Here is a 48771-nt window from a genome sequence, read left to right as displayed (position 1 = left end):
AACCGCCGCCCCTCGGCCTCGGGGCTGTCCGGCTCCCACAGGATCGCCGTATCGTCGCCGCGGTCCGCCAGATGCCGGTCGATGCAGTTGACCGAGACGTTGAGCACGCCGTCCTCGAACCAGCGGATGCCGAAATCCCCCTCGTCGAACGACCAGTTGCCCGCCACCGTCGGCGCCTTCACCCAGTCGAGCCGCTTCGCCTGATCAAGCCAGAATGCGTCCGGTGCATCCATGCTCTCGCGGTACAGCCGCTCGTACCCCGCCGCATCGACATGCGCACGCGACGACCAGTCCGACGGTACGGGATAAAGGGCGCGGTCGGGCATGGGGCTCTCCGTTGATCTTTGTCAGGTCCTTCAAGAACGCCTGAAATCCTGAGGGTCAAGGCGGCCACCGCACAAACGCAACGAAACGTCCGATACAAATCGCGACACAAAAGCAGTTGTACCCATGCGGGAGGGTCGCCATCACCTCGTCCGATGACCGTTCGTGCCCTCTCGCTGCTGCTCGTTGCCGCCGTGCCGCTCGCCGGATGCGCGGTCGGCCCCGATTATCGACCCGACACGCCCGCCGCGCTCGGGGTGCCGCCGGCCTATTCGGTGCCCGGCACCGCGACGGCCGAGGACCTGACGAAATGGTGGGAGCGGTTCGACGACCCGCTGCTCCAGCGCCTCGTCGCGCAGGCCGCGCCCGATAATCTCGACGTGGCACAGGCCGTCGCCCGCCTGCGCCAGGCACGCGAACAGTTGGTGCAGGCGCGCGCCGATTTCCTGCCGACGCTGTCGGGCTCGGGCGGCTATTCGCGGCGGCAGGCGATTGCGGGCGGCAGCCAGCAGACGCAACTGCCCGACGGCACGATCATCAACACCGGACAGGGCAGCACCAACAACTTCTCGCTCGGCCTCGACGCCAATTACCAAGTCGACCTGTTCGGCGGCATCCGCCGCTCGGTCGAGGGCGCTCGGGCGAGCTATGCCGCCTCGGGCTATGATTACGCGACGGTGCTGGTGAGCAGTCAGGCGGAGATCGCGCGCAACTACATCCTCGCGCGCGCGGCGCAGGCGCAGATCGCCAATGCGAGGGCGAGCCTCGAAATCCAGGACGACAATCTAGAGATCGCCGGCTTTCGCGTGCAGGCGGGTCTCGTCTCCTCGCTCGATGCCGAGCAGGCGCGCGCGCAGCGGGCACAGACCGCCGCGACGATCCCCAGTCTGGAAGCCAGCTACAACAACGCCGTCTCGCGCCTCGGCGTGTTGACCGGACAGGCGCCGGGCGCGCTCAAGGGCGAGATGACCGCCGTCCGCCCGATCCCGCGCGGGCCGGCGGTGGTCGGCACCGGCATCCCCGCCGAAACGCTCCGCCAGCGCCCGGATGTCCGCGCGGCCGAGCGCAGCCTTGCCGCGGCGACCGCGCAGATCGGCGTGACCGAAGCGCAGCTCTATCCCGCCTTCAACCTGTCGGGCGGGCTCGACACCGCGGCAAGCGCGATCGGTAGGCTGACCGACATCATCACCGGGACGCTGTTCGCGGGGCTGCAGCAGCTGATCTTCGACGGCGGTCGCACCCGCGCCGCGGTCCGCGCGCAGCGCGCCGCCGCCGATGCCGCGTTCCTCAACTACAAGTCCACCGTGCTCACCAGCCTCGAGGATGTGGAGAACGCCGTCGTGGCGCTGCGTACCGCACAGGCGCGCACGGTCCAGTTCCGCATCGCCTTCGATGCGGCGAACAATTCGGCGATCCTCGCGCGCAGCCAGTACCGCGCGGGCCTGACCGATTTCACCACCCTCAACCAGACCGAAACGCAGCTCCTGTCGGCGCGCAACAGCCTGACCACGGCGGCCAGCGACGAGTCGACCGCGCTCGTCCAGCTGTTCGCCGCGCTTGGCGGCGGCTGGGACGCGGGCACCGTCCCGACGATCGACAACACGACGACCCGCGCGCTCGATGCGCGGCAGCAGGACTGACCCCCTTATGGCCGACCAGACCCAAGCCGATATCGACGCGTTCCTCGGCACCAAGTCGCAGCCGAAATGGAAGCGCTACGCCAAATGGGCGCTGATCGCGCTCGGCGTCGTGCTGCTCGTCTGGGGCACGCTGTCCTTCTTCAAGGGCGACGCGAAGACCGATTATGCGACGACGCCGGCACGTCAGGGCAATCTGGAGGTCACGGTGTCGGCGACGGGCAAGCTTGCCCCCACCAATCAGGTGACGGTCGGCTCGCAGCTATCGGGCCTCGTCACGCAGGTCGTGGTCGACGTGAACGACCGCGTGCGCGCGGGCCAGCCGCTGGCGCAGATCGACCCCGAGCAGCTCGACGACCAGATTCGCCAGAACCAGGCGAACCTCGCTGCGCAGCAGGCCGCGGTGCAGCAGGCGCAGGCGACGCTGACGGAGGCGCGCGCGACGCTCAATCGCTTCGAGGAAGTTAGCCGCCTGTCGGGCGGACGCGTGCCGGCCAAGACCGAACTCGACACCGCGCGCGCCGCGGTCGCCCGCGGCGTGGCGGGGGTGCGCACGGCCGAGGCCAACGTTGCTGCGGCCCGCGCGCAGCTCTCGGCCAGCCAGACGCAGCGCGAGCGCGCGATCATCCGCTCGCCCGTCAACGGCGTGGTGCTGGCGCGTCAGGTCGATCCCGGCCAGACCGTCGCCGCCTCCTTCAACACGCCGACCTTGTTCGTGATCGCCGAGGACCTGAGCCAGATGGAGCTGGAGGTCGCGATCGACGAGGCGGACGTGGGCAGCGTCAAGAACGGCCAGCGCGCGACCTTCACCGTCGATGCGTTCCCCGGCGAACGCTTCCCCGCGACGATCAGCCGCGTGGACGTGGGCTCGAACCTGTCGGTGTCGGAGGCGAGCTCGTCGTCGTCCAGCACCGGCTCGACCGGCGCGGCGACGACCGGACAGGTGGTGAGCTATGCCGCCAAGCTGTCGGTCGCCAATGCCGAGCTGCGCCTGCGCCCCGGCATGACCGCGACCGCGGAGATCGTGACGACCGAGCGCCAGAACGTGCTGCTGGTGCCGAACGCGGCGCTTCGCTTCCAGCCCTCGACCGGCAATGGCGCCGATGCGAGCAAGGGCGGGTTGGCCAGCGCGATCGTTCCCGGCCCGCGGCGTCGCCGCGGCGGTGGCGGCGGCGAGCGGACCGCGACGATCGGCCGCGGATCGCAGCAGACCATCTATATCCTCGGCGAGAATAACGAGCCGCAGCCGATCCGCGTGACCGTGGGCGAAAGCGACGGACAGTTGACGGAGATCCTGTCGGGCGGGCTGCGTCCCGGCATGAAGATTATCACCGGCCAGCTTGCCGGCGACAATGCGCGCAAGGGCGGCGGGCAGGGTCGTCGCAGCGGCGGTGGCGGTGCCGGCGGCGGCCAGGGTCGCGGCGGCGCGGGCGGCGGTGGCGGGGGCGGGCAGCGTGGCGCCTGAACCCATCATCCGCCTGCGCGGCGTCACCAAGACCTATGGCGACGGCCCGACCGCGTTCCAGGCGCTGAAGGGCGTCGACCTCGACATCGCGCGCGGCGATTTCGTCGCGGTGATGGGGCCGTCGGGGTCGGGCAAGTCGACGACGATGAACATCCTCGGCTGTCTCGACGTGCCGACCGGCGGCGAGTTTCTGTTCAAGGACGTGCATGTCGAGACGCTGGATCGCGACCAGCGCGCACTGCTTCGCCGCAAATATCTCGGCTTCGTCTTTCAGGGCTTCAACCTGCTCAGCCGGACCAGCGCGCTCGAGAATGTCGAGCTGCCGCTCCTCTATCGCGGCGACGACAAGAAGGTGCGGCGCGAGCGCGGCATGGCGGCGCTCGAAAAGGTCGGGCTCGACAAATGGTGGGACCACACCCCCGCCGAACTGTCGGGCGGCCAGCAGCAGCGCGTCGCGATCGCCCGCGCGATCGTCACCGCGCCTGACGTGCTGCTGGCCGACGAGCCCACCGGCAACCTCGACAGCGAGCGGTCGGTGGAGATCATGAAGCTGCTTACCGACCTCAATCGCAACAGCGGCATCACCGTCCTCATGGTCACGCACGAACCCGACATGGCCGCGTTCGCGCACACCGTCGTCCACTTCAAGGACGGGCTGGTCGAGCGTATCGACCAGAACCACCGGCAGGGTGAGGCGGTCTGATGCTTTTCACCACCTTCACGCTCGCGGTGCGGTCGATCCGGCGACATCTGCTACGCTCGTTCCTTACCATCCTCGGCATCGTCATCGGCGTGGCGGCGGTGGTGACGATGGTGACGCTGGGACAGGCGACAACCGCGGCGGTGCAGCAGCAGATCGCCAGCCTCGGCACCAACATCCTTCAGGTGCGGCCCGGCCAGGGCTTCGGTCGCGGCGGCGGCGGACCGCGGCCGCCCGATTTCGAGCAGGCGGACGTCGATGCCGTGCGTGAGCAGATCGGCGGCGTTACCGCGGTGGCGCCCCAGGCGCAGTCGACCGCGACGGCGATCTACAACGGCGCCAACTGGTCGACGACGATCAACGGCACCACCAACGCCTATTTCCAGGTCCAGCCGTGGAACCTGACCGGCGGGCGCACCTTCTCCCGCGCGGAGGAGGAGGCGGGCAAGGCGGTCTGCATCATCGGCAACACGGTGCGCACCAACCTGTTTCGCGACACCGATGCGATCGGCAAGCGGATGCGCGTCAACAACATCAGCTGCGACGTGATCGGCACGCTGGAAACGCGCGGGCAGGCGGGGTTCGGCGGGGATCAGGACGATATCGTCATCATGCCGATCAAAACGGTGCAGCGCCGCCTGACCGGCAATCGCGACATCCGCCTGATGCTGGTCGGGATCGACGCCGATTACGACAGCGCGCAGGTGCAGGACCAGCTTTCGACATTGCTGCGCGAACGTCGCCGGATCGAGCCGGGGGCGGAGGACAATTTCAACATCTTCGACACCGCCCAGATCAGTGCGACGCTGACCGGCACCACGACGCTGCTCACCAGCATCGTGACGGCGGTGGCGGCGATCAGCCTGGTCGTCGGCGGGATCGGCATCATGAACATCATGCTGGTCAGCGTGACCGAGCGTACGCGCGAGATCGGCATCCGCCTCGCGATCGGCGCGGTCGCGCGTGAGGTGCTGTTGCAGTTCCTGGTCGAGGCGATCGTGCTGTCGATGCTCGGCGGGCTCGTTGGCCTCGTCATCGGTCAGATCGCGATCGCGCTGCTCGCGCCGGTCATGCAGGTGCCATGGATCTTCGTGCCGCAGATCAACCTGATCGCATTCGCGATTTCGGCGGTGATCGGCGTCGTGTTCGGCTTCTTTCCCGCACGGCGGGCGGCGGCGCTAAACCCGATCGATGCGCTCCGCCACGAATAGGCATCAGGCCATGACGTTGCGCCCATGCTCGGTCGAGGCGCGATGCGTGTCCGACACGCGCGGCGAACGCTGGCGGATCGTGTCGACGAACAGCCACTCGTTGGTCGCGCGATCGGGCGTCAGCGTCAGCGCCATATAACCGCGGCGCGACGTGTCGCACCATTTGAGTTCCGGGTTCGCGGCGACCATCGCGGCGGCCACTTGGCGGGGATCGACGCCGATCGCGCTTTCATAACCGGGCGAGGTGACGCCTTGCCCCGCAAACTCCACCGCCGCCGGTTTGCCGTCCTGCGCCAGGTCATAGGCCCAAGCATTGTGGCTGTCGCCGCAGATGACCACGGTGCTGCCGCCATACGCCTGCGCCGATTTGAGGAACCGCGCGCGTGCGGCGGGATAGCCGCCCCAATTGTCGAGGTTGGAGGGCAGGCCGAGCGTCCCTGCCGTCACCCCCGCCTGCACCCAGGCGCGGCTGCGCGGCGCGGCGTCGGGCTTCAGCCAGCTCACCGCCTCGGCCGGCGCGCGGGTGTTGCCCATGATCGTGCCGAAGCCGACCACCTGCCACCGCGTACCGGCCCGCACCGACGCGGCCATCGCGGTATCGAGCCAGCCCTCCTGCTCGGTCCCCATCATCGTCACCGACGGGTCCTGCCACGGGCCATCTCGGAATGCTTTGAGCGCGGGAATCGGATCGCCGCCCTTCAGAAACAGCGGCGCTAGCTCCGGGGGCTGCGAGCGGGCGAACAGCCGCGTTTCGGTGCGATAGAGTGTGGCGAGGCTGCCGATGTCATACGCCTTCCACGGTTCCTCGCTGACGGGCAGCCATTCGCGGTACGCCTGTACCGCGGCCGAGCGGCGGGCGTTCCAGTCACCTTCCTCGGCCTGGTGGTTCTGGGCCCCGCCCTCCCACGAATCGTTGGCCGATTCGTGATCGTCCCACTGGACGACCATCGGCATCGCCGCGTGGAGCGCCTGCAGGTCGCGGTCGGCGCGATAGCTGGCATAGCGCAGGCGATAATCGGCGAGCGCGACGATTTCTTTGAACGGCTGCGGCACGCGGTTCGCCACGACCTGATCCGCCGCCGGGTAATTGGCGGGTGCATATTCGTAGATATAGTCGCCTAGGTGGATGGCGAGGTCGAGGTCCGCCCGTGCCGCCGCATGGGCATAGGCGTTGAAAAAGCCGAAGCCGTAGTTGGAGCAGGAGAAGATTGCCGCCTTGAAGCTCGGCACCGGCCCTTCGGGCAGCGTCTTCGTGCGGCCGACCGGCGACGTGGTGCCGTCCGGCGCGACGAAGCGATAGTGATAGCGGGTGCCGGGCTTGAGGCCGGTGACATGGAGTTTGACCGTGTGGTCGCGCCACGGCCCCGTCACCATCTCCGCCCCGCCGACGACGCGCGCGAAGTCGGGCGTCTCGGCAACCTCCACCTTCACCTTGGCCGGGGCGCCGTCGGCGGGCACGTACCGGGTCCATAGCAGCATCGTGGTCGCGCCCGGCTCCCCGCTCGCCACCGAATGGGTGAAGCCGCGGGCGTTGGCGATGGTCGCCTGGCGTGCGAAGCCCGGCAGCGCGAACGCGCCGAGCCCCAGCGTGCCGGTGACGATCAGCGAGCGGCGGTCGATACGAAGCGTCATGGGGATCGATCCTTCGGATGCGTTGCGGCGATCCTTGGCGCGGGCATGTGGCGTCCGCGTGACAGCGGCGCTAAGTCGCCGAAGTGCGTGTCCGCCTGATCCTGCCGCTGCTGCTCGTCGCGTTCCTTGCGCTCGCGATGGCGCGGCCGATCGACCATGACGAGAGCCAGTATGTCGCTGCCGCGGTCCTGAGCGCCAAGGGGCTGCTGCCCTATCGCGACTATGCCTATCTGCAGACGCCGCTTCAGCCGCTGTTGATGGCGCCGATCGCGGCACTGGCGGGGGCGTGGGTGTGGCCGGCGCTGCGGCTGGTCAACGCGCTGCTCGGGTGGCTGGCGGTGGTCGGCGTATACGTCGCCGCGCGGCGGTCGGGCGCGGGGGAGCGGGCGGCGCTGATCGCGGCGCTCGGGTTGGCGGCGTGCGATATCCTGTTGTTCAGCGCCGCGATGGCCCGCAACGATGCGCTACCCGCGGCGCTGCTGGCGGGGGCGATGGTCGCGATGGCGGGGCGGCCCACGCGGGGGAACGGCGTGCTCCCCGGGCTGTTGCTATCGGGCGCGGCGGCGGCGAAGATCAGCTATGCGCTGCCCGCCGCGGCGGTCGGGCTGTGGATGCTGTGGCGGCGTAAGCAAGTGGGCTGGGCGGCGGTCGGTGCGCTTTTGCCGGTGGTGCTCGTTGCTTGGCTCTGCTGGCTGGCGTCCGCCGATGCGCTGTTCGGCGTGCTGACCTTTCCCGCCAAGGCACCCGCCGAGTTCTACGCCGACCGGCCGTGGAAACTCTCGCTGGCTGCGAAGGCGGTGGATACGCTCAAGTTCCTGGCGCTCGGCCCGGCGCTGCTGGCGGTGGTCGCAGCCTGGAGGGGCCGGGCGTTGGCGGGGCCGTGGTCGTGGCTTGCGCTCGTGGGTGTCGTCGCGGCGTTGCTGCCCGAGCCGACCTGGCGGCAATATTGGCTCCCCGCGCTGCCGCCGTTGTTCGTGATGGCCGCACTGGCGATCGAGCGTCGCCCGCCGAACCGGGCGATGCGGTTGGCGGCGATTCCGTTCGTCGTCGCGGGGCTCGCGCCGAGCTTTGTCGCGCTGGTGACCGGGGGCGGGATGATCGCCGCGATGTGGGAGCGGGCGGCGATCGGCGAGGCGATCGGTGCGCGCGGCACGGTCGCGACGCTATCGCCGCAGTTCGTCGCCGATCCCGACCCGCGGTTTGCTGCCGGCCCCTTCGCCTTCCGCATCCGCCGATTTTTGTCGCCGGAGGACGAGGCTGCACGACGGATCGTCACCCCGCGTACGCTGGCTGCGCAGTTCGCGGCGCGCCCGCCGGGCGCTATCCTGATCGGCGGCGAGGGAAAGTGGACCAGCGGCACCGACGGCGCCGACGCGCCGCTGGAGGCATGGGCACGATCGAACGGATGGCGGCGGGTGCCGCTCGCCTCGCGCCGCTTCCGGTTGTGGGTGCCTTAGGCCGCGCGGGCGCGCCGGGCGGCGACCAGCGTTTCGTAATAGGCGACGAGGTCGCGGGCGTGGTCCACGTCGGTGCGCACCTTCGAGGCCGCCGCCACGCTGGCGGCGCGCAGGATGCGCGGCTCGCGCGCGAACAGGCGGCGGATCGCGTCGGCGGCCGACCGCGCGTCGCGCGCGCGATAGGTTTCGGCGAACGCCGGCTCGGCGAGTTCGGCACAGCCCCCCTCGTCGGGCACGATCAACGGCAGGCCGCTGGCCAGCGCCTCGGACGCGACGAGGCCGAAGGGTTCGACGTCGCTGCCATGGATCAGCGCGTCGCCGCTGGCGAGGATGCGCGTGAACCGCTCGCGGTCATAGACCGGGCGGAACAGGCGGATGTGCGGGCTGTCGGCGGCGCGCTTGGCAAGCTGGCGGCGGTCGGGCCCGTCGCCCAGCAGGATCAGCCCGACGGGCAGGTCGGCGCCCGCGCGCTCGACCGCGTCGATCACCAGCGGCCAGCGCTTCTCGCGGTGATGGCGGCCGAGGCCGAGCAGCAGATGCCCCTCGGGCGGCAGGCCGATCTGTGCGAGCAGCGCACGGCGCAGCCCCTCATCGCGCTTGGCGGGCGAAAAGTCGCCGCGCGGGATGCCGAGCGGCATCGAGGCATGCACCTTGTGCCCGCGCGCGGTGAACCGCTTGGCGAGCGCCGGGCCGTTGGTGACGAACGCATCGAACTGCGCCAGGAACCGCTCGTAGCGGCGCGTGTACCAGCCGAACGCGCGCTCGATCTGCTGCGGGCTTGCCAGCCCCTCGAACCAGCGCAGCGGATAGGCGGCCATGTTGTCGTTGTGCGCGAAGAACACCTTGACCGCATCGCCCTGCCAGTCGCCGACGATCGTCGCGGGGCGCCAGGGCGAGCTCGTCTCGACCACGTCGGGGCGAAGCTCGTCGAGCAGGCGCACGATCGAGGCGCCGTCCCAAAACAGGCAGTAATTCTTGTCCACCACCATCGGCAGCGCCTTCACCCAGAAGATGCGGCCGCCGCCGGGGCGTTCCTCGACCCAGTCGGGCTCGGTCGTCGCGGCGATGACGATCAGTTCGTGGCCCAGATCGGCGAGGATACCCATCTTGCGGTCGATATAGGTCCGGACGCCGCCACCGGTGGGCGAATAGAATTCGTTGACGTCGACGATCCGCATCCGCCGCTCCCTCAATCGCCCACCGGGCCGAAGCCGCCCAGGCCGCGCAGATATTGCGCACGGATGTTGGTGGTCGTCACCCCCGAACCCACCTCGATCACCGCCTGTTCGAGCTTTGGGCGGCTGCGCCCCAGCCGGCGATTACTGGGAAAGCCGGCGCCGTCCTTCCAGAAGTCGAACTTGTTGCGGCCGTCGCGGTCGTGCGTGAGGAGCAGGGCATAGCGGCCGGGGCGCGGCGCTTTGATGCACATCGCCACCTGTCCGCCGGCGGGCGTGTCGGCCCAGACGCGGCGAAAGGTCTTGCCCTCCTTGATGAGGTCGCGGTCGTCCTTGAGGAAATCGCCCTCGTTGGCCGGATAGAGCTCGAGCTTCAGCCGGCCGGTCCGGTCCTTGAGGCCGAGGACGTTGACGCGGATCGCCGGGCCGCCGCCGCCCAGGCACGCCGCCCGGTCGCTGCCCAGCATCTCGCCCTGCGCGCCCGCGGGCGCGGCGACGAGGGCGAGGGCAAGCAGGGCGGACTTCGGGTTCATCGATCTTTCCTCACCAGCGACAGGAGGCCGAAGGCGACGATCAGAACGACGTGCATCAGCAGCGTGAACGCCGCGGTCAAAGCCACCAGTTCCGAAAGCGCCTCCCCCTGTCCGATCAGTATGATCGCGAAGTTGGCGAAAAGAAGGTCCTTGCTGGGCACGAGCGGCAGGCGCGACACGAGCAGGCGCCCGGCGGCGAGGAACAGCCACATGCCGATCGACACCTCCGGCATCGCGAAATGCCAGGCGAGCGCGATCAGCGTCGACCCGCAGATCAGGCGCAGGCAGTGGACGCCGAACACCCACCACAGGTCCCGCTTGCCGAGCGAGAACACGCGGCGCGAGAACAGGAGGAACGGCAGCGACATGCCGATGATGATGACCGTCGACCAGGCAAGCGTCCTGAACTGGTCGGGGGTGAGCAGGCCCGAGGCGAAGGGCAGCGCGACGACAATCATCGCGAGCGTGATCGCGTTGCCCGCGATCGCCGAGAGGATCGACACGTCCTTGACCGCGCCGAAGGGGGCGGCAACCATCTTCATCCGCTGTCGCGCCCAGGCGTAGAAGAACGCCTCGCCCGAATAGCCGAACACCACCTCGTTCGCGATGCGCTTCTTGTGAAGCGCGATCAGGCCGGAAAAGGGGATGCGCCACAGCCGCCGGAAGATGACGTAGTCGAACGTCGGCGGCGACATATAGAGGAGGAAGAAGCAGAGATAGAAGGCTGCATGGGTCGGCACCGAGCGTTCGAGCGCCAGCAGCCCCCGGTCAAACAGTTCGTAGCCGAGCCCGACGACCATCGCGAGGCTCAGGATCGCGCCCAGGATCGCCGGCCAGCGGCGCTTGATCTGGCGAATCGGCTCCAGCGCCTCGATCTCGGGCACGGTGATGCCGGGCGGGGTCGCCGCCGGGATCACGCCAATCTCAGGTTGGTTCACGGGGTCGGTCGTTCCGTTCAGGGCCATGACTCTACACGAAAAAGGGCATGCGCCGCGGCTACCGGCCCATACCCGCACTGGCCCCCAGTCGGCCGCATGTCCCCGCCCTTAGCGGCGGATTGCGGTTCCATTGCGCGAGGATTTGGGCTTTTGCAGGGCACAAGGCAAGCCCATGACACATCCGCTTCCCGCGCGTGCGGGTCACATCCTCTCGTTCGCACAGACGCTGAAGGGCGGCGGGGTGGAGCGCGCGCTGCTGCGGCTGGCGGGCGAATGGGCCGCGCGGGGACGGCGCGTGACGCTGGTGATCGGCGATACCACGGGGCCGCTGGCGGGCGAGTTGCCGGCGGGGGTCGAGGTGCTGGACGGCGGCGGGGGCGGCTATCTTTCGATGGCGCGCGCCGTGGTAGGTGCGGTGCGGGCGATGCGGCCGGATGTGATCTTCTGCCCCGGCAACCACTATACCGGCGCGGCGGCGCTGCTGCGGCCGTTCGCCGATGCGCCGATCGTCGCCAAGCTGTCGAATGCGCTGGCGGGGACGCACCACGGCGCGATCGGGCTCGGCTATCGCGGCTGGCTGCGGCTGCATCCGGTGTTCGTCGATCACCTCGTCGCGATGACCCCGGCGTCGGCCGGGGAGGCGCGGGCGCTGATGCGGGTGCCCGCCGACCGGATCAGCATCATCGCCAACCCGCCCGCGCGTCGGCGGGCGGATGCCGCGCCGCTCGCGCTGCCGGCGGGGCGCTTCATCCTCGGCGTCGGGCGCCTCGCGCCGCAGAAGCGGTGGGAGCGGCTGGTCGCGGCGATGCTGTCGATGCCCGCCGACGTCTCCCTACTGATCCTCGGCGAAGGGCCGGAGCGCGCGGCGATCGAGGCGCAGGCGGCGGCGCTGGGGATCGCGGATCGCGTCCATCTGCCGGGTCATGCCGCCGATCCGCTGCCCGTGATGGCCGCGGCAACGGTCGTCGCGCTCACCTCGGACCATGAAGGCGTGCCCGGCGTGATGCGCGAGGCGCTGGGCGAAGGGACGCCGGTCGTCTCGACCGATTCGAGTGTCGCGATCCCGGAGCTGATCGATTCGCCTGAGAAGGGAACGATCGTCCCGCGCGGCGACGCTGCGGCGCTGGTGGCGGCTTTGACGCGGTGGCTGTCGCCCGATGTTGTCCGGCCCCCGCCGACGCCGGTCGCGGGCGATCCGGCAGGCGATTACCTGACGTTGTTCGACGATCTCGTCAGTTCGGCGCGACCGCATCGGGGTGCGCGGCGCTGACCGGCGGCAGCGCCTGCATCGCCGCGTCGATCGCCGTCAGCCGCGGATAGGGCGCCAAGTCGAGCTTGTAGCGCCGCGCATTGTAGAGCTGCGGCACGAGGCACACGTCCGAAACGTCCGGCGCGTCGCCGCCCAGGAACCGGCCATCGCCCGCCATCGCCTCCAGCGCGGCCAGCCCCTCGGCCACCCAATGCCGGTACCAGTCGTCGCGCGCGGCATCGTCCGCGCCGAAGCGGTGCTTCAGGTCCTTGAGCACGCGCAGGTTGTTGAGTGGGTGGATGTCGCACGCGACCACCAGCGCGCGCGCCATCGCATCCGCGCGGGCCAGCGCATCGGCGGGGGTTAGCGGCGGCTCGGGATGCGCGGCATCCAGCCAGTCGATGATCGCCAGGCTCTGCACCAGCATCCGCCCGCCCGGCAGTTCGAGCACGGGCACGAACCCCTGCGCGCTGCGGGCGAGATGTTCGGGCGTCCGCTGCGACCCGTCGAGCAACGACACGTCGTGGCGGGTGTAGTCCACCCCCTTGAGGTTCAGCGCGATGCGGACGCGGTAGCTTGCCGAAGAGCGGTAATAGTCGTGGAGGACGTATCCGCTCACTTGACCGCCGCCGCCGGCGACCGGTCGGGATGGAGCGACAGGCCGGTGCGACCGGGCCGCAGCGACCCCCACCAGGTCAGCGGGTTCCAGCTGGCCGTCCCGTCGAGCGAGAAGGTGATGAACTCGGCGCGCCCGCCGATGTTCTCCCACGGCACCGGCCCGCCCAGGCCGCCCTGGTCGAGCGGGAAGCGGCTGTCGGCCGAATTGTCGCGATTGTCGCCCATCAGGAAAACGTGGCCGTCGGGCACCATCACCGGGCCGTAGCTGTCACCATAGCTGTATTCAATATCGGCGGTGTCATAGGTCGCGCCGCCGGGCAGCGTTTCGCGGAAGATCGCGATCTTGCAGTACGGCTTGCCGTCGCTCCCGCGCACCAGCGCGCCCGGATAATGGTCGGGATCGCAGCGCGTATTGGCATCGACGGGGATCAGCTTGTCACCCATCGACTTTCGCGGCACCGCCTTGTCGTTGATGAAGAGCTGGCCGCCGCGCACCTCGATCGTGTCGCCGGGCAGGCCGATGACACGCTTGATATAGTCGGTGCGGGTCTCGGGCGGCGTGACGATGACGACGTCGCCGCGCTCGGGCAGGCGGCCGAACAGGCGTCCGGCCATCGGGGGGAGCAGGTGGAAGGTCGGCGAGATGAACGAATAGCCGTACGGATATTTCGTCACCACCAGCCGGTCGCCGACGAGCAGCCCCGGCATCATCGATTCGGACGGGATGTAGAAGGGTTTGGCCACCAGGCTGTGGAAGCCGAGCACGACGAGGATCAGGACGGCGATACTGCGAAGCTCCGCCAGCCAGCCGCCGTCTTTCTTCTTCTTTTTCCGTTCATCGGTCGAAAGGGGCGGGGTGTTCAACGCCAGGTCGTCGGATGCCATCAGGCCTTCATCTCCATCGGCACCGCTTCGATCACGACGAACGCCTGTGCCCAGGGATGGTCGTCGGTCAGCGTCAGATGCACGCGGGCGAAGTGGCCCTCGGGCGTCAGGGCGTCAAGCCTCGCCTTCGCACCGCCGGTCAGGGCGAGCGTCGGCGCGCCGCTGGGGGCGTTGACGACGCCGATGTCGCGCATGAACACGCCGGCCTTGAACCCGGTGCCTACAGCCTTGGAAAATGCTTCCTTGGCGGCGAAGCGCTTGGCGAGCGTGCCGGCGCGAGTGAGGGGGCGGCGCGCGGCCTTTGCCTGCTCCTTCTCGGTGAACACCCGGTCGAGGAACCGCTGCCCGAAGCGATCGAGCGACGCCTGGATCCGCTCGATGTTGCAGAGGTCGGAGCCGAGGCCGACGATCATGTCAGATGTTCCACCAGAAATGGATTTGGGCCGCAATCGCCGACAGCAGCACCGCGGACGCCACTCCGTGACGATGCCGGGCTGTCAGCCACGCTGCAATGCCACTCAATGTAACGGTCGCGGGCAATTGCCAGACTTCGATCAAAAACTCTGTCGGCGATGGGCCGTGCGCGCCGAGGCTCATCGCGATCAGAAATAAAAACCCGCCCGCGAGCGCGGCGAGTATTGTCATTAGCGACAGCGTTAGAATGATAGCTTGAGCAACTTCATCTCGGCGGGCGATCACCGCGCCTCGTCCATCAGGCTGCGCATCCGCCGCACGACTGGCCCAAGCCCGTCGAAGATCGCCTCGCCGATCAGAAAATGGCCGATGTTGAGCTCGCGAAGCTGCGGGATCGCCGCGATGGGGACGACATTGTCGAAGGTGAGGCCGTGGCCGGCATGGACCTCGATCCCGTTCTTGGCGGCGAGCGCGGCGGCGTCGGCGATGCGGCGCAGTTCGGCGGCCTGTGCCTCGCCCTCGAGCTCGCAATAGCGGCCGGTGTGGAGCTCGACGACGGGAGCCTTCAGCCGGACCGCCGCCTCGATCTGGCGCGGGTCGGGTTCGATGAAGAGCGAAACGCGGATGTTGGCGGCGGCCAGTTCGCTCACCATCGGGGCCAGGTGATTATGCTGGCCCGCGGCGTCGAGGCCGCCCTCGGTCGTGCGCTCCTCGCGCCGTTCGGGGACGATGCACGCGGCGTGCGGGCGGTGGCGAAGGGCGATGCCCAGCATCTCCTCGGTCGCCGCCATTTCGAGGTTGAGGGGAATGGTCAGCCCCTCCGCCAGCCGCGCGATGTCGTTGTCGGTGATGTGTCGCCGATCCTCGCGCAGGTGCGCGGTGATGCCGTCCGCCCCCGCCTCTGCCGCCAATAGCGCCGCGCGAACCGGATCGGGGTAGCCCGACCCGCGCGCGTTTCTGACGGTCGCGACATGGTCGATGTTGACGCCGAGGCGCAGGGGCAGGCTCACGCCGCGCGGCTCCCCGGCTTGATCGCGGGGATCGCCGCCAGCTCGGGCGGGAGCGCGTCGGCTTCGTAGGTCGGCACGTCGATGCGGATCAGCGGGAAGAACGGCACGCCGAGGTCCGCGGTCCCGCCCGAGCGATCGACCAGGCTGGCGGCGGCGACCACGGTGCCGCCGGCGCGGCCGATCGCCGCGATCGCCTCTCGCGACGAAAGCCCGGTGGTCACCACGTCCTCCATCATCAGCACCCGTGCGCCCGCGTCGAGGCGGAAGCCGCGGCGCAGTTCGAATACCCCCTCGGGCCGCTCGAGGAACATCGCCGGCACGCCCAGCGCCCGGCCCATTTCGTGCCCCGCGATCACTCCGCCCATCGCCGGCGAGACGACCGCATCGATCGAGTCGCGCAGGTCGGCGGGCAGGGTCGCCGCCAACGCCTCGGCAAGCCGCGCGCCGCGGCGCGGGTCCATCAGCACGCGCGCGCATTGCAGGTAGCGCGGGCTGCGCAGCCCCGACGACAGGATGAAATGGCCCTCGAGCAGTGCGTCGGCGGCCCGGAATTCGGCAAGGATTTCGTCATCGGTCATACCGGCGTGATTAGGCGCGCGCACCGGCCACCGCAACACGGCCCTCGGGGGTCGTGGCCCAAAGAAGGGGCGCGCAGTGCTTGAGGCTCGCGGAAAGCGTGCGTATAGGCCCGAAAAGGAGCGCCCTTTCGAGAGCGCCTGGGGTGGGGCGCAAAGCCCGTGCCGACAAGCATGTGGGATGACCTGAGACGATGCGCAAACAGGGACTGACGATTTTCGCGCTGGCGGGCGCGCTGGCGATCGCCGGCGCGGCCACCGCGCAGACGCCGCCGCCGACCGCCGCCGCAGGCGCGCCGGCAGCGACGCAAACCACGGCGCCCGCGCCGGGTGCGCCGGGTGAGGGCGCGCCCGCCGCTGCGGCCCCGGCCGCCGCTGCCAAGCCCGCCGACCCGACGCTCGACGCCACGGGCGAGCCGCTGCTCAAGGTGCGTCCCGGCATCGGCCAGCCGACCGACCGCGCGATCGGCATCCAGCATCAGGCGACCGAACTCGGCGAAAGCGCCGAGTGGTTCCACAACGTCATCCTGCTGCCCGTCATCACGATCATCTCGCTGTTCGTGCTCGGCCTGCTCGGCTGGGTCGTTCTGCGCTATCGTCGCGGGGCCAATCCGACGCCGTCGAAGACCAGCCACAACACGGTGATCGAGGTGATCTGGACCGCCGCGCCGGTCATCATCCTGGCGCTGATCGCGATCCCGTCGATCCGGCTGCTCGCCGCGCAGTACGAGCCCGCGCCCGACAATGCCGTGACGCTGAAAGCGATCGGCAACCAGTGGTACTGGACCTACGAGTTCCCGGATCACGGCGGCTTCTCGGTCACCGCGAACCTGCTCAAGGAAAAGAGCGAGGTGCCCGCCGGCCAGCGTTACCGCACCGACGCCGACGGCCCGCGCCTGCTGGCGGTCGACAACCGCATCGTCCTGCCCGTGGGCGTGCCGATCCGGCTCATCACCACGGCGAACGACGTGATTCACAGCTGGGCGATGCCGGCCTTCTGGGTGAAGCTCGATGCGGTACCCGGCCGCCTCAATGAAAAGAGCTTCACGATCAAGGAGCCGGGCCTCTATTTCGGCCAGTGTTCGGAGCTGTGCGGTGCGCGCCATGCGTACATGCCGATCGCGGTCGAGGCGGTGGCGCCCGACGTGTTCGCCCGCTGGGTCGCGTCGAAGGGCGGCACGATGCCGGGCGCGGCGCCCGCTGCCGCGCCGGCCGCGACGCCCGCCGCTGCTGCGCCCGCGCCGGCCCCCGCTGCTGCCGACGCCGCGACCTCGAACCAGACTGAAGCTGGCGCTGCCACCGGCAACGCCGCGACGGAAAGCTGAGCCATGACCGATACCGCACTCAATCCCAGCGCCTTCCAGGCGCATGGCGATCATGGTCATCACCATGATGCCGCGCACGACCATCCGGGCTTCTTCGCCCGCTGGTTCATGTCGACCAACCACAAGGACATCGGCACGCTCTATCTGATCTTCGCGATCTTCGCGGGGATTGTGGGCGGCGCGATCTCGGGCCTGATGCGCGCTGAGCTCGCCGCGCCGGGCATCCAGTATCTGCCGACCTGGGCCGCGATGCTGTCGGGCGGCGACGTGACGTTCGACCAGGCGCTGAACCTGTGGAACGTGCTCATCACCGCGCACGGCCTCATCATGGTGTTCTTCATGGTGATGCCGGCGATCATCGGCGGGTTCGGCAACTGGTTCGTGCCGATCATGATCGGTGCGCCGGATATGGCGTTCCCGCGCATGAACAACATCTCGTTCTGGCTCCTGCCGCCGTCGTTCATGCTGCTCCTCGCCTCGCCCTTCTTCGGCGGCGGTGCGGGCACGGGCTGGACGGTCTATGCGCCGCTCTCGACCTACGGCTCGCCGGGGCCGGCGGTCGACATGGCGATCCTGTCGCTCCACCTGTCGGGTGCCAGCTCGATCCTGGGCGCGATCAACTTCATCACCACCATCTTCAACATGCGCGCGCCGGGCATGACCCTGCACAAGATGCCGCTGTTCGTGTGGTCGGTGCTGGTCACGGCGTTCCTGCTGCTGCTCGCGCTCCCGGTGCTGGCCGCGGCGATCACGATGCTGCTGACCGACCGCAATTTCGGCACCACCTTCTACGATCCGGCCGGCGGCGGCGACCCGGTGCTTTACCAGCACCTGTTCTGGTTCTTCGGCCACCCCGAAGTCTACATCATGATCCTGCCGGGCTTCGGCATCGTCAGCCAGATCGTCGCGACGTTCAGCCGCAAGCCCGTCTTCGGTTACCTCGGCATGGCGTACGCCATGGTCGCGATCGGCGTGGTCGGCTTCGTCGTGTGGGCGCACCACATGTTCACCACCGGCCTCAGCGTGAACACCAAGATGTACTTCACCGCCGCGACGATGGTGATCGCGGTGCCCACGGGCATCAAGATCTTCTCGTGGATCGCGACGATGTGGGGCGGGTCGATGAGCTTCAAGACCCCGATGGTCTGGGCGATCGGCTTCATCTTCATGTTCACCGTGGGCGGCGTCACGGGTGTGGTGCTCGCCAATGGCGGCGTCGACGACTACATGCACGACACCTATTACGTCGTCGCGCACTTTCACTACGTGCTGTCGCTGGGTGCGGTGTTCGCGCTGTTCGCAGGCTTCTATTACTGGTTCCCCAAGATGTCGGGGAAGATGTACTCGGAACTACTCGGCCAGCTGCACTTCTGGGTGTTCTTCGTCGGCGTGAACGTGCTGTTCTTCCCGATGCACTTCCTCGGGCTTCAGGGCATGCCGCGTCGCTACCCAGACTATCCGGACGCCTTTGCGTTCTGGAACCACATCGCTAGCGTCGGCTACGGCATCATGGCGATCGGCGTGATGATCTTCCTGGTCAACATCGTCTACTCGCTGGTCGCCGGCCGCAAGGCGGAGGGCAATCCGTGGGGCGAGGGTGCGACGACGCTGGAATGGACGCTGACCAGCCCGCCGCCGTTCCACCAGTTCGAGACGCTGCCCGTCATCGAGGATGGCAAGCACCACTGATCCCAGCACCCCAGCGGGTCGCAAAGGAAGCGGGCGGTCCGAAAGGGCCGCCCGTTTTCGTAGATGCAGCAGCGGATCGCTGCTCTTTCCCCTCGCGCGACTTGACGTTATGGGAAGCGCCCATGACCCCCACCGCTACGACCCTGTCGGCCGCGCCGCCGGTCGCCGACTGGCGCGACTTCCTCGCTCTGTGCAAACCGCGCGTGCTGACGCTCGTCGTCTTTACCGGCCTGTGCGGGCTGCTCGCCGCGCCGGTGAGCGTGCATCCGGTGATCGGCTTTACCGCGATCCTGTGCATCGCGATGGCGGCGGGCGCGGCGGGCGCGCTCAACCAGTGGTACGAATCGGACATCGACGCGCTGATGAAGCGCACGCGAGCCCGGCCGCTGCCCGCCGGCCGCATGTCGCGCGAATCGGCGCTGCATTTCGGCGTCGGGCTCGGCGGCTTCTCGGTCGTGCTGATGGGGCTGGCGACCAACTGGGTGACGGCGGCGATCCTGCTCGTCTCGATCCTGTTCTACGTCATGGTCTATACCGTCTGGCTGAAGCGCCGGACGCCGCAGAACATCGTCATCGGCGGCGCCGCGGGCGCCTTCCCGCCGATGATCGGCTGGGCGGCGGCGACGGGCGATGTGACGCTGATGCCGGTGCTGCTCTTCACGCTCATCTTCCTGTGGACGCCGCCGCATTTCTGGGCGCTCGCGCTGTTCGTGAAGACCGACTACGGCAATGCCGGCGTGCCGATGCTGCCGGTGGTAGCGGGCGAGCGGGTGACGCGCCAGCAGATCGGCCTCTACACCATCCCGATGGCCGTCGCCGCGGTCGCGCCCTGGCCGCTGGCGCTGGCGGGCTGGATCTATGGCACTGTGGCGGTCGCGACGACGCTGATCTTCGCCGTGCTCGCCGCGGTGGTGACGTTCCGCACCAGCGACGCGGGCATGAAGCCGGAAAAGCAGCTGTTCAAATATTCGATCCTCTATCTCTTCATCCTGTTCGGCGCGCTGGTAGTCGACCGCTGGGTGCTGGCATGAGCCCGGAGGAGGAGCGGGTGATCCGCGCGCGCCAGGCGGGCCGCGCGAAGGTGATGGCGCTGCTGCTCGGCGGGTTCGTGCTGCTCGTCTTCGCGATCAGCATCGTCAAGATGACGCACTGACATGGACCGCAACGCCCGCACCGCGCTGCTCGCCGCGATCGGCGTCGCCAGCATGACCGGCCTCGGCTTCGCCAGCGTTCCGCTCTACCGTGTCTTCTGTCAGGTCACCGGCCTCAACGGCACCACGCAAAAGGCGGCGGCGGCGCCCGGCGCGGTCAAGGGCAAGATCGTCACCGTTGCCTTCGACAGCAACGTGTCGAAGGACATGCCCTGGCAGTTCGCGCCCGAGCAGCGGACCGAGCGTGCGGCATTGGGCGCGCGCAAGATGGCGTTCTTCACAGCGAAAAACCTCAGCGACAAGGCCGTAACCGGCACCGCCACGTTCAACGTGACCCCCGACCAGGCGGGCAAGTATTTCAACAAGATCCAGTGCTTCTGTTTCTCGGAGCAGACGCTGAAGCCGGGCGAGGAAGTGCGGATGCCGGTGGTCTATTTCGTCGACCCCAAGCTGGCCGACGATCCGGATGCCGCCAGCGTGCAGGAGATCACGCTCAGCTACACCTTTTACCCGGTGGATTCGGGCAAAAAGGCAAGCTAGAGCAAGCCAAAGCATTGCCTGAAAAAGGCCGAAGGACAGGGACGAGTAGATGGCTGGCGCCAAGAACCACGATTACCATATTCTACCCCCCAGCGCGTGGCCGATCATCGGCTCGTTCTCGGCGCTGGGCATGGCGTCGGGCGGCATCATGTGGATGCACGAGGCGGCGGGCGGCGGCTGGCTGTTCCTCGCCGGCCTCGCGGGCGTCCTCTTCACCATGTACTGCTGGTGGGCCGACGTGGTGCGAGAGGCGCATGCGGGCGACCACACGCCCGTCGTGCAGCTTCACCTTCGCTACGGCATGATCCTGTTCATCGCCTCGGAAGTCATGTTCTTCCTCGGCTGGTTCTGGGCGTTCTTCGACTACACGCTGTTCCCGGTGCCGGTCGAATATGCCGAGGGCGTGGTGTCGGTCGCGGCTGACGCGGTCGCCTCCTGGCCGCCCAAGGGGATGGAGGTCATCAACGCCTTCGAGTTCCCGCTCCTCAACACTTTCATCCTGCTGCTGTCGGGCACCACGATCACCTGGGCGCACCATGCGCTGATCCATGGCGAGCGCGGCGGCGAGAAGACGGGCATCTGGGGCCTGATCGGCGTCGGCAACCGCGACGGCGTGCTCAAGGGCCTGTGGCTGACGATCCTGCTCGGCCTGCTGTTCAGCTCGATCCAGGCGTATGAATATGCGCACGCGCCGTTCGATTTCGGCAAGTCGAACTACAGCTCGGCCTTCTACATGGCGACCGGCTTCCACGGCTTCCACGTCGCGGTCGGCACGATCTTCCTGATCGTCAATCTCGTCCGCGCCTATCGCGGGCACTTCACCCCACGCCAGCATTTCGGGTTCGAGGCGGCGGCCTGGTACTGGCACTTCGTCGACGTGGTGTGGCTGTTCCTGTTCGTGGTCGTCTATGTGTGGGGCGGCTGGGGCGCGCCGACGCACGGCGGTTGAGCAGCGAGGATCATCGGGGGGTCGGCGCGCCGAAGGATGCGCCGGCCCCCCTGTTCGTTCAGGCGACGCGCGGCCTCTGCCCGCGCTGCAACGCGCCGACGCTGTTCGCCGGCGTGCTTCGCTTCGCCGACAGGTGCAGCAAGTGCGGGCTCGATTTCTCTGCCTTCAACGTCGGTGACGGGGCGGCGGCGTTCCTGACGCTGGCGATCGGCACGATCGTCACGATCCTCGGCATCGTCGTCGAGCTGGCCTACGAGCCACCCTGGTGGGTGCATGTCGCGCTGTGGCTGCCGCTGACGCTGGTGTCGGTCACGATCACGACGCGCTGGACCAAGGCGGCGCTGGCGGCGCTCGAATGGAAGAACGGGGCGGGCGAGGGGCGCATCCGGTGAAGCGGCGCGTGCCGGTCGTCGCCACGCTGGTTGTCCTCCTTGCCGCCGCGGCGATGGTGGGGCTGGGGCTTTGGCAGCTTCAGCGGCGGGAGGCGAAGCACGCGCTGCTCGCCAGCTTCACGCGCAACGCGGCATTGCCCGAGCGGCCGCTGCCGGTGCCTGCCCCCGACACCGCGCTGTTCTCGCGCGTCACCGCTACCTGCACCGCGCCGTCGTCGCCCACCCGATCGGCGGGCCGCAGCGAAGGTGGCCGAAGCGGCTATCGCTTCCTCGTGGCCTGCCGCGAGGGGTTCGTCGTCGATCTGGGCGTCGCCAGCGACCCGCGCCTGACCCCCGCCTGGCCCGGCGGTTTCGTCCGCGGCATCCTGACCCGCGCGCCCGACGCGACGTCGTTCGTTGAACGGCTGTTTGGTGCCCGCCCGACGCCAAAGCCAATGATCGTCCCCGCCGCCGCGCTCGCCCCCGGCCTCTCGCCCAGCCGCGCGCCCGATCCGGCGAGCGTCCCGGACAATCACCTGGCCTATGCGGTCCAGTGGTTCGCCTTCGCGGCGATGGCGCTGGTCATCTACGCCTTCGCGCTCCGCCGTCGGCGATAGCGGCGCAACGCAGTCCCCAACCAACCCTTGCATTGCCCAGCGGCGTCCACGCGCCTAAGCGATCCGGCCATGCGGTATGTGAGCACCAGGGGGAGCGCGCCGGTCCTCGATTTCGAGGGCGCGACGCTGGCGGGGTTGGCGGCGGACGGCGGGCTGTACGTGCCCGAGGCGTGGCCGACGCTGACCCGTGACGAGATCGCGGCGCTCGCGGACCTCGACTATGTCGAGACGGCGGTGCGGGTGATGGCCCCCTTCGTCGCGAGCAGTCTGACCGAGGACGACCTTCGCACGCTCTGCACCGCCGCCTATGGCCGGTTCGCGCATCGGGCGGTGACGCCGCTGGTCCAGCTGGGTCACGACCAGTGGCTGCTGGAGCTGTTCCACGGCCCGACGCTGGCGTTCAAGGACGTGGCGCTGCAACTTGTCGGCCTCTTGTTCGAACGCTTCCTGACCGGCGCGACCGAGCCGCTGACGGTGATCGGCGCGACCAGCGGCGATACGGGCTCGGCGGCGATCGACGCGCTGGCGGGGCGCGGGGGCGTCGACATCTTCATGCTGCACCCGCACGGCCGGGTCAGCGATGTGCAGCGGCGGCAGATGACCACGGTGCTCGCCCCCAACGTCCACAACATCGCGATCGAAGGGGACTTCGACACCGCGCAGGCGCTGGTGAAGGCGATGTTCCGCGACCCCGGCTTCAGCGGCCGGTTCAAGCTGTCGGCGGTCAACTCGATCAACTGGGCGCGACTGATGGCGCAGGTGGTGTATTATTTCTACGCCGCGGTCCGGTTGGGCGCGCCCGGGCGACCCGTCGCCTTTAGCGTGCCGACGGGCAATTTCGGCGATGTGTTCGCCGGCTACGTCGCAGCGAAGATGGGCCTGCCGATCGAGCGGCTGGTCGTCGCGACCAACGTCAACGACATCCTCCACCGCGCGCTGTCGTCGGGCGATTATTCGAGCGGCACGGTGACGCCGACCGCGACGCCGTCGATGGATATTCAGGTCAGTTCGAACTTCGAGCGGCTGCTCCACGACCTCGCCGGTCGCGACGGCGCGGCGATCGCCGGGCAGATGGCGGGCTTCGAAGCGACGCGGGCGATGCGCCTGACCAATGCGCAATCGCAGGGGGCGTCGGCGCTGTTCCACAGCATTGCGGTGGACGAGGACGGCATGGCTGCGGCGATGGCGCGCGCGCATGACGGGGCGGGGCAGGTGCTCGATCCGCACACCGCGATCGGCTACGCCGCGGCGACCGCGCTCAAGGGCGAGGCACCGATGGTGACGCTCGCCACCGCGCATCCGGCCAAGTTCCGCGATGCGGTCGAGCGGGCGACGGGCGTCCGCCCCGCGCTGCCCCCGCGCGTCGGCGACCTGTTCCAGCGCGAAGAGCGGTACGACGTGCTGCCGGCGACGTTCGAGGCGGTGACCGCGTACATCGCCGAGCGAGCGCAGCCGCGCGTGCCATGACGCTCGTCACGCTCACCGGCGAACCCTGGGCCGATTACGGCCTGATCGACAGCGGGCATGGTCGCAAGCTGGAGCGGTACGGCCGCTTCCGCTTCATCCGGCCCGAGCTGCAGGCGATGTGGGCCCCCGCCAGCGCCGACTGGAAGGCGGACGGCGAGTTCATCCCCGGTGCGGACGAGGATGGCGGCGGCCGCTGGCAATTGTCGGCGGATGTGCCCGCGGGCGGCTGGCCGCTGGCGTGGCGCGAGGCGAAGTTCACCGCGAGCAACACGCCGTTCCGGCATCTGGGGTTCTTCCCCGACATGGCCCCCGTCTGGGACTGGATGCGGGCGCGGATCGAGGGGGCGGCGGACCCCGAATGCCTCAACCTGTTCGGCTATACCGGGGTCGGCACGCTGGCGCTGGCGGCGGCGGGCGCGCGGATGGTGCATGTCGATGCGTCGAAAAAGTCGGTCGAGGCGGCGCGCGGCAACGCGGCGCTCTCCGGCATGACCGAAAAGCCGATCCGCTGGCTGATCGAGGATGCGGGCAAGTTCGTCGCGCGCGAGGTGCGGCGCGGCCGGCGATACGACGGCATCATCCTCGACCCGCCCAAATGGGGCCGCGGGCCGAATGGCGAAGTCTGGAAGCTGGAAGAAGGGCTGCCCGGCCTGATCGCCGATTGCCGACGATTGCTCGATGCCGACAGCCGCTTTCTGTTCCTGACGGTCTATGCCGTCCGCCTGTCGGCGATCGCGATCGGCGAGCTGGTGCGCCAGCAATTCGCCGACTTGCCGGGCCGGGTCGAGGCGGGCGAACTGACGGTGCGCGAGGAAGCGCGCGGGTTGGAACTGCCGACGGCGATCTTCGCGCGGTGGTCTCGGGACTGAGGCTTGGCGGCGGGCGTCGATCGTGAGATTATCCCGGCGCTATCGGGAGATGTCACGATGACCCTGACCCAAGATCATCGTTGGCGCGCCCTGCTATGGGGCGCGCTCGGCGGGTTGTTTGTCCTTCCCGTCATCGCGATGATGCTGACGAGCGAGGTGCGCTGGACGGCGTTCGATTTCGTCGCGGCGGCGGTGCTGCTCGGCGGTCTGGGCCTCGCGATCGAACTTGCGATCCGGTTCGGCGGGACGGCGCGTAACCGGCTGCTGCTGTCGCTGGCGGCGGTGGCGGGTGTTGCGACCGTCTGGGCCGACGGCGCGGTGGGGATTTTCTAACCCCGCCCCATCCGCATCGCTGCGCCCGCGACGAACGGCGCGCCGGCGAGCAGCAGCAGCGATACCGCGCCGAGGAGCTTGACCGCGCCCGGCCCCTCGCCCGCGCCGAAGATGAGGAGCGGCAGCGCGAGCGGGAGCATCACCAGCCCTGCCACCGCGCCAGCGCCGCGCAGGCCGGCGGTGAGCGCGCCGGTCGCGACCGCCAGCGCCGCCAGCCCCGGCGTGCCGATGGCGAGGCCGATCAGCACCCGCACCAGCGTCGCCCCGTCCATCCCGAGCAGCCCTGCGGCGATCACGCTCGCCAGCATCAGCGGCGGGCCGAAACCCAGCCAGTGGCCGACCGTCTTGGCGAGCGCCACGCCCGCATCGGGGAGCCCGCGCGCGGCGAACTGATCGAGCACGCCGGCCTCCATGTCGGGGCCGACCAGCCGCTCGACGGGCATCAGCGCGGCGAGCAGTGCCGCGGACCAGACGACGCCGCCCGCGATCCGGCCGAGTAGCTTCGCATCCGGCCCGACCGCGAACGGGAACAGGATCGAGACGAGCAGGAAGAAGGCGACCGGCAGCATCACCCCGCCGCCGACCCACGCCCGGCGCAGCTCCCGCCACGCAATCGCAGCGAACGCGCTCACAGGCGCAAATCCTGTGCGTCCGGCAGCGCGATGGGCACATGGCTTGCCACCAGCACCGCGCCGCCGCCCGCGCGATGCGCGTCGATCGCCGCCTCCAGCGCCGCGACCGAGGCGGTGTCGAGGCCGTTGGCCGGCTCGTCCAGCAGCCACAGCCGCGCGCCGCTCGCGACCACGCGGGCGAGCGCGGCGCGCTTGCGCTGGCCCGTGGAGAGGAAGCGGACCGGCACCTCGGCAAGGTGGCCGATGCCCATCGCGGCAAGCGCCGGCGCCACCCGCTCGCGTCCCCCGTCGAGCGCCGCCCAGAAACCGAGCGCGGCGGCGAGCGGCAACTCGGTGTCCAGCGCGGCGGCCTCGGCGGCGAGTGCGGCGGGCGCTTCGCGGTCGATCCGGCCGGCGGCGGGGGCGGAGAGTCCGGCGGCGAGGCGGACGAGGCTCGACTTTCCGATGCCGTTGGGGCCGGTCAGCAGCGCGGCCTCGCCCGGCCCGAGCGCGAAGCTAAGCCCCGCGAACAGCCGCCGCCCGCCGCGGTCGCAGGCGACGTCGTGAAACGCCAGCAGGCTCACTCGGCCGCGGCCTCCAGCGCGTGCATGTCGCCGTCGGACAGGCCGAAATGATGGCCGACTTCGTGCACCACGACATGATGGACCAGCGCGTCTAGCGTCACGCCGGTTTCGATCCACTCCCACAGGATCGGCAGGCGATAAAGGTGGATGCGGTCGGGCATCGCGCCCGTATCGAACGCGGACTTCTCGCCGATCGGGCGGCCGTGATAGATGCCGGTCAGTTCGATCGGATCCTCAATACCAAGCTCGTCGAGTGTTTCATCGTCGGCATAATCCTCGACGATCAGCACGACATTTTCGAGATGCTGCGCGAACGGCGCGGGGATGCGGGCGAGCGCAGCCCGCGCGAGCCCTTCGATTGCGGCGGCGTCGGGGGCGGCTTGGCAAGCGGGGGCGGGTTCGGCCATGAGGGGGGCATAGCAAGGCAGAAGCATCAAGGGGAGCGGCATGATCGAGGCACTGAGCGAAGCCGAGAGGGTTGAGGCGCTGGAGGGACTGCCCGATTGGGATCACGACGAGGCGCGCGATTCGATCACGCGCAGCTTTTCGTTCGAGGATTTTTCGCAGGCCTTTGCCTTCATGACCCGCGTCGCGCTGCTGGCGGAGAAGGCGGACCATCATCCCGAATGGTCGAATGTGTATAACCGTGTGGAAATCCTGTTGACGACGCATGACGCCGGCGGCCTGTCGTCGCGCGACGTGGACATGGCGCAGGCGATCGACGCGCTGGTGGATTGATTCTCCTTCGTCACCCCGGACCTGATCCGGGGTGCTACTTCTTCTTTCTGCCGTCAGAAGAAGAAGAAGAAGAAAGAAGCGGGATCCGGCTCAAGGCCGGGATGACAGGATAAGGGGGGCGTTGCCCCCCGGCCTCCACGCCCCTAAAGCGCGGGCCGACATGGACCCGCGGCTCGCGCATATCGACACCTGGATCTTCGATCTCGACAACACGCTTTATCCGGCGGGTGCTGACCTGTTCGCGCAGATCGAGGCGCGGATGACCGATTACGTCGTCGCGCTCGAAGGCTGCGACCGGGAGACCGCGTTCGCGATCCAGAAGCGGCATTTCGTGGCGCACGGGACCACGTTGTCGGGGCTGATGGCCGAGCGCGCGATCGATCCGCACGAATTCCTCGCCTTCGTCCACGACGTCGACATGGATCGCCTGTCGCCCAACGACCGGCTGGTCGAGGCGATCGCGCGGCTGCCGGGCCGCAAGCTCGTCTTCACCAACGGCGATGCGCCCTATGCGACGCGCGTGCTCGGGCGGCTGGGGCTGGAGGGCAGCTTCGAGGCGATCCACGACATCCACGCGACCGGCTATCTGCCGAAGCCCCACCCCCAGGCCTATGACGGGCTGTGCGAGGCTTGGGGCATCGACCCGACGCGCGCGCTGTTCGTGGAGGATATGGCGCGCAACCTGCCCCCGGCCAAGGCGATCGGCATGACCACGGTCTGGATCGACAACGGTTCGGAGCAGGTGGGCGTGGACCGCGCCGCGATCGATTTCGTCACCACCGACCTCACCGCGTGGCTGACCGACCTTTGGGAGGACCTATGAGCGAGCAACTGCAAAGCGTGATCGAGGTGGCGTGGGAGGATCGCGCCGCGCTGTCCACCGCGACCACGGGCGAAGTGCGCGAGGCGGTGAACGCCGCGCTGTCGCTGCTCGATGCGGGCAAGGTGCGCGTGGCCGAGCCGGGCGAGGACGGCAACTGGACCGTCAACCAGTGGCTGAAGAAGGCGGTGCTCCTCTCCTTCCGCCTCAACCACAACGAGATCATGGAAGGGCCGGGCGGGGCCAACTGGTTCGACAAGGTGCCGTCGAAGTTCCAGGGCTGGGACGCGGGCGCGTTCCGCTCGGCGGGCTTCCGCGCGGTGCCGGGCAGCGTCGTGCGCCGCGGCAGCTTCGTCGGCAAGGGCGCGGTCTTGATGCCGAGCTTCGTCAACATCGGCGCCTATGTGGGTGAGGGGACGATGGTCGACACCTGGGCGACGGTCGGCAGCTGCGCGCAGATCGGCCGTGACGTCCACCTGTCGGGCGGCGCGGGCATCGGCGGCGTGCTGGAGCCCTTGCAGGCCAATCCCGTCATCATCGAGGACGGCGCTTTCATCGGCGCGCGCGCCGAGGTGGCCGAGGGCGTCATCGTGCGGAAGGGCGCGGTGCTGTCGATGGGCGTCTATCTCGGCGCCTCGACCAAGATCGTCGACCGCGCGACGGGTGAGGTGACGACGGGCGAAGTCCCTGAATATGCCGTCGTGGTGCCCGGCTCGCTGGGCGGCGGGGACGGCAAGCCGGCGCTCTACTGCGCGGTCATCGTCAAGCGTGTCGACGAGCAGACGCGCGCGAAGACCAGCATCAACGAGCTGCTGCGCGCCTGATTTCCATCGTCACCCCGAACCGGGTTCGGGGTGAAGTGTTGTATTGGACTGAGACACCCGATAGCCTCCCGCCGACAACGGATTCGGGGGAGTCGATCATGCCGTATAAGCTCAACAGCCGCGCCCTGCTGGCCAGCGCTGCCGCCATCGCCGCGTTCGCGACCGCACTACCGGCGCAGACGCCTGCGCCCGCCGGCGATCTGATCCCGCGCGCGCTGATTTTCGGCAATCCCAGCCGCTCAGGGGCTCAGGTCAGCCCCGATGGTAAAAGCGTTGCCTGGCTGGCGCCGGTCGACGGCGTGATGAACATCTGGGTCGCGCCCGTCGGCAATCTGGCAGCGGCGAAGGCGGTGACGAGCGAGCGCAAGCGCGGGCTCGCCAACTATGCCTGGGCGCCCGACGGCCAGTTTCTGCTCTTCCTCAACGACGAGGGCGGGAACGAGAACGACCATGTGTTCGCCGCGTCCGCCGCGGGCGGCGCGACGCGCGACCTGACGCCGGTGGGGCCGAAGGTGCGCGCGCAGATCCAGGGGGTCAGCCCCCTGAAGCCCGGCGTCGTCCTGATCGGCCTCAACGATCGCGACCCGCAGTTCTTCGATCTTTATGAGGTCGACTACAAGACGGGTGCCAAGACCAAGGTCTTCGAGAATCCGGGCTATGGTGATCTCGTCACCGACAACCAGTTGCGCGTCCGCTTCGGGGCAAAGACGACGCCGGGCGGCGGGCAGGCCTATTATCGGCGCGAGAGCGACGGTAGTTGGAAGGAGGCGGTCGCCTTCGGCAACCAGGACGCCTTCACGACCGGCCCGCGCGGCTTCGACCGCGACGGGGGCACGATGTACTGGACCGACAGCCGCGGACGGGACAAGGCGGCGCTGGTGGCGATGGACACCGCGACGCTGAAGACGACGGTGCTCGCCGCCAGCGACAAGGCGGACGTGCAGAACATCCTCACCGACCCTACGACGTTCAAGCCGCTTGCCTATTCGGTCAATTACCTGCGCAGCGAATGGACGCCGCTCGATCCGGCGGCAAAGGCGGATCTGGATTTCCTGAAATCGAAGCTCAAGGGCGAGCTTTCGATCACGTCGATCAGCGACGACGGGCGCTACGCCACCGTCACCGCCAATTCGGCGGAGCAGCCGGCGGTCGCCTACCTCTACGACCGCAAGGGCAAGACGCTCGCCAAGCTGTTCGACAGCCGCCCCGACCTGTCGCGCTATCGCCTGCGCGCGATGCAGCCGGTCGAGGTGAAGGCCAAGGACGGGCTGACATTGGTCAGCTATCTGACGCTCCCGGCCGATGCCGATCCCGATGGCGACGGCAAGCCGAACCGGCCGGTGCCGATGGTGATGTATGTTCATGGCGGCCCGTGGGCGCGCGACAGCTATGGCTACAACTCGATCCACCAGTTCGTGGCGAACCGCGGCTATGCGGTGATGAGCGTCAATTATCGAAGCTCGACGGGCTTCGGTAAGGGCTTCGTCAACGCCGGTGTCGGCGAATGGTCGGGCAAGATGCACCAGGACCTGCTCGACGCGGTCGATTATGCGGTGAAGGCCGGGGTGACGACGCCCGACAAGGTCGCGATCATGGGCGGCAGCTATGGCGGCTATGCGACGCTGGTGGGCGTCACCTTCACCCCGGACCGCTTCGCCTGCGGCGTCGATATCGTCGGCCCGTCGAACCTCAAGACGTTGATGGAGAGCTTTCCGGCCTATTGGCGCCCGAGCCTGGAGGGCAATTTCTACAAGCATATCGGCGATCCGGCCAAGGCCGCCGACGTGCCGCGGATGATGGCGCAGTCGCCGATCAGCCGGGTAGACGCGATCAAGGTGCCGCTGCTGATCGGTCAGGGCCAGAACGACCCGCGGGTCGTGAAGGCCGAGAGCGACCAGATCGTCGAGGCGATGCGCACCAAGAAGCTGCCCGTGACCTACGTCAACTTCACCGACGAGGGGCACGGATTCCAGCGGCCCGAGAACCGGCTCGCCTTCTTCTCGATCACCGAGGGGTTTTTGCAGCAGTGCCTGAAGGGCCGTGCCGAGCCGATCGGCGACGCGTTCAAGGGCTCGTCGATCCAGGTGCTGGAGGGGGCGCAGTTCGTGCCGGGTGTGAGCGCGGCGCTGCCCGAGGCGGCGGGGGCGGCGGGCAACTAAGGGCAAGCGGGAGCGGCGGCCTGTCGCTCCCTCACCCCAGCGCCTCGACCTGTTCGGCCAGTTCCAGCCAGCGCATCTCGGCGGCCTCCTTTTCGCCGGTCAGGCGGGCGACGTCCTTCATCAGCGCATCGAACCGCGCCGGGTTCTTCACGAACAGGTCGGGGTCGGCCATCGCCGCCTCCGCCTTCCCGATCTCGGCGTCGATCGCCTCGATGCGAGCGGGTAGCAGGTCGTAGTCGCGCTGGTCCTTGTAGCTGAGCTTCGCCGACTTGGGCTTCGCGACCTCGACCGGCTTCGGCGTCGCCTTCTTCGCCGCGACCTGTCGCACGCGGCGCTTGGCGTCCCAGTCGGCATAGCCGCCCGCGACCATGTCGGCGACGCCCGACCCGTCGAGCCCGAGCGTGACCGTCACCGTGCGGTCTAGGAAGTCGCGGTCGTGGCTGACGATCAACACCGTCCCCTCATAGTCGCCGATCACTTCCTGAAGCAGGTCGAGCGTTTCGAGGTCAAGGTCGTTGGTCGGCTCGTCCAGCACCATCAGGTTCGAGGGCCGGGCGAACTCGCGCGCCATCAGGAGGCGGGAGCGTTCGCCGCCCGACAGCGTGCCGACCTTGGCGTCGATCAGCTCGGGCGCGAACAGGAACTCCTTGAGATAGCCGTGGACGTGCTTGCGCACCCCCAGCACGTCGATCCACTCGCCACCGTCGGCCAGCACTTCGCGCACGGTCTTTTCGGGGGCCATGCGGCTGCGCTGCTGGTCGATGATGACGGGTTCGAGCGTTTTCGCCAGCTTCACCTCGCCGCTGTCGGGCTTGATCTGGCCGGTCAGCAGCTTGATGAGCGTCGACTTGCCCGCGCCGTTGGGCCCGACAATGCCGATTCGGTCGCGGCGGGTCACGCGCAGCGTCAGGTCCTTCAGGATCGCGCGGTCGCCGAAATGCTTGGAGACGTGCTTGGCGTCGATCACCACCTTGGTCTTGGCATCGTCGGTGCCGACCGAGAGCGCGGCGGCCCCCTGCGGCCCCTGCATCGCGGCGCGTTCGGCGCGCATCTCGATCAGCTTGGACAGCCGCCCCTGGTTCCGCTTGCGCCGGCCGGTGACACCGCGCTGGAGCCAGTGTTCCTCGAGCTTCAACTTGGCGTCGAGCCTTTCGGCGGCGCGCTGTTCTTCCGCCGCGACCTGTTCGGTCCACGCCTCGAACCCGCCGAAGCCCACCTCGGCCCGGCGGATCCCGCCGCGGTCGAGCCACAAGGTCTGCTTCGTCAGGCGAGTGAGGAACGTCCGGTCATGGCTGATGACGACGAACGCGCCGTTATAGCGGCTCAGCCAGTCCTCCAGCCACTCGATCGCGGTGATGTCGAGATGGTTGGTCGGCTCGTCGAGCAGCAGCACGTCGGGGCTTTGCGCCAGCGCGCGGGCGATCGCGGCGCGGCGACGCTCGCCACCGCTCGCGGTCGCCGCCTCGCGATTGAGGTCGATGCCGAGCTGATCGGCGATCGCTTCGGCTTCGTGCCGCGCGGGGGCGTCGTCGCCCTTGAGGACGAAGTCGAGCAGCGTCGCGCAGCCCGCAACCTGCGGGTCCTGTTCCAGCATCACGACGTTGGTGCCTGGCACGATCGTGCGCCGCCCCTCATCCGGGTCGAGCCGGCCGCCGATCAGCTTCAGGAGCGTCGTCTTGCCCGCACCGTTGCGTCCGATCAGCGCCAGCCGGTCGCGCGCGCCGATATGGATGTCGAGATTGCGAAACAGCCAGCCCGATCCCTGGATCAGGCCGAGGTCTTCATAGGAAAGCACGGGAGCGGCCATGGCGCGCCACCTAGGGGCTTTGGCGGGACGCGGCAAGAACGCCGGCCCGTGGCAGGAAAGCCACGCAAGCGTTGCCACAAGGTTACGGGCTTATTCAGAGGCTGTTCAACGCCGGGACCCTATGCGATGCGACATGAGGATGACGGGGCTCAGCGCTCTTGTGGCGGTAGCGTGCGCGTGGACGGCGGCGGGGGAGATGCCCGCGGCCGCCGCCGAACAGCGCCGCGACGACCACCGCGCGGCGCGCGCGGCGCGGGTCGAGGGCCGTATCCTGCCGCTGCGCGAGCTCGAGCGCCGGGTGATCCCGCGAATGCCGGGCGCGCGCTATGTCGGCTTCGACTTCGATTCGGGAACCGCGGTCTACACCTTCAAGTTCCTGCGCGATGGAAACTTGATCTGGATTGATGTCGACGGGCGGTCGGGGCAGATCCTCGGCCGGTCCGGCAACTAGAACAGCTTTAGGGGAACGCGATGCGCGTCTTGATCGTCGAGGACGAACCGAACCTTCGCCAGCAATTGTCGAACACGCTGACCGGCGCCGGCTATGCCGTCGATACCGCCAGCGATGGCGAGGAGGGGCATTTCCTAGGGTCGACCGAGCAATATGACGCGATCATCCTCGACCTCGGCCTGCCCGAGATCGACGGGCTGACCGTGCTCGACCGCTGGCGGCGCGAGGGGCGGACCGCGCCGGTTCTGGTGCTGACCGCGCGCGACAGCTGGTCCGACAAGGTGGCGGGCCTCGATGCCGGTGCCGACGACTATGTCGCCAAGCCCTTCCAGACCGAAGAGCTGATCGCCCGCCTGCGCGCGCTGATCCGCCGCGCGTCGGGTAACGCCTCGGCCGAGCTGAACGCGGGCGATATCCGCCTCGACACCCGCTCGGGCAAGGTCACGAAGGCTGGCGATCCGGTCAAGCTGACCGCGCAGGAATACAAGCTCTTGAGCTACCTCCTCCACCACAAGGGCAAGGTGGTGAGCCGCACCGAGCTGATCGAGCACATCTACGATCAGGATTTCGACCGCGATTCGAACACCATCGAAGTGTTCGTTACGCGCATCCGCAAGAAGCTGGGCGCCGACGTCATCACGACGATCCGCGGCCTCGGCTATAGCCTCGACGATCCGTCGGGCGCGCCGGCCGCGGCCGACTGACGGGCCGGGTACCGATCCGATGAGCGAGCCCGCGCCCGACCGCGCGCGTCCCTATGTGCGCGTCACCGGCTCGCTCAGCCGGCGGATGATCTTCATCGCCAGTGCGTGGATCCTGCTGTTGCTGGCGGGGGGCGGCTTCGCGCTCGATCGGGTGCTGACCGGCGCGATCACGCGCAATTTCGACGACCAGCTCGACTATCTGCTCACCTCGATGATCGTCTCGGCAGAAATCGACAATACGGGCGAGGTGGTCTTCAACCGCGAACTGGCCGACCAGCGCTTCTTCGAACCCTATTCGGGGCTTTACTGGCAGGTGTCCGGCAAGGGGTTCCGGCCATACCCCTCGCGATCGCTGTGGGACCGGGTGCTGCGCGTTCATGCCCATGCGCCCAATGGTTCGGTCCACACCTATGATTCGAACGAGTTTGCCGACGAGAAGCTGCGCGTCGCCGAACGCGACGTGAAGCTGCCCAAGTCGAACACCTGGTGGCGATTCCAGATCGCGCAGAGCCGGGCGATGCTGGACGCGCAGATTGCGGCGCTGCGCCAGACGCTCGTGCGCAGCTTCCTGCTGCTCGGCCTCGGCCTTATCGTGATGGCGGCGCTTCAGACGTGGTACGGGCTGTTGCCGCTCAAGAAGCTGCGCCGCGACCTGGCGGCGATGCGCGGCGGCACCTCGCCGCGGATCGAGGGGCCGCTGCCCGCCGAAGTCGCGCCGATGGTCGAGGAACTGAACGGCCTCATCCAGCATAACGAGCGGCAGGCGGAGGAAGCGCGGCGGCATGCCGGCAACCTTGCCCACGCGCTCAAGACGCCGCTGACCGTCATCATGAACGCGGCCGCCGCGGGGACCGACGACCTGCCCGAGACGGTGGTGCGAGAGGCGCGGACGATGCGCCGCCAGATCGACCACCACCTCGCGCGCGCGCGCGCCGTCGGCCGGCGCGGCAGCGCCCACAGCCGGGCGGAGGTCTGGCCGTCGATCGAGGCGGTCGAGCGGGCGGTCGCGCGCCTTTATCGTCACGTCCGCATCGACGTGGACGGTCGCAAGGACCTGTCGGCGCATATCGAGCGGCAGGACCTCGACGACCTGCTCGGCAACCTGGTCGAGAATGCCGCGAAATATGGCGGTGGCAGCGTGTTCATCACCGTCGGCGCGACCGCCGGCTTCGTCGAGATCATGGTCGAGGACGACGGCACCGGCATTCCCGAGGCTGATCGCGTCCGCATCTTCGACCGCGGCGTGCGACTGGACAGTGGGAAGCCGGGCACCGGCCTTGGCCTTGCGATCGTTCGCGACGTGGCGGAAATCTATGAGGGGACCGTCAGCCTCGAGGAAAGCGAGGATCTGGGCGGGCTGCTGGTGAGGCTGCGTTTACCGATGGCCAACTGAACCGGCGACCCCGGACGCGATCCGGGGCCGCACGGCGTCGCTTCGGGTCATGGCGCGGTTTCGGGTGCCTTCGCCTCGGCGAGGATCAGCGAGAACCAGCCCTTCGGATCGGTCCACTCGGCGACCGGCGTCCAGCCGCCGGTGCGCAGCAGCACGCGGGCGCCGCGCTCGCCATATTTGTGACTGTTCTCGGTGTGGATCGTCTCACCCGCGGCGATTTCGAACGGGCGGCCCTCGACGGTGAAGACGACGTCGCGCACTGCCTCCAGATGCATCTCGATGCGCGAGGCGTCGTCGTTCCACACCGCCTTGTGCCGGAAGGCGTCGACGGGGATCGTCGCGCCCAGTTCGCGGTTGATGCGGTCGAGGAGGTTGAGGTTGAACGCCCCCGTCACGCCGGCGGCGTCGTCATAGGCGGGGACGAGGACGCCGGCATCCTTCACCCGGTCGATGCCGATCAAGAGCATCGCGCCCTCGCCCAGGCTCTCGCGCATGGCCCGCAAGAGGTCGGCGGCGACGTGCGGGGTCATGTTGCCGATCGTCGAGCCGGGGAAGAAGCCGAGCTTGGGCATGTCCGCCACTTCCGCCGGCAGCGGCACGGGATGCATGAAATTGGCCTCGACCGGCAGGACGGCGAGGTCGGGAAAGCCCTTGGCCAGTTCCGCCGACGACGCGCGCAGGAAGTCGCCCGAAATGTCGATCGGCACGTAAGCCGCGGGATCGACGCAGTGGAGGAGCCGCGGCGTCTTGGTCGACGAGCCCGAGCCGAACTCGATCACTGCCCGGCCCTTGCCGACGCGGGTCGCGACCTCCGGGCAGGCGCTTTGCAGCAGCGCCACTTCGGTGCGGGTGGGGTAGTATTCGGGCAGCTCGGTAATGGCCTCGAACAGCTCGGAGCCGCGCCGGTCATAGAACCAGCGCGCGGGGATCGCACGCGGGCGGCGGGCAAGGCCGCTCAGCACGTCGCCGCGGAACTCCGGGTCGGCGAGGCTCGCCTGTCCGTCCTCGATCTCGGGCTTCAGCATATGGGCAGGTCCTTTGCGAGGCGAACGCCGGTGAACTGCCAGCGCTGATGGGGGTAGAAGAAGTTGCGATAGCTGGTGCGCAGATGCCCGCGCGGGGTCGCGCACGACCCGCCGCGCAGCACGAACTGCCCGCTCATGAACTTGCCGTTATATTCGCCGACCGCGCCCTCTGCGGCGCGAAAGCCGGGATAGGGGCGATAGGCGCTGCCGGTCCATTCCCACACGTCGCCGATGAAGGCGGGGCCGCCGGACGAGGGCCGCGGCTCGACCGCGGTCGCGGCGTCCATCTGGTTGCCGCTCGCAGGGTCCGCAGTAGCAGCGGCGACTTCCCACTCGGCCTCGGTCGGCAAGCGGGCGCCCGCCCAGCTTGCATAGGCATCCGCCTCGTAGAAGCTCACATGCGTGACCGGCGCGGCGGGGTCGACCGGGCGCCGCCCGTCGAGGCCGAAGCGCGTCCAGCCGTCGCCGGCCTTCTCCCAGTAGAGCGGGGCGCCGATCCCCTCGGCCTTCACCCAAGCCCAGCCATCGGCCAGCCAGTGGCGCGCGTCGGCATAGCCGCCATCGGCGATGAACGCCGCCCACTCGCCGTTGGTGACGGTCCGATCGGCGATCGCGTGCGGGCTCAGCAGCACGCGGTGGCGCGGCCCCTCGCAATCGAAGGCGAAGCCGGCACCGTCATGGCCGATCTCCTGGATCCCGCCGTCATGCTCGATCCAGCCGATCGGGCCGGGCATCGCCACCGGCTGCTTTCGCTCCGGCGTATGGATCGCGGGTTCGCAGGGGTTTTCGGAGAAGAGATGCAGGATGTCGGTGACGAACAGCTCCTGATGCTGCTGCTCGTGATGACAGCCGAGCTCGATCAGTTCGAGCGCCGCGGGCGGCAGCGTGTCGATCGCACCCGCGACCGCCTCGTTCACCGCGCGGCGATAATCGAGCACCTCGGCCAGCGTCGGGCGCGTCACCATCCCGCGCCGGTGCCGCGCATGGCGCGCGCCCTCCGCCTCGTAATAGCTGTTGAAGAGGAACGGGTACCGCTCGTCGAACAGCGTGTAGCCCGGCACATGGTCGCGCAGCACGAACGTCTCGAAGAACCAGGTCGTATGCGCCAGATGCCATTTGGCGGGCGAGGCGTCGGGCATCGACTGGACGGTGGCGTCGGCGTCGGACAGCGGCGTGGCCAGTGCCTCGGTCAGCGCGCGCACGGCCTCAAAGCGGCTCGCCGTCCCCGGCGCCCGCTGACTCGATTGTCGATCTGGCTGCAAGTCGCTCTCCTCGTCACCGAAACGCGGCGCACTGCATCATCAGACGTTCAGCGTGAGGCCCCCGGAACCCATAAAACGTCCCCGCCGGCACTTTGGTTCAACACGCGGGACAAACAAAAAGCAAAGTCCGACAAACGGTTGATGTAGATCAACACTTCCGGATTGAGGGCATGTTCGGCCGCCGCGGCGACGACCGCACGCTCGGCCCGCCGGATCGTCGCACGCGCGACGTGCATCGCCGCCGACGCCGGCGTGCCGCCCGGCAGGATGAAGCTGGTGAGCGGTTCGAGCACCGCGGTCATCGCGTCGATCGCCGCCTCGACCCGCGCGGTCTGCGCAGGCGTTACGCGCAGGTCGTGCTCACCGCCCGGCCACGGTGTGGCGAGGTCGGCGCCGAGGTCGAACAGCTCGTTCTGAACGACCGCCGCCGCCTCGCGCCATTCGCCGGGCGGCATCTGCGCGAGAGCAACGCCGAGTGCGGAGTTGGCCTCGTCCACCTCGCCCACCGCGGCGATCAGCGAGCCTGCCTTCGACACGCGCGACCCGTCGACCAGGCCCGTGGTGCCTGCATCGCCGGTGCGCGTGTAGATGCGGTTGAGCTTGACCAATTCAGGTCCGCCCGGCGGCGAACATGATGAGGACGACGATCAGCACCGCGATCGCCTGAAAGAAGATGCGGAACTGCATCATCTTGTTCGACTTGATCGACGCGGCGGACGGCGGGCCGTCGCCCTTCAGCTCGGCCTCCGTCACCTTGAGAAAGGCGACGATGCCGCGGATCAGCGCGACGACCGTCGCGATCATCGCGGCGATCAGCAGGATGACGAGGAAGGTGTTCATGCCAGCAATCTAGGCGTTCATGGCCCCGAAACCAAGCGGAAGCCGCCCTGCCTTTAGGTCCATGGCGAGTGTCTTTCCGTCCATACCTCCTGCGCGCAGGTCGGCGAGCGAAGGCGCGCCGTGGCGCTTCGCCAGCCGCTCGCCGTCCGGCCCGGCGAGCAGTGCGTGGTGGCGATAGACCGGCGTCGGCAAGCCGAGCAGCGCCTGGAGCAGGCGGTGGACGTGCGTCGCCTCGAACAGGTCACGGCCGCGAATCACATGACTGACGCCCTGCGCGGCATCGTCGACCGTGACGGCGAGATGGTAGGAGGACGGCGCATCCTTGCGCGCCAGCACCACGTCGCCATGCATCGCCGGGTCGGCGGCGACGGTGCCGGCGATCTCGTCGGTCCAGTCGAGCGGCCCCGCGCGCTCGATCGCGCGGCCCATGTCGAGCCGCCAGCAATGCGGCCGCGCCGGATCGATGCTGCGCCCGCGGCACGTGCCGGGATAGACGACCCCGCCCACCCCGTGCGGCGCGCTCGCCGCCGCGGCGATATCGGCGCGCGTGCAGATGCAGCGATAGACGAGGCCCATCGCCTCCAGCCGCGCCAGCGCGTCGGCGTACAGCGCCAGCCGCTGCGACTGGAACACGACCTCGCCATCCCAGTCGAGGCCGAGCCAGCGCAAGTCGGCGAGAATACCCTCGACATGTTCCGGCCGACTGCGCGTGCCGTCGATATCCTCGATGCGGAGCAGGAAGCGCCCGCCCGCTTCCCGCGCCCGCGAATGCGCCTGCACCGCGGACCAGGCGTGGCCGAGATGCAGCGCCCCGGTGGGGCTCGGCGCGAAACGGGTGACGATGCTCATCGACGGTCTTGACCATTCATCGCCGGGCATGCTGTCATGCCCCTGTCATGCTGTTCGGCGACAGCGTGACCCGCGTGTTGGTGACTGGGAGTTTCCATGTACCACCCCGATCTGATCCGCCATCCGGACGGTTGCCCGGCCCTGGTGCTCAATGCCGATTTCACGCCACTGAGCTACTACCCCCTGTCGGTCTGGCCGTGGCAGACCGCAATCAAGGCGGTGTTCCTCGACCGCGTCAACATCGTCTCGCACTACGAGCGCGAGATCAGGAGCCCGAGCGCGCGGATCAAGCTGCCCTCGGTCATCGCATTGAAGCAATATGTGAAGCCGTCGCAATTCCCGGCGTTCACCCGCTTCAACCTGTTCCTGCGCGACAAGTTCGGGTGCCAATATTGCGGTTCCGGCAGCGACCTCACCTTCGATCACGTCATCCCGCGTGCCTATGGCGGGCGCACGACGTGGGAGAACGTCGTCACCGCCTGTGCGCCCTGCAACCTCAAGAAGGGCGGCCGCACCCCGCGAGAGGCGCACATGCCGCTCTATGAGCAACCCATCCGCCCGACGAGCTGGCACCTGCAGGAAAACGGCCGCCGCTTCCCGCCCGGCTACCTGCACGAGACGTGGCACGATTGGCTCTATTGGGACGTCGAGCTCGAGGCCTGAGGCCGTCGGCGGCATTGCCGCGCGACGATCAGGATCACCGCGATCCAGAGCGCGGCGATGATGGCGAGCGAGGTGAGCGGATCGAACATGAGGGGGCATCCTTCCGCCCTCTCATCTGCCGCCACCCGCATAGCATTTCGAGCGCGGTTCGGCGCGAACGCATAGCGCGCGCATAGCCTCTTTTCCGCGGCATCGCCCCGCGATAGCCTGCCCCAACGGGGGGATTTGAAAATGGACGGGATGCGGATCGACCGGCGCGGCGCGCTGGGACTGGCGGCGATGGGCGGTATCGGGCTGGCGCTGCCCGGCACCGTGCGCGGACAGACGATGCTGGCGACGTTCGACCCGGCGCATGTCGACTGCGTCGTCGCCGAGTTTATCCGCCGCTTCGACATTCCGGGCGTCGGCATCGCGATCGTCCGGCCGGGGGCCGAACCGTATCTGAAGGGCTACGGCGTCTGCACGCTGGGCGAGCCGGGCGCGGTCGATGCGCACACGCGGTTCGGTATCGCCTCGAACAGCAAGAGCTTCACCGCCGCGGCGATCGCGATGCTGGTCGAGGCGGGCAAGCTCGGCTGGGACGATCCCGTCCGCAAGCATATCCCCGAGTTCCGGATGAAGGACCCCGTCGCCACCGAATATCTGACGGTGCGCGAGCTCTTGGTCCACAATAGCGGGCTGGCGCTGGGTGCCGGCGACCTGATGCAGTTCCCTGCCAGCGACCGGCCGGCGAGCGACATCCTGAAGGGGCTGCCCTATTTCCCGTTCGCGCGGCAGTTTCGCACCGGCTATGCCTATGACAACGCGCTCTACGTCGTCGCGGGCCTGCTGATCGAGCGAGTGAGCGGCCAGCCGTGGCACGCCTTCATCGACGCGCGCATCCTGAAGCCGCTGGGCATGGCCGACGCTGCGCCAGCGCTGCGCTTCCTGAAGGGCGGCAACGTCGCCGGGCGCCATGCCCGGCTCGGGCCGCCGGTCCGCGGTCTCGGCAAGGTCCAGCGCGTCGCGCCGGACGAGGGGCCGATGACCGACGCGGCGGGCGGGATCAACGCCAGCGTCACCGACATCGCCAAATGGCTCCAGGTCCAGCTCGCCAAGGGCGCGCTGCCCGGCGGCGAGCGGCTATGGTCGGAGGCGTCGGCGGCGCAGATGTGGAAGCCGGTGACGCTGGTCGGCACGACCGAGGGACCGACGCGCGACTGGCCCTCGCGCGGGGTCACCGCCACCTATGCGCTCGGCTGGTTCATCCAGGACTATCGCGGCGAGCGGCTCATCAACCATTCGGGCGGGTTGTCGGGACAGGTGACGCAGACCGCGCTCATCTCGCGCCTCGGCATCGGCATCGCGGTATTCACCAATACCGAGGACGGGCCGTCGGTCGCGATCCGCAATGCGATCCTCGACCATCTGCTCGGCGCGCCCGCGTTCGACTGGGCCGGCGCCTATGCGGCAATGCGCGCGAAGAACGACGCGGAGGCGGCCGAGGGATTGGCCGGGACGACGCAGGCCCCCGCGGGCGGGCCGAGCCTGCCGCTTGCCGCCTATGCCGGGCGCTACCGCGATCCATGGTATGGCGACGTGGTGGTGGCAAAACGCGGCAACGGCCTGACGATCGACTTCGTGCCGACGCCGGTGTTCAAGAGCGCGCTGACGCCATGGGGCAAGGACGCCTTTCGCACGACCTTCAAGCCCGGCGCGGGCGAGGATGCGGTGGTCACATTTACCGTCGATGGGGACCGGGTCACGGGGGCGAAGATGAAGGCGCTCTCGCCCTATGCCGATTTCAGCTACGACTTCCACGACCTCGATTTCACGAAGGTCGGATAGGCGCCCGCTTCGTCAGCGCACCACCCGCGCGCGCCATGTCGTGATATAGTCGATGCTGCCGCGGCATTCGCCCATCTCGCTCTGCTCGATCAGGCGGAAGCGGCGGCCGTCCCAGGCGAATTGCTGGCTCACGCCACAATCGCCGATCCCGCGACCTTTGGCATAGCTCGAGAGGATACCGCGCTCGAAGCTGCCGTTGACGACGCTCGGCACTCGCGCGTCGGGATCCATGCCCGCGGGCGCGTCGGTCTGCGCCGGCCGCACCTTGCCGTCGCGGCCGATGACATAGAGCGACGAGATGAAGTTGTAAGCACCGCTGTCGCACGGCAGCAACACGAGCATCTCGCCCCCGCCGAGCGCATGGAACTCGGGAGCCGGGGGGGTGTCGTTATAGTCTGCAATTCCGCACTCAGCCGCTTTGCGCAGCGCCGCGATGCGCGTTGGCGACAGCGAACCAGCCTTTCCTGTGGCGGCAACCGCGCGCACCACGGGCAGGGCCGGCGCCGCGGCGGTGTCGGGCGCAGGCCCCTTCGCGACCAGCGCACCCAATGTCCCCGCGCGCTTCTGCTCGGCGTCGATATAGCGGAGCGCCGCCGACAGCCCTGCAAGCGAGTTGACCGCGCTCTTTTCGCCCGCGCGGATCGTCGCGCGCGTGCCGCCGGCTAGGGCGGCGGCCAGCCGGCTGGCTTCGGCCCCGGTGATCGCCTTGCCGCGCATCGTCGCCGCCGGCTTGCCGTCGATCAGGATCGCGACTGGCGGCTTCGCTTCTTCCTGTCCGGACAGGCCGATCGTCACCGCGCCGGCGGGTCCCGCCTGGCGCTCGATCGACAGCATGAACACGGGCCATTCGTCCGCTGCCCCGTCCTCCGGCGCGAGTGCCACTGCCTTGCATCGCCCGCCATTGTCGCAGCCCACCGTCCAGTCGCGATACGTCTTGAGCGCCCCCGGCTTCACCGTCTGGGCAGCGGCCGGAAGGGCGAACGTGAGCGCGGCGATGCCGGCAATTGCGCGGGTCAGCATAGCCAGTGCTTGTCCCACCCGCTAAGCGACGCGGCAATCGAAAAGACAATCCAGGAGCGAATGCGATGAAGACGATTGGCGTGATCGGCGCGGGTCAGATGGGGGCGGGGATCGCCCAGGTATCGGCGCAGGCCGGCTACCGCGTGCTTCTGTCCGACGTCGATCAGGCGCGCGCGGAAAAGGGCAAGGCGGGGATCGCCAAGCTCCTCGCCCGCGCGGTCGAGAAGGAAAAGATCAGCGCCGACGACCGCGACGCCGCGCTCGCCCGCCTCGAATGTGTCGGCGGGGTCGAGGCGATGGGGGCATGCGACCTCGTCATCGAGGCGGCGACCGAGAAGGAGGCGATCAAGCGCCAGATCTTCGAGAATGTCGGCCGGGTGCTGTCCGACACCGCGATCCTTGCGTCCAACACCTCGTCGATCCCGATCACGCGGCTGGCGCAGGCGTCGCCCGATCCGGCGCGGTTCATGGGCGTCCATTTCTTCAATCCCGTGCCGGTGATGGGGCTGATCGAGCTCATCCGCGGCCTCGCCACCGCCGACGCGACCGTGGCGGCGGTCGAGGCGTTCGGGCGGAGCCTGGGCAAGGAGATCGTCCATGCGAACGACGCGCCGGGCTTCATCGTCAACCGCGTGCTCTTGCCGATGTTGAACGAAGCGTGCTTCGCGCTGGGCGAGGGCGTCGCGACGATCCGCGACATCGACACTGCGGTGAAGCTAGGCCTCAACCACCCGATGGGGCCGCTGACGCTGGCCGACTTCATCGGCCTCGACACCTGCCTCGACATCTGCCGCGTGCTGTTCGAGGGGACGGGCGACCCCAAGTTCCGCCCCGCGCCGCTGCTCGTCAAATATGTCGAGGCCGGCTGGGTCGGCAAGAAGTGCGGCCGCGGCTTCTACGACTGGACGGGGCCCGAGCCCGTGCCGACGCGCTAGGCCCTTGTCGGCGTCGCCCCGTCGCGGTATCGGCGGGGCAGCGAGCGGGTATAGCACAATGGTAGTGCAGCAGCCTTCCAAGCTGAATACGCGGGTTCGATTCCCGCTACCCGCTCCAGCCGCCGTAGCGAATTAGCGAAGCTAATCCGCGAAGATCGGCGGCGCGGCCGGCGCCCGAAGGGCGATCGACGACGCGGCTCCGCCGCGGCGGCCCCCTCAAGAAACCGGCGGCGGCACCAGCCCCCAGGCCTGCATCACTGCCGCCTGCACCAGCATCACCGCCAGCCAGTGCGCGCAATCCGTCCCTATCGCGCCCCATCGCACGCTGCGCACCCGCTGCGTCACGATCAGCGCTGGGACGACGAAGCCGATCCAGATCACGAACGCGCTGCCCAGCGCCATCGTCCATGCGCTCCCCCGCGGCGGCGCGAGGATCAGGGCGCCGGCAAGGATCGAGGCGAGCCAGAACTCCGCCACCAGCGCGAACGGCAGCAGCCGGCGGAGTGCCGCATCGCTGGCCGCGCGGCGCCAAAAGACCGCGCCGATGGCGAGCCCGGCAAGGGTGGCGATCAGGATCGGGACCAAATTGAGCGCGATGTAGATCATGCCGTTGCTCCCGTTCCCAATCGCCCGCCCGGTCAGATCGCCGCCAGTGCCTGTTCGAAGTCGGCGATCAGGTCGTCGGCATCCTCGACGCCGATCGAGATGCGCACGAGATTGTCGGTGATGCCGAGCGCCGCCTTGCGCGCGTCGGGCACCGACAGGTGCGTCATCGCCGCCGGGGCCGAGGCCAGCGTCTCCGTCCCGCCGAGGCTGACGGCGAGCTTGGCGATCTTGAGCGCGTCGAGGAAGGCGAACGCCTCGCGCTCGCCGCCCTTCAGGTACAGCGAGAAGGTCGAGCCTGCACCGGTGCAGTGGCGGGCATAGATGTCCGCCTGGCGGTCGTCCTTGAGAAAGCCCAGATAGCCGACGCGCTCGACCTTGGGATGGCCGTTCAGCCATTCGCAGACCTTGGCCGCATTCTCGCCCGCGCGGCTCATGCGCAGCTCCAGCGTCTCGAGGCTGCGCAACAGCATCCAGGCGGTATTGGGATCGAGGATGGTGCCCAGCGTGTTCCGGATCGCGCGCACCGTATCCATGTGCTTGCGCGAGCCGAGCACGCCGCCTGCCACGAGGTCGGAGTGCCCGCCGACATATTTCGTGAGGCTGTAGACGACGAGGTCGGCACCATGCTTCAGCGGCTGCTGCCAAAGCGGGCCGAGGAACGTGTTGTCGATCGCGATCGGCGGCTTTTCCGCCGCATCACCGAACACCGCGTCGCGCGCCGCCGCAACGGCCTCGACATCCACCAGCACGTTGGTGGGGTTGGCGGGGCTTTCGAGATAGATGAGCGGCACGCGGCCCTTGGCCTTGGCCCGTTCCAGCACCGCCTCGATCTCGGGCTGCGTGGCGCCCGCCGGGAAGTCGAGCCACTCGACGCCGAACTTGCCCAGCAGGCGGGCGATCATCGTCTCGGTCGCCGCATAGAGCGGGCCGGAATGGACGATCACGTCGCCCGGCTGGACGAAGGCGAGGAACAGCGTGCCGATCGCCGACATGCCCGAGGAAAAGGTCAGCGCATCCTCGGCATCTTCCCAAACGCCCAGCCGATCCTCCAGGATCTCCTGATTGGGGCCGTTGAAGCGCGAATAGACGAGGCCTTCGGCCCCGCCCGGCCGCTTGCCCGTCACGCCCTCGAAATGCCGCTTGCCCGCGGCGGCATTGGGGAAGACGAAGGTCGAGGTGAGGAAGACCGGCGGCTTCAGCGATCCCTCGGACAGCGCCGGGTCGAAGCCGTGGCCCATCATCAGCGTCGAAGGCTTCAAGCGGCGATTGCCGATCGTCTCGACCGCGGGCTTGGGGTTGTGGCGGCCGTTTTCGGCGGGGACGCCGGTCAGGTCGGCTTCGGTGGGTTCGCTCACGGCAGGCTCCTTGGTATCTGTTGAAACCATCCTAGCGCGCCGGGGGCGGTTCGATCAAATCAAACCGATCAGGCTGATCTGGCGGCCATAGTCGAGCTCGCCCCGGTGCGTCGCGCGGCGGAAGCTGAAGAACCGATCCTCGTCGGCGTAGGTGTCGAGGCCCAGCGTCTCCACCCGGCCGATCCCCGCGACGGCGAGGCGGGCGGCGACATAGCCCTCGAGGTCGAACTGGAAATGCCCCTCGCGACGCCCATCGGTAAAGAAGCGTTCGTTCTCCGGGTTTTCGGCGCCGAACCGGTCGGTGAATCCGGCATCGACCTCATAGCTCGCGCGCGCAATGCACGGGCCGATCGCGGCGGCGATGCGGGTGCGGTCGGCGCCGAGCGCTTCCATCGCGGCGATCGTGGCGTCGGTGACGCCGCCGATCGCGCCCTTCCACCCGGCATGCGCGGCCCCCACCACACCCGCCTCGCGATCGGCGAACAGGACGGGCGCGCAGTCGGCGGTGAGGATGCCGAGGAGCAGGCCGGGGGTGCGCGTCACCAGCGCGTCGGCCTTTGGCCGGTCGCCGGGGAAGGGGGCATCGACCGTCACCACGTCGGGAGAATGTACCTGATGCACGGTGACCAGTGCCGCGCCGGGCAGCACCGCTGTAGCGGCAAGCGCACGGTTGCGGGCGATCGCGTCGCGCTCGTCGCTCGACCCGGTGCCGACGTTGAGGCCGGCATGGATCCCCGTCGACACGCCGCCGCGCCGGCCGAGAAAGCCGTGCGAGACACCGTCCAACGCGGCGGCGCGGATCACCTCGATGCTCACAGCGTCAACCGCATGACGACGTCGTGATCCTCGTGGTTGCCGACCTTGAAGATATAGTCGCCGACCTTCACGAACCCCAGCCGGTCGTAGAAGCGGCGCGCGCGGTGGTTGTCGATGTAAACGCTCAAGTAGAGCTCATCGCCAAGGCCCTGCGCCGTTGCCAGCACCCAATCCATCAGCCGCTTGCCCACGCCGTCGCCATGATGCGCCGACAGGACGTAGAGCTGGTGGAGGCACGGGGCGGCGGGGTCGAAGCCCTCGAAATAATTGCCGCCGATCTTGGCGAACCCGACCGGCTGTCCCTCGATCAGCGCGAGGTGGATGCGGTACGCCGGGTCGGCAAGCTGCCGCGCATAGGCCGCGGGTGACATCGCCATGTCGAGGAACGCGTCGAGGTCGACGGGGGCATAGAGCGGGCCGAACGTCTCGATGAAGCTCTGCTGCGCCATTGCCGACAGCGCCTCGGCATCGTCGGGGCGGGCGTCGCGATAGGTGATCATGCGGCGAACCCCTCGGGCATCGGCCAGCCGGGTGCGGTAACGGCGATGACCTTGAAGAGCTCACCCATCTGGTCGGCGCCGGTCAGGCGGGCGCGGTCGGTCTCGATCCCCGCGGCCTTTTCGGGTGCGGCGGCGGCGAGGGCGGCGGCGCGCGGGCCGATGCCGAGCGCCTCGAGGAACGCGCCCTGGCCGACGGGGCCATGGACGACCGCGCCCTCGGCGCGCGCCGCCTCTGCCAGCGTGCCGAAATCGACGTGCGCGGTGAGGTCGCGTTCGCCCGGATCCTCGAACGGGTTGGCGAACTTGTGCCCGCTGACCGCCTGCAACGTGTCGCCGACCAGCGGGCCGTCATAGCCATAGTCGATGACGATCGCCGCACCGCCCTGTGCGACGATCCGGCGGGCGAGGACGCGCATCACCGCGACGCTGGCGGGGCTGGTTTCGAGGATCGAGCCGTTCGGCGCACCCCTCAATGGCACGGGCACGATCGGATCGAACACGGTGTTGCCGACGACGGGCAGGAACAGCGTGTCCTGACACGCGACCAGCCGCTCGCGCCAGCCCTCCGCCGTCTTGACGAGCTGGCGGATGGGCAGCGCGTCGAAGAACTCGTTGGCGACGACCAGCAATGCGCCGTCGTCGGGTACGCCGAGCAGGTCGAGGTGCCATTCGGCGTTCGGCACCGCCGCGGCCTGCTTCTCGCGCAGCGTCCCCGATGCCTCGATCAGGTGGACGGGGGGCTTGAGCCCCACCGTCGCCATCGCGCGCAGCGCATCGGCGGCGAGCGTCCCGCGGCCGGGGCCGTATTCGACGTATCGCGCCGGCGGCTGTCCCGCGCGGTGCCACAGGTCGGTGAGCGCGAGGCCGACGAGCTCGCCGAACATCTGGCTGATCTCGGGCGCGGTGGTGAAGTCGCCGCGCGCGCCCAGCGGATCGCGCGTGTCGTAGTAGTGCGTGTTCGCCGCCGCCATGAACTGCGACAGCGGGATCGGCCCGCCGAGCGTGATCGCGCGCGCGATCCGCTCGGGCAGGGGGCCGTCCGGGTGTGCGTCGCTCACGTCAGGCGATACTCTCGCCGACGATCGGCTCGACGCGCTGCCGCCGCCCCTTCGACGTGGCGACCAGATAGAGCCCGCCGAGGATCATCGGCATGCACAGATACTGGCCCATGTTGAGGCCGGTCATGTCGTGGAGCCACATCAGCTGCTCGTCCGCTTCGCGGAAAAACTCGACGAAGAATCGCGCCGATCCGTAGCCGAGCAGGAAGATGCCGACCAGCCGGCCGGGATAGTAGCGCGCGTTCGTCCGCCAGAAGAAGAAGGCGAGGAGCAGAAGCAGCACGATCCCCTCCAGCCCCGCCTCGTAAAGCTGGCTCGGGTGGCGCGGCACGTCCATGCCGGTGCGCGGGAAGACGATCGCCCAGGGCACGTCGGTCGGCCGCCCCCACAATTCGCCGTTCACGAAATTGGCCAGCCGCCCGAAGAACAGCCCGATCGGCACGACGCAGGCAACGTAATCGTGGATGCGAAGCCAGTTCAGCCCGTGCTTCCTTGCCATCAGGATGATGCCGATCGTGACACCGATGACGCCGCCATGGAACGACATGCCCCCGTCCCACAGCCGCAGGATGCTGAGCGGCTTGGCAAACAGGTCGGGGCGGTAGAACAGGATATAGCCCAGCCGCCCGCCCGCGATGATGCCGATCGTCGCATAGAAGACGAGGTCGTCGGCATGCCGCCGTGCCATGGGGGCGCCGGGCCGGTCGATCAGCTTCAGGAGGTAGAACCAGCCGAGCAGGATCCCCGCGATATAGGCGAGCGAATACCATTTGAGCTGGAAGAAGCCGAG

The 48771-nt window shown here is 68.7% G+C and carries 54 protein-coding genes and 1 tRNA gene (1 of these 55 only partly in view); 28 read left to right on the top strand and 27 right to left on the bottom strand.

Annotation, left to right across the window (positions count from 1 at the left end):
* The coding region (locus FHR19_RS17170) for an acetyl-coenzyme A synthetase N-terminal domain-containing protein (RefSeq protein ID WP_281375743.1) at positions 1 to 326 on the bottom strand (326 nt) is incomplete at its 3' end.
* Between the two features lie 153 nt (positions 327 to 479).
* Between FHR19_RS17170 and FHR19_RS17165 the strand changes: the two genes are divergently transcribed.
* The 4 genes from FHR19_RS17165 to FHR19_RS17150 are packed head-to-tail and all read left to right on the top strand — an operon-like array spanning position 480 to position 5337.
* A complete protein-coding gene (locus FHR19_RS17165; RefSeq protein WP_184031098.1) occupies positions 480 to 1964 on the top strand; it encodes an efflux transporter outer membrane subunit in 1485 nt (494 codons plus the stop codon).
* A gap of 7 nt (positions 1965 to 1971) precedes the next feature.
* Complete coding sequence (locus FHR19_RS17160; RefSeq protein ID WP_184031095.1) at positions 1972 to 3426, top strand: efflux RND transporter periplasmic adaptor subunit; 1455 nt, start codon at positions 1972 to 1974, stop codon at positions 3424 to 3426.
* On the top strand, positions 3416 to 4129 hold the full coding sequence (locus FHR19_RS17155; RefSeq protein ID WP_184031093.1) for an ATP-binding cassette domain-containing protein: 714 nt from the start codon (positions 3416 to 3418) through the stop codon (positions 4127 to 4129). The genes FHR19_RS17160 and FHR19_RS17155 overlap by 11 nt, the downstream gene beginning before the upstream one ends.
* A complete protein-coding gene (locus FHR19_RS17150; protein WP_184031092.1) occupies positions 4129 to 5337 on the top strand; it encodes an ABC transporter permease in 1209 nt (402 codons plus the stop codon). The genes FHR19_RS17155 and FHR19_RS17150 overlap by 1 nt, the downstream gene beginning before the upstream one ends.
* 3 nt (positions 5338 to 5340) lie before the next feature.
* Here the strand turns inward: FHR19_RS17150 and FHR19_RS17145 are convergent, their stop codons facing one another.
* Positions 5341 to 6969, bottom strand: coding sequence for an alkaline phosphatase D family protein (locus tag FHR19_RS17145; protein WP_184031090.1), 1629 nt, complete (start codon positions 6967 to 6969; stop codon positions 5341 to 5343).
* Positions 6970 to 7052: 83 nt separating this feature from the next.
* Here FHR19_RS17145 and FHR19_RS17140 point away from each other — a divergent pair, with 83 nt between their 5' ends.
* Positions 7053 to 8426 carry a DUF2029 domain-containing protein gene (locus FHR19_RS17140; protein ID WP_184031087.1) on the top strand — a complete coding sequence of 458 codons (1374 nt, stop codon included), beginning with the start codon at positions 7053 to 7055 and terminating at the stop codon, positions 8424 to 8426.
* Here the strand turns inward: FHR19_RS17140 and FHR19_RS17135 are convergent.
* The 3 genes from FHR19_RS17135 to FHR19_RS17125 are packed head-to-tail and all read right to left on the bottom strand — an operon-like array spanning position 8423 to position 11099.
* A complete protein-coding gene (locus FHR19_RS17135; protein WP_184031084.1) occupies positions 8423 to 9604 on the bottom strand; it encodes a glycosyltransferase in 1182 nt (393 codons plus the stop codon). The genes FHR19_RS17140 and FHR19_RS17135 overlap by 4 nt on opposite strands.
* A gap of 11 nt (positions 9605 to 9615) precedes the next feature.
* Positions 9616 to 10134 (bottom strand): DUF2141 domain-containing protein, encoded by a 519-nt coding sequence (locus FHR19_RS17130; RefSeq protein WP_184031081.1) that lies wholly within the window; start codon positions 10132 to 10134, stop codon positions 9616 to 9618.
* Positions 10131 to 11099, bottom strand: a complete 969-nt coding sequence (locus FHR19_RS17125; protein WP_425505981.1) for a hypothetical protein — start codon at positions 11097 to 11099, stop codon at positions 10131 to 10133. The genes FHR19_RS17130 and FHR19_RS17125 overlap by 4 nt, the downstream gene beginning before the upstream one ends.
* Before the next feature lie 145 nt (positions 11100 to 11244).
* Here FHR19_RS17125 and FHR19_RS17120 point away from each other — a divergent pair, with 145 nt between their 5' ends.
* Complete coding sequence (locus FHR19_RS17120; protein WP_184031080.1) at positions 11245 to 12342, top strand: glycosyltransferase; 1098 nt, start codon at positions 11245 to 11247, stop codon at positions 12340 to 12342.
* Here the strand turns inward: FHR19_RS17120 and maiA are convergent.
* The 6 genes from maiA to pyrE are packed head-to-tail and all read right to left on the bottom strand — an operon-like array spanning position 12305 to position 15826.
* Positions 12305 to 12940 (bottom strand): maleylacetoacetate isomerase, encoded by a 636-nt coding sequence (maiA, locus tag FHR19_RS17115; protein WP_184031077.1) that lies wholly within the window; start codon positions 12938 to 12940, stop codon positions 12305 to 12307. The two genes, FHR19_RS17120 and maiA, sit on opposite strands and share 38 nt — an antisense overlap.
* Positions 12937 to 13824 (bottom strand): signal peptidase I, encoded by an 888-nt coding sequence (lepB, locus tag FHR19_RS17110; protein WP_184031074.1) that lies wholly within the window; start codon positions 13822 to 13824, stop codon positions 12937 to 12939. The genes maiA and lepB overlap by 4 nt, the downstream gene beginning before the upstream one ends.
* Positions 13824 to 14237 (bottom strand): holo-ACP synthase, encoded by a 414-nt coding sequence (gene acpS / locus FHR19_RS17105; protein ID WP_184031071.1) that lies wholly within the window; start codon positions 14235 to 14237, stop codon positions 13824 to 13826. Before acpS ends, lepB begins: the two co-directional genes overlap by 1 nt.
* Position 14238: 1 nt before the next feature.
* Complete coding sequence (locus tag FHR19_RS17100) at positions 14239 to 14469, bottom strand: hypothetical protein (protein WP_184031068.1); 231 nt, start codon at positions 14467 to 14469, stop codon at positions 14239 to 14241.
* A 50-nt stretch (positions 14470 to 14519) separates the two neighbouring features.
* The gene (locus FHR19_RS17095) at positions 14520 to 15248 is read right to left on the bottom strand and encodes a pyridoxine 5'-phosphate synthase (protein ID WP_184031065.1); all 729 of its coding nucleotides are present in this window, start codon (positions 15246 to 15248) and stop codon (positions 14520 to 14522) included.
* Positions 15245 to 15826 carry an orotate phosphoribosyltransferase gene (gene pyrE, locus FHR19_RS17090; protein WP_184031062.1) on the bottom strand — a complete coding sequence of 194 codons (582 nt, stop codon included), beginning with the start codon at positions 15824 to 15826 and terminating at the stop codon, positions 15245 to 15247. The genes FHR19_RS17095 and pyrE overlap by 4 nt, the downstream gene beginning before the upstream one ends.
* Positions 15827 to 16017: 191 nt before the next feature.
* Here pyrE and coxB point away from each other — a divergent pair, with 191 nt between their 5' ends.
* The 11 genes from coxB (at position 16018) to FHR19_RS17040 (ending at position 25134) form a co-directional block, all read left to right on the top strand.
* Positions 16018 to 17148 (top strand): cytochrome c oxidase subunit II, encoded by a 1131-nt coding sequence (gene coxB, locus FHR19_RS17085; protein ID WP_184031059.1) that lies wholly within the window; start codon positions 16018 to 16020, stop codon positions 17146 to 17148.
* Positions 17149 to 17151: 3 nt separating this feature from the next.
* Positions 17152 to 18837 carry a cytochrome c oxidase subunit I gene (gene ctaD / locus FHR19_RS17080; RefSeq protein WP_184031056.1) on the top strand — a complete coding sequence of 562 codons (1686 nt, stop codon included), beginning with the start codon at positions 17152 to 17154 and terminating at the stop codon, positions 18835 to 18837.
* Positions 18838 to 18959: 122 nt separating this feature from the next.
* Positions 18960 to 19868 (top strand): heme o synthase, encoded by a 909-nt coding sequence (locus FHR19_RS17075; RefSeq protein WP_184031053.1) that lies wholly within the window; start codon positions 18960 to 18962, stop codon positions 19866 to 19868.
* Complete coding sequence (locus tag FHR19_RS17925; RefSeq protein WP_281375741.1) at positions 19865 to 19990, top strand: hypothetical protein; 126 nt, start codon at positions 19865 to 19867, stop codon at positions 19988 to 19990. The genes FHR19_RS17075 and FHR19_RS17925 overlap by 4 nt, the downstream gene beginning before the upstream one ends.
* Position 19991: 1 nt before the next feature.
* Positions 19992 to 20528, top strand: a complete 537-nt coding sequence (locus FHR19_RS17070) for a cytochrome c oxidase assembly protein (protein WP_184031050.1) — start codon at positions 19992 to 19994, stop codon at positions 20526 to 20528.
* 49 nt (positions 20529 to 20577) lie between these two features.
* Complete coding sequence (locus FHR19_RS17065; RefSeq protein ID WP_184031047.1) at positions 20578 to 21477, top strand: cytochrome c oxidase subunit 3; 900 nt, start codon at positions 20578 to 20580, stop codon at positions 21475 to 21477.
* Positions 21474 to 21869: a DUF983 domain-containing protein gene (locus FHR19_RS17060; protein ID WP_184031044.1), complete on the top strand. Its 396-nt coding sequence runs from the start codon at positions 21474 to 21476 to the stop codon at positions 21867 to 21869. The genes FHR19_RS17065 and FHR19_RS17060 overlap by 4 nt, the downstream gene beginning before the upstream one ends.
* A complete protein-coding gene (locus FHR19_RS17055; RefSeq protein WP_184031041.1) occupies positions 21866 to 22465 on the top strand; it encodes an SURF1 family cytochrome oxidase biogenesis protein in 600 nt (199 codons plus the stop codon). Before FHR19_RS17060 ends, FHR19_RS17055 begins: the two co-directional genes overlap by 4 nt.
* A 69-nt stretch (positions 22466 to 22534) precedes the next feature.
* Positions 22535 to 23932, top strand: coding sequence for a threonine synthase (gene thrC / locus FHR19_RS17050; protein WP_184031038.1), 1398 nt, complete (start codon positions 22535 to 22537; stop codon positions 23930 to 23932).
* Positions 23929 to 24801, top strand: a complete 873-nt coding sequence (locus FHR19_RS17045) for a class I SAM-dependent rRNA methyltransferase (protein WP_184031035.1) — start codon at positions 23929 to 23931, stop codon at positions 24799 to 24801. Before thrC ends, FHR19_RS17045 begins: the two co-directional genes overlap by 4 nt.
* A gap of 57 nt (positions 24802 to 24858) precedes the next feature.
* On the top strand, positions 24859 to 25134 hold the full coding sequence (locus FHR19_RS17040; RefSeq protein ID WP_184031033.1) for a hypothetical protein: 276 nt from the start codon (positions 24859 to 24861) through the stop codon (positions 25132 to 25134).
* On the opposite strand, the gene FHR19_RS17035 is transcribed toward FHR19_RS17040, so the two are convergent.
* Genes FHR19_RS17035 through FHR19_RS17025 form a run of 3 tightly spaced genes read right to left on the bottom strand, consistent with a single transcriptional unit; the run spans position 25131 to position 26736 of the window.
* On the bottom strand, positions 25131 to 25766 hold the full coding sequence (locus FHR19_RS17035; RefSeq protein WP_184031030.1) for a heme exporter protein CcmB: 636 nt from the start codon (positions 25764 to 25766) through the stop codon (positions 25131 to 25133). The two genes, FHR19_RS17040 and FHR19_RS17035, sit on opposite strands and share 4 nt — an antisense overlap.
* Entirely contained in the window at positions 25763 to 26329 is a 567-nt protein-coding gene (gene ccmA / locus FHR19_RS17030; protein WP_184031028.1) for a heme ABC exporter ATP-binding protein CcmA, read from the bottom strand. The genes FHR19_RS17035 and ccmA overlap by 4 nt, the downstream gene beginning before the upstream one ends.
* Positions 26326 to 26736: a metallopeptidase family protein gene (locus FHR19_RS17025; RefSeq protein WP_184031026.1), complete on the bottom strand. Its 411-nt coding sequence runs from the start codon at positions 26734 to 26736 to the stop codon at positions 26326 to 26328. The genes ccmA and FHR19_RS17025 overlap by 4 nt, the downstream gene beginning before the upstream one ends.
* 40 nt (positions 26737 to 26776) lie before the next feature.
* Between FHR19_RS17025 and FHR19_RS17020 the strand changes: the two genes are divergently transcribed.
* From FHR19_RS17020 to FHR19_RS17005, 4 genes are all read left to right on the top strand, one after another.
* The gene (locus tag FHR19_RS17020; RefSeq protein ID WP_184031024.1) at positions 26777 to 27067 is read left to right on the top strand and encodes a 4a-hydroxytetrahydrobiopterin dehydratase; all 291 of its coding nucleotides are present in this window, start codon (positions 26777 to 26779) and stop codon (positions 27065 to 27067) included.
* 160 nt (positions 27068 to 27227) lie between these two features.
* Positions 27228 to 27890 (top strand): pyrimidine 5'-nucleotidase, encoded by a 663-nt coding sequence (locus FHR19_RS17015; RefSeq protein WP_184031022.1) that lies wholly within the window; start codon positions 27228 to 27230, stop codon positions 27888 to 27890.
* Positions 27887 to 28711, top strand: coding sequence for a 2,3,4,5-tetrahydropyridine-2,6-dicarboxylate N-succinyltransferase (dapD, locus tag FHR19_RS17010; protein WP_184031020.1), 825 nt, complete (start codon positions 27887 to 27889; stop codon positions 28709 to 28711). The genes FHR19_RS17015 and dapD overlap by 4 nt, the downstream gene beginning before the upstream one ends.
* Positions 28712 to 28809: 98 nt before the next feature.
* Positions 28810 to 30870: a S9 family peptidase gene (locus FHR19_RS17005; protein WP_184031017.1), complete on the top strand. Its 2061-nt coding sequence runs from the start codon at positions 28810 to 28812 to the stop codon at positions 30868 to 30870.
* A gap of 31 nt (positions 30871 to 30901) precedes the next feature.
* Here the strand turns inward: FHR19_RS17005 and FHR19_RS17000 are convergent, their stop codons facing one another.
* Complete coding sequence (locus FHR19_RS17000; protein ID WP_184031014.1) at positions 30902 to 32677, bottom strand: ABC-F family ATP-binding cassette domain-containing protein; 1776 nt, start codon at positions 32675 to 32677, stop codon at positions 30902 to 30904.
* A 196-nt stretch (positions 32678 to 32873) separates the two neighbouring features.
* On the opposite strand from FHR19_RS17000, the gene FHR19_RS16995 reads away from it, so the two are divergent.
* Genes FHR19_RS16995 through FHR19_RS16985 form a run of 3 tightly spaced genes read left to right on the top strand, consistent with a single transcriptional unit; the run spans position 32874 to position 35225 of the window.
* Entirely contained in the window at positions 32874 to 33128 is a 255-nt protein-coding gene (locus FHR19_RS16995; protein WP_246359610.1) for a PepSY domain-containing protein, read from the top strand.
* A 20-nt stretch (positions 33129 to 33148) separates the two neighbouring features.
* Entirely contained in the window at positions 33149 to 33832 is a 684-nt protein-coding gene (locus tag FHR19_RS16990; protein WP_184031012.1) for a response regulator transcription factor, read from the top strand.
* A gap of 19 nt (positions 33833 to 33851) precedes the next feature.
* Entirely contained in the window at positions 33852 to 35225 is a 1374-nt protein-coding gene (locus FHR19_RS16985; protein WP_184031010.1) for a sensor histidine kinase, read from the top strand.
* 47 nt (positions 35226 to 35272) lie between these two features.
* Here FHR19_RS16985 and egtD read toward each other — a convergent pair whose 3' ends face one another.
* The 5 genes from egtD to gluQRS are packed head-to-tail and all read right to left on the bottom strand — an operon-like array spanning position 35273 to position 39201.
* The gene (gene egtD, locus FHR19_RS16980; protein ID WP_184031008.1) at positions 35273 to 36250 is read right to left on the bottom strand and encodes an L-histidine N(alpha)-methyltransferase; all 978 of its coding nucleotides are present in this window, start codon (positions 36248 to 36250) and stop codon (positions 35273 to 35275) included.
* Positions 36244 to 37512, bottom strand: a complete 1269-nt coding sequence (gene egtB / locus FHR19_RS16975; protein WP_184031006.1) for an ergothioneine biosynthesis protein EgtB — start codon at positions 37510 to 37512, stop codon at positions 36244 to 36246. The genes egtD and egtB overlap by 7 nt, the downstream gene beginning before the upstream one ends.
* A 47-nt stretch (positions 37513 to 37559) precedes the next feature.
* Positions 37560 to 38120, bottom strand: coding sequence for a cob(I)yrinic acid a,c-diamide adenosyltransferase (locus FHR19_RS16970; protein WP_184031004.1), 561 nt, complete (start codon positions 38118 to 38120; stop codon positions 37560 to 37562).
* 1 nt (position 38121) lies between these two features.
* Positions 38122 to 38352, bottom strand: a complete 231-nt coding sequence (locus FHR19_RS16965) for a twin transmembrane helix small protein (RefSeq protein ID WP_184031002.1) — start codon at positions 38350 to 38352, stop codon at positions 38122 to 38124.
* A 9-nt stretch (positions 38353 to 38361) separates the two neighbouring features.
* A complete protein-coding gene (gene gluQRS / locus FHR19_RS16960) occupies positions 38362 to 39201 on the bottom strand; it encodes a tRNA glutamyl-Q(34) synthetase GluQRS (protein WP_184030999.1) in 840 nt (279 codons plus the stop codon).
* A gap of 96 nt (positions 39202 to 39297) precedes the next feature.
* Here gluQRS and FHR19_RS16955 point away from each other — a divergent pair, with 96 nt between their 5' ends.
* Together FHR19_RS16955 and FHR19_RS16950 are read left to right on the top strand one after the other, a co-directional pair.
* The gene (locus FHR19_RS16955; RefSeq protein ID WP_184030997.1) at positions 39298 to 39864 is read left to right on the top strand and encodes an HNH endonuclease; all 567 of its coding nucleotides are present in this window, start codon (positions 39298 to 39300) and stop codon (positions 39862 to 39864) included.
* A 231-nt stretch (positions 39865 to 40095) separates the two neighbouring features.
* Positions 40096 to 41691 (top strand): serine hydrolase, encoded by a 1596-nt coding sequence (locus tag FHR19_RS16950; protein WP_184030995.1) that lies wholly within the window; start codon positions 40096 to 40098, stop codon positions 41689 to 41691.
* A gap of 12 nt (positions 41692 to 41703) precedes the next feature.
* Here the strand turns inward: FHR19_RS16950 and FHR19_RS16945 are convergent, their stop codons facing one another.
* A complete protein-coding gene (locus FHR19_RS16945) occupies positions 41704 to 42711 on the bottom strand; it encodes a DUF1176 domain-containing protein (protein WP_184030993.1) in 1008 nt (335 codons plus the stop codon).
* A gap of 65 nt (positions 42712 to 42776) precedes the next feature.
* Here FHR19_RS16945 and FHR19_RS16940 point away from each other — a divergent pair, with 65 nt between their 5' ends.
* Together FHR19_RS16940 and FHR19_RS16935 are read left to right on the top strand one after the other, a co-directional pair.
* Positions 42777 to 43646: a 3-hydroxybutyryl-CoA dehydrogenase gene (locus FHR19_RS16940; RefSeq protein WP_184030991.1), complete on the top strand. Its 870-nt coding sequence runs from the start codon at positions 42777 to 42779 to the stop codon at positions 43644 to 43646.
* Between the two features lie 44 nt (positions 43647 to 43690).
* Positions 43691 to 43764, top strand: a tRNA-Gly gene (locus FHR19_RS16935).
* A 98-nt stretch (positions 43765 to 43862) separates the two neighbouring features.
* Here FHR19_RS16935 and FHR19_RS16930 read toward each other — a convergent pair.
* The 6 genes in view from FHR19_RS16930 to lgt are tightly spaced (at most 32 nt apart) and all read right to left on the bottom strand, a layout consistent with a single transcriptional unit that may run on beyond the window.
* Complete coding sequence (locus tag FHR19_RS16930; RefSeq protein ID WP_184030989.1) at positions 43863 to 44252, bottom strand: hypothetical protein; 390 nt, start codon at positions 44250 to 44252, stop codon at positions 43863 to 43865.
* Between the two features lie 32 nt (positions 44253 to 44284).
* The gene (locus FHR19_RS16925) at positions 44285 to 45637 is read right to left on the bottom strand and encodes a cystathionine gamma-synthase family protein (protein WP_184030987.1); all 1353 of its coding nucleotides are present in this window, start codon (positions 45635 to 45637) and stop codon (positions 44285 to 44287) included.
* A gap of 24 nt (positions 45638 to 45661) precedes the next feature.
* Complete coding sequence (gene pgeF / locus FHR19_RS16920; protein ID WP_184030985.1) at positions 45662 to 46423, bottom strand: peptidoglycan editing factor PgeF; 762 nt, start codon at positions 46421 to 46423, stop codon at positions 45662 to 45664.
* Positions 46420 to 46923, bottom strand: a complete 504-nt coding sequence (locus tag FHR19_RS16915; protein WP_184030983.1) for a GNAT family N-acetyltransferase — start codon at positions 46921 to 46923, stop codon at positions 46420 to 46422. The genes pgeF and FHR19_RS16915 overlap by 4 nt, the downstream gene beginning before the upstream one ends.
* On the bottom strand, positions 46920 to 47981 hold the full coding sequence (locus tag FHR19_RS16910) for a class I SAM-dependent methyltransferase (protein WP_425505980.1): 1062 nt from the start codon (positions 47979 to 47981) through the stop codon (positions 46920 to 46922). Before FHR19_RS16910 ends, FHR19_RS16915 begins: the two co-directional genes overlap by 4 nt.
* A 1-nt stretch (position 47982) precedes the next feature.
* On the bottom strand, positions 47983 to 48771 hold the 3' portion of the coding sequence (gene lgt, locus FHR19_RS16905; RefSeq protein ID WP_184030981.1) for a prolipoprotein diacylglyceryl transferase. The gene runs 78 nt beyond the window's last position; only the last 789 of its 867 coding nucleotides appear in the window; its start codon lies beyond the right edge, outside the window; it ends in the stop codon at positions 47983 to 47985.

This window comes from Sphingomonas yantingensis (genome assembly GCF_014199325.1).
GTDB lineage: Bacteria > Pseudomonadota > Alphaproteobacteria > Sphingomonadales > Sphingomonadaceae > Sphingomonas > Sphingomonas yantingensis.
This window is presented reverse-complemented; position numbering and strand designations above follow the sequence as displayed.

Excerpts from the sequence above, each read along its gene's own strand:
- FHR19_RS17000 (WP_184031014.1), bottom strand. The coding sequence starts at position 32,677 with ATGGCCGCTCCCGTGCTTTCCTATGAAGACCTCGGCCTGATCCAGGGA.
- FHR19_RS17045 (WP_184031035.1), top strand. The coding sequence starts at position 23,929 with ATGACGCTCGTCACGCTCACCGGCGAACCCTGGGCCGATTACGGCCTG.
- FHR19_RS17925 (WP_281375741.1), top strand. The coding sequence starts at position 19,865 with ATGAGCCCGGAGGAGGAGCGGGTGATCCGCGCGCGCCAGGCGGGCCGC.
- egtD (WP_184031008.1), bottom strand. The coding sequence starts at position 36,250 with ATGCTGAAGCCCGAGATCGAGGACGGACAGGCGAGCCTCGCCGACCCG.
- FHR19_RS16930 (WP_184030989.1), bottom strand. The coding sequence starts at position 44,252 with ATGATCTACATCGCGCTCAATTTGGTCCCGATCCTGATCGCCACCCTT.
- FHR19_RS17075 (WP_184031053.1), top strand. The coding sequence starts at position 18,960 with ATGACCCCCACCGCTACGACCCTGTCGGCCGCGCCGCCGGTCGCCGAC.
- FHR19_RS16925 (WP_184030987.1), bottom strand. The coding sequence starts at position 45,637 with ATGGTTTCAACAGATACCAAGGAGCCTGCCGTGAGCGAACCCACCGAA.
- FHR19_RS16950 (WP_184030995.1), top strand. The coding sequence starts at position 40,096 with ATGGACGGGATGCGGATCGACCGGCGCGGCGCGCTGGGACTGGCGGCG.
- FHR19_RS17160 (WP_184031095.1), top strand. The coding sequence starts at position 1,972 with ATGGCCGACCAGACCCAAGCCGATATCGACGCGTTCCTCGGCACCAAG.
- FHR19_RS16985 (WP_184031010.1), top strand. The coding sequence starts at position 33,852 with ATGAGCGAGCCCGCGCCCGACCGCGCGCGTCCCTATGTGCGCGTCACC.
- thrC (WP_184031038.1), top strand. The coding sequence starts at position 22,535 with ATGCGGTATGTGAGCACCAGGGGGAGCGCGCCGGTCCTCGATTTCGAG.
- FHR19_RS17040 (WP_184031033.1), top strand. The coding sequence starts at position 24,859 with ATGACCCTGACCCAAGATCATCGTTGGCGCGCCCTGCTATGGGGCGCG.
- FHR19_RS17100 (WP_184031068.1), bottom strand. The coding sequence starts at position 14,469 with ATGACAATACTCGCCGCGCTCGCGGGCGGGTTTTTATTTCTGATCGCG.
- FHR19_RS17165 (WP_184031098.1), top strand. The coding sequence starts at position 480 with ATGACCGTTCGTGCCCTCTCGCTGCTGCTCGTTGCCGCCGTGCCGCTC.
- FHR19_RS17005 (WP_184031017.1), top strand. The coding sequence starts at position 28,810 with ATGCCGTATAAGCTCAACAGCCGCGCCCTGCTGGCCAGCGCTGCCGCC.
- gluQRS (WP_184030999.1), bottom strand. The coding sequence starts at position 39,201 with ATGAGCATCGTCACCCGTTTCGCGCCGAGCCCCACCGGGGCGCTGCAT.
- lepB (WP_184031074.1), bottom strand. The coding sequence starts at position 13,824 with ATGGCATCCGACGACCTGGCGTTGAACACCCCGCCCCTTTCGACCGAT.
- FHR19_RS16945 (WP_184030993.1), bottom strand. The coding sequence starts at position 42,711 with ATGCTGACCCGCGCAATTGCCGGCATCGCCGCGCTCACGTTCGCCCTT.
- FHR19_RS16965 (WP_184031002.1), bottom strand. The coding sequence starts at position 38,352 with ATGAACACCTTCCTCGTCATCCTGCTGATCGCCGCGATGATCGCGACG.
- acpS (WP_184031071.1), bottom strand. The coding sequence starts at position 14,237 with ATGATCGTCGGCCTCGGCTCCGACCTCTGCAACATCGAGCGGATCCAG.
- FHR19_RS17020 (WP_184031024.1), top strand. The coding sequence starts at position 26,777 with ATGATCGAGGCACTGAGCGAAGCCGAGAGGGTTGAGGCGCTGGAGGGA.
- FHR19_RS17150 (WP_184031092.1), top strand. The coding sequence starts at position 4,129 with ATGCTTTTCACCACCTTCACGCTCGCGGTGCGGTCGATCCGGCGACAT.
- FHR19_RS17070 (WP_184031050.1), top strand. The coding sequence starts at position 19,992 with ATGGACCGCAACGCCCGCACCGCGCTGCTCGCCGCGATCGGCGTCGCC.
- FHR19_RS16990 (WP_184031012.1), top strand. The coding sequence starts at position 33,149 with ATGCGCGTCTTGATCGTCGAGGACGAACCGAACCTTCGCCAGCAATTG.
- ctaD (WP_184031056.1), top strand. The coding sequence starts at position 17,152 with ATGACCGATACCGCACTCAATCCCAGCGCCTTCCAGGCGCATGGCGAT.
- FHR19_RS17025 (WP_184031026.1), bottom strand. The coding sequence starts at position 26,736 with ATGGCCGAACCCGCCCCCGCTTGCCAAGCCGCCCCCGACGCCGCCGCA.
- FHR19_RS17135 (WP_184031084.1), bottom strand. The coding sequence starts at position 9,604 with ATGCGGATCGTCGACGTCAACGAATTCTATTCGCCCACCGGTGGCGGC.
- FHR19_RS16915 (WP_184030983.1), bottom strand. The coding sequence starts at position 46,923 with ATGATCACCTATCGCGACGCCCGCCCCGACGATGCCGAGGCGCTGTCG.
- pyrE (WP_184031062.1), bottom strand. The coding sequence starts at position 15,826 with ATGACCGATGACGAAATCCTTGCCGAATTCCGGGCCGCCGACGCACTG.
- FHR19_RS17145 (WP_184031090.1), bottom strand. The coding sequence starts at position 6,969 with ATGACGCTTCGTATCGACCGCCGCTCGCTGATCGTCACCGGCACGCTG.
- dapD (WP_184031020.1), top strand. The coding sequence starts at position 27,887 with ATGAGCGAGCAACTGCAAAGCGTGATCGAGGTGGCGTGGGAGGATCGC.
- FHR19_RS16995 (WP_246359610.1), top strand. The coding sequence starts at position 32,874 with ATGCCCGCGGCCGCCGCCGAACAGCGCCGCGACGACCACCGCGCGGCG.
- FHR19_RS16955 (WP_184030997.1), top strand. The coding sequence starts at position 39,298 with ATGTACCACCCCGATCTGATCCGCCATCCGGACGGTTGCCCGGCCCTG.
- coxB (WP_184031059.1), top strand. The coding sequence starts at position 16,018 with ATGCGCAAACAGGGACTGACGATTTTCGCGCTGGCGGGCGCGCTGGCG.
- FHR19_RS17130 (WP_184031081.1), bottom strand. The coding sequence starts at position 10,134 with ATGAACCCGAAGTCCGCCCTGCTTGCCCTCGCCCTCGTCGCCGCGCCC.
- FHR19_RS17120 (WP_184031080.1), top strand. The coding sequence starts at position 11,245 with ATGACACATCCGCTTCCCGCGCGTGCGGGTCACATCCTCTCGTTCGCA.
- FHR19_RS16940 (WP_184030991.1), top strand. The coding sequence starts at position 42,777 with ATGAAGACGATTGGCGTGATCGGCGCGGGTCAGATGGGGGCGGGGATC.
- FHR19_RS17065 (WP_184031047.1), top strand. The coding sequence starts at position 20,578 with ATGGCTGGCGCCAAGAACCACGATTACCATATTCTACCCCCCAGCGCG.
- FHR19_RS17125 (WP_425505981.1), bottom strand. The coding sequence starts at position 11,099 with ATGGCCCTGAACGGAACGACCGACCCCGTGAACCAACCTGAGATTGGC.
- FHR19_RS17015 (WP_184031022.1), top strand. The coding sequence starts at position 27,228 with ATGGACCCGCGGCTCGCGCATATCGACACCTGGATCTTCGATCTCGAC.